This window comes from Streptomyces sp. NPDC029466 (assembly GCF_055574515.1).
In genome coordinates this window covers 1-48,854 of sequence record NZ_JBVHZH010000058.1, presented here as the reverse complement: position 1 = coordinate 48,854, position 48,854 = coordinate 1, and the positions used below count along the sequence as shown (strand labels likewise).

47 protein-coding genes and 1 pseudogene are annotated in these 48,854 nt (G+C 70.6%); 24 read left to right on the top strand and 24 right to left on the bottom strand.

What is annotated here, in order from left to right; genetic code table 11:
* The 8 genes from ACZ4XD_RS32725 to ACZ4XD_RS32690 form a co-directional block, all read right to left on the bottom strand.
* Positions 1-258: P-loop NTPase family protein (locus tag ACZ4XD_RS32725; RefSeq protein WP_468048122.1), on the bottom strand; the 258-nt coding region annotated here is incomplete at its 3' end.
* A complete protein-coding gene (locus ACZ4XD_RS32720) occupies positions 255-1,373 on the bottom strand; it encodes an aminotransferase class I/II-fold pyridoxal phosphate-dependent enzyme (protein ID WP_468048120.1) in 1,119 nt (372 codons plus the stop codon). The genes ACZ4XD_RS32725 and ACZ4XD_RS32720, both read right to left, overlap by 4 nt.
* On the bottom strand, positions 1,370-2,695 hold the full coding sequence (locus ACZ4XD_RS32715; RefSeq protein ID WP_468048118.1) for a B12-binding domain-containing radical SAM protein: 1,326 nt from the start codon (positions 2,693-2,695) through the stop codon (positions 1,370-1,372). The genes ACZ4XD_RS32720 and ACZ4XD_RS32715 overlap by 4 nt, the downstream gene beginning before the upstream one ends.
* A 109-nt stretch (positions 2,696-2,804) precedes the next feature.
* The gene (locus tag ACZ4XD_RS32710) at positions 2,805-3,551 is read right to left on the bottom strand and encodes an HAD family hydrolase (protein ID WP_468048116.1); all 747 of its coding nucleotides are present in this window, start codon (positions 3,549-3,551) and stop codon (positions 2,805-2,807) included.
* Positions 3,548-4,330, bottom strand: a complete 783-nt coding sequence (locus tag ACZ4XD_RS32705; protein ID WP_468048114.1) for an ABC transporter permease — start codon at positions 4,328-4,330, stop codon at positions 3,548-3,550. The genes ACZ4XD_RS32710 and ACZ4XD_RS32705 overlap by 4 nt, the downstream gene beginning before the upstream one ends.
* The gene (locus ACZ4XD_RS32700) at positions 4,327-5,307 is read right to left on the bottom strand and encodes an ABC transporter ATP-binding protein (RefSeq protein ID WP_468048112.1); all 981 of its coding nucleotides are present in this window, start codon (positions 5,305-5,307) and stop codon (positions 4,327-4,329) included. The genes ACZ4XD_RS32705 and ACZ4XD_RS32700 overlap by 4 nt, the downstream gene beginning before the upstream one ends.
* Positions 5,297-5,836, bottom strand: a complete 540-nt coding sequence (locus tag ACZ4XD_RS32695) for a hypothetical protein (protein WP_468048110.1) — start codon at positions 5,834-5,836, stop codon at positions 5,297-5,299. The genes ACZ4XD_RS32700 and ACZ4XD_RS32695 overlap by 11 nt, the downstream gene beginning before the upstream one ends.
* Positions 5,833-6,876 (bottom strand): hypothetical protein, encoded by a 1,044-nt coding sequence (locus ACZ4XD_RS32690; RefSeq protein WP_468048108.1) that lies wholly within the window; start codon positions 6,874-6,876, stop codon positions 5,833-5,835. Before ACZ4XD_RS32690 ends, ACZ4XD_RS32695 begins: the two co-directional genes overlap by 4 nt.
* A gap of 568 nt (positions 6,877-7,444) precedes the next feature.
* Between ACZ4XD_RS32690 and truD the strand changes: the two genes are divergently transcribed.
* Genes truD through ACZ4XD_RS32645 form a run of 9 tightly spaced genes read left to right on the top strand, consistent with a single transcriptional unit; the run spans position 7,445 to position 16,822 of the window.
* Complete coding sequence (truD, locus tag ACZ4XD_RS32685; protein ID WP_468048106.1) at positions 7,445-8,548, top strand: tRNA pseudouridine(13) synthase TruD; 1,104 nt, start codon at positions 7,445-7,447, stop codon at positions 8,546-8,548.
* A complete protein-coding gene (locus ACZ4XD_RS32680; protein WP_468048105.1) occupies positions 8,545-9,975 on the top strand; it encodes an aspartate aminotransferase family protein in 1,431 nt (476 codons plus the stop codon). The genes truD and ACZ4XD_RS32680 overlap by 4 nt, the downstream gene beginning before the upstream one ends.
* A 13-nt stretch (positions 9,976-9,988) precedes the next feature.
* On the top strand, positions 9,989-10,735 hold the full coding sequence (locus tag ACZ4XD_RS32675; RefSeq protein ID WP_468048104.1) for a class I SAM-dependent methyltransferase: 747 nt from the start codon (positions 9,989-9,991) through the stop codon (positions 10,733-10,735).
* A 36-nt stretch (positions 10,736-10,771) separates the two neighbouring features.
* Positions 10,772-12,193: a hypothetical protein gene (locus tag ACZ4XD_RS32670; protein WP_468048102.1), complete on the top strand. Its 1,422-nt coding sequence runs from the start codon at positions 10,772-10,774 to the stop codon at positions 12,191-12,193.
* Positions 12,190-12,855, top strand: a complete 666-nt coding sequence (locus tag ACZ4XD_RS32665) for a 2OG-Fe(II) oxygenase (RefSeq protein ID WP_468048100.1) — start codon at positions 12,190-12,192, stop codon at positions 12,853-12,855. Before ACZ4XD_RS32670 ends, ACZ4XD_RS32665 begins: the two co-directional genes overlap by 4 nt.
* Positions 12,849-13,754, top strand: a complete 906-nt coding sequence (locus tag ACZ4XD_RS32660) for a class I SAM-dependent methyltransferase (protein ID WP_468048098.1) — start codon at positions 12,849-12,851, stop codon at positions 13,752-13,754. The genes ACZ4XD_RS32665 and ACZ4XD_RS32660 overlap by 7 nt, the downstream gene beginning before the upstream one ends.
* Position 13,755: 1 nt before the next feature.
* On the top strand, positions 13,756-14,889 hold the full coding sequence (locus ACZ4XD_RS32655) for a hypothetical protein (protein WP_468048096.1): 1,134 nt from the start codon (positions 13,756-13,758) through the stop codon (positions 14,887-14,889).
* Entirely contained in the window at positions 14,886-16,106 is a 1,221-nt protein-coding gene (locus ACZ4XD_RS32650; RefSeq protein ID WP_468048094.1) for a hypothetical protein, read from the top strand. Before ACZ4XD_RS32655 ends, ACZ4XD_RS32650 begins: the two co-directional genes overlap by 4 nt.
* Complete coding sequence (locus ACZ4XD_RS32645; protein ID WP_468048092.1) at positions 16,103-16,822, top strand: hypothetical protein; 720 nt, start codon at positions 16,103-16,105, stop codon at positions 16,820-16,822. The genes ACZ4XD_RS32650 and ACZ4XD_RS32645 overlap by 4 nt, the downstream gene beginning before the upstream one ends.
* An 11-nt stretch (positions 16,823-16,833) precedes the next feature.
* Here the strand turns inward: ACZ4XD_RS32645 and ACZ4XD_RS32640 are convergent, their stop codons facing one another.
* Positions 16,834-17,364 carry a GrpB family protein gene (locus ACZ4XD_RS32640; RefSeq protein WP_468048090.1) on the bottom strand — a complete coding sequence of 177 codons (531 nt, stop codon included), beginning with the start codon at positions 17,362-17,364 and terminating at the stop codon, positions 16,834-16,836.
* Positions 17,365-17,561: 197 nt separating this feature from the next.
* Between ACZ4XD_RS32640 and ACZ4XD_RS32635 the strand changes: the two genes are divergently transcribed.
* The 5 genes from ACZ4XD_RS32635 to ACZ4XD_RS32615 are packed head-to-tail and all read left to right on the top strand — an operon-like array spanning position 17,562 to position 21,694.
* Positions 17,562-18,752: a hypothetical protein gene (locus tag ACZ4XD_RS32635; protein WP_468048088.1), complete on the top strand. Its 1,191-nt coding sequence runs from the start codon at positions 17,562-17,564 to the stop codon at positions 18,750-18,752.
* A gap of 35 nt (positions 18,753-18,787) precedes the next feature.
* The gene (locus ACZ4XD_RS32630) at positions 18,788-19,534 is read left to right on the top strand and encodes a tyrosine-protein phosphatase (RefSeq protein WP_468048086.1); all 747 of its coding nucleotides are present in this window, start codon (positions 18,788-18,790) and stop codon (positions 19,532-19,534) included.
* The gene (locus ACZ4XD_RS32625; protein ID WP_468048083.1) at positions 19,531-20,583 is read left to right on the top strand and encodes a GNAT family N-acetyltransferase; all 1,053 of its coding nucleotides are present in this window, start codon (positions 19,531-19,533) and stop codon (positions 20,581-20,583) included. The genes ACZ4XD_RS32630 and ACZ4XD_RS32625 overlap by 4 nt, the downstream gene beginning before the upstream one ends.
* Positions 20,580-21,071 (top strand): protein-tyrosine phosphatase family protein, encoded by a 492-nt coding sequence (locus tag ACZ4XD_RS32620; protein WP_468048081.1) that lies wholly within the window; start codon positions 20,580-20,582, stop codon positions 21,069-21,071. The genes ACZ4XD_RS32625 and ACZ4XD_RS32620 overlap by 4 nt, the downstream gene beginning before the upstream one ends.
* Positions 21,068-21,694, top strand: a complete 627-nt coding sequence (locus tag ACZ4XD_RS32615) for a 2OG-Fe(II) oxygenase (protein ID WP_468048078.1) — start codon at positions 21,068-21,070, stop codon at positions 21,692-21,694. The genes ACZ4XD_RS32620 and ACZ4XD_RS32615 overlap by 4 nt, the downstream gene beginning before the upstream one ends.
* Before the next feature lie 43 nt (positions 21,695-21,737).
* Here the strand turns inward: ACZ4XD_RS32615 and ACZ4XD_RS32610 are convergent, their stop codons facing one another.
* The 5 genes from ACZ4XD_RS32610 to ACZ4XD_RS32590 form a co-directional block, all read right to left on the bottom strand.
* On the bottom strand, positions 21,738-22,193 hold the full coding sequence (locus ACZ4XD_RS32610) for a nucleoside-diphosphate kinase (protein WP_468048076.1): 456 nt from the start codon (positions 22,191-22,193) through the stop codon (positions 21,738-21,740).
* Between the two features lie 11 nt (positions 22,194-22,204).
* Positions 22,205-22,963, bottom strand: a complete 759-nt coding sequence (locus tag ACZ4XD_RS32605) for an IclR family transcriptional regulator (RefSeq protein ID WP_468048074.1) — start codon at positions 22,961-22,963, stop codon at positions 22,205-22,207.
* A gap of 52 nt (positions 22,964-23,015) precedes the next feature.
* Positions 23,016-23,375 carry a beta-ketoacyl-[acyl-carrier-protein] synthase family protein gene (locus tag ACZ4XD_RS32600; protein WP_468048126.1) on the bottom strand — a complete coding sequence of 120 codons (360 nt, stop codon included), beginning with the start codon at positions 23,373-23,375 and terminating at the stop codon, positions 23,016-23,018.
* Positions 23,376-24,622: 1,247 nt separating this feature from the next.
* A complete protein-coding gene (locus tag ACZ4XD_RS32595; RefSeq protein WP_468048072.1) occupies positions 24,623-25,096 on the bottom strand; it encodes a hypothetical protein in 474 nt (157 codons plus the stop codon).
* A gap of 34 nt (positions 25,097-25,130) precedes the next feature.
* Positions 25,131-25,691 carry a hypothetical protein gene (locus ACZ4XD_RS32590; RefSeq protein ID WP_468048070.1) on the bottom strand — a complete coding sequence of 187 codons (561 nt, stop codon included), beginning with the start codon at positions 25,689-25,691 and terminating at the stop codon, positions 25,131-25,133.
* Between the two features lie 811 nt (positions 25,692-26,502).
* Here ACZ4XD_RS32590 and ACZ4XD_RS32585 point away from each other — a divergent pair.
* Positions 26,503-26,738 (top strand): annotated as a pseudogene (locus ACZ4XD_RS32585) (IS5 family transposase); the annotation flags it as partial.
* 235 nt (positions 26,739-26,973) lie between these two features.
* On the opposite strand, the gene ACZ4XD_RS32580 reads toward ACZ4XD_RS32585, so the two are convergent.
* Positions 26,974-27,801, bottom strand: a complete 828-nt coding sequence (locus tag ACZ4XD_RS32580; protein WP_468048068.1) for a helix-turn-helix domain-containing protein — start codon at positions 27,799-27,801, stop codon at positions 26,974-26,976.
* A gap of 111 nt (positions 27,802-27,912) precedes the next feature.
* Between ACZ4XD_RS32580 and ACZ4XD_RS32575 the strand changes: the two genes are divergently transcribed.
* A complete protein-coding gene (locus tag ACZ4XD_RS32575) occupies positions 27,913-28,689 on the top strand; it encodes an alpha/beta fold hydrolase (protein WP_129246604.1) in 777 nt (258 codons plus the stop codon).
* Between the two features lie 709 nt (positions 28,690-29,398).
* On the top strand, positions 29,399-30,841 hold the full coding sequence (locus ACZ4XD_RS32570; RefSeq protein ID WP_468048066.1) for an FG-GAP-like repeat-containing protein: 1,443 nt from the start codon (positions 29,399-29,401) through the stop codon (positions 30,839-30,841).
* A 322-nt stretch (positions 30,842-31,163) separates the two neighbouring features.
* Here ACZ4XD_RS32570 and ACZ4XD_RS32565 read toward each other — a convergent pair whose 3' ends face one another.
* Positions 31,164-31,973 (bottom strand): LysR family transcriptional regulator, encoded by an 810-nt coding sequence (locus tag ACZ4XD_RS32565; protein ID WP_468048064.1) that lies wholly within the window; start codon positions 31,971-31,973, stop codon positions 31,164-31,166.
* Positions 31,974-32,040: 67 nt separating this feature from the next.
* Between ACZ4XD_RS32565 and ACZ4XD_RS32560 the strand changes: the two genes are divergently transcribed.
* Positions 32,041-32,937, top strand: a complete 897-nt coding sequence (locus ACZ4XD_RS32560) for an NAD(P)H-binding protein (protein ID WP_468048063.1) — start codon at positions 32,041-32,043, stop codon at positions 32,935-32,937.
* Positions 32,938-33,359: 422 nt separating this feature from the next.
* On the opposite strand, the gene ACZ4XD_RS32555 is transcribed toward ACZ4XD_RS32560, so the two are convergent.
* On the bottom strand, positions 33,360-35,756 hold the full coding sequence (locus tag ACZ4XD_RS32555; protein WP_468048062.1) for an Orn/Lys/Arg family decarboxylase: 2,397 nt from the start codon (positions 35,754-35,756) through the stop codon (positions 33,360-33,362).
* Between the two features lie 218 nt (positions 35,757-35,974).
* Between ACZ4XD_RS32555 and ACZ4XD_RS32550 the strand changes: the two genes are divergently transcribed.
* From ACZ4XD_RS32550 to ACZ4XD_RS32540, 3 genes are all read left to right on the top strand, one after another.
* Positions 35,975-36,286 (top strand): hypothetical protein, encoded by a 312-nt coding sequence (locus ACZ4XD_RS32550; RefSeq protein ID WP_468048061.1) that lies wholly within the window; start codon positions 35,975-35,977, stop codon positions 36,284-36,286.
* An 875-nt stretch (positions 36,287-37,161) separates the two neighbouring features.
* A complete protein-coding gene (locus tag ACZ4XD_RS32545; protein ID WP_468048060.1) occupies positions 37,162-38,001 on the top strand; it encodes a class I SAM-dependent methyltransferase in 840 nt (279 codons plus the stop codon).
* Between the two features lie 282 nt (positions 38,002-38,283).
* The gene (locus ACZ4XD_RS32540) at positions 38,284-39,045 is read left to right on the top strand and encodes a class I SAM-dependent methyltransferase (protein ID WP_468048059.1); all 762 of its coding nucleotides are present in this window, start codon (positions 38,284-38,286) and stop codon (positions 39,043-39,045) included.
* Between the two features lie 209 nt (positions 39,046-39,254).
* Here the strand turns inward: ACZ4XD_RS32540 and ACZ4XD_RS32535 are convergent, their stop codons facing one another.
* The 3 genes from ACZ4XD_RS32535 to ACZ4XD_RS32525 all read right to left on the bottom strand — a co-directional run bounded on the left by ACZ4XD_RS32535 (position 39,255) and on the right by ACZ4XD_RS32525 (position 41,868).
* Complete coding sequence (locus ACZ4XD_RS32535; protein ID WP_468048058.1) at positions 39,255-39,899, bottom strand: TIGR04282 family arsenosugar biosynthesis glycosyltransferase; 645 nt, start codon at positions 39,897-39,899, stop codon at positions 39,255-39,257.
* Positions 39,896-40,624: a glycosyltransferase family 2 protein gene (locus tag ACZ4XD_RS32530; RefSeq protein WP_468048056.1), complete on the bottom strand. Its 729-nt coding sequence runs from the start codon at positions 40,622-40,624 to the stop codon at positions 39,896-39,898. Before ACZ4XD_RS32530 ends, ACZ4XD_RS32535 begins: the two co-directional genes overlap by 4 nt.
* A 191-nt stretch (positions 40,625-40,815) precedes the next feature.
* The gene (locus ACZ4XD_RS32525; RefSeq protein ID WP_468048054.1) at positions 40,816-41,868 is read right to left on the bottom strand and encodes an NAD-dependent epimerase/dehydratase family protein; all 1,053 of its coding nucleotides are present in this window, start codon (positions 41,866-41,868) and stop codon (positions 40,816-40,818) included.
* A 364-nt stretch (positions 41,869-42,232) separates the two neighbouring features.
* Here ACZ4XD_RS32525 and ACZ4XD_RS32520 point away from each other — a divergent pair, with 364 nt between their 5' ends.
* Positions 42,233-43,600: a hypothetical protein gene (locus ACZ4XD_RS32520; RefSeq protein ID WP_468048052.1), complete on the top strand. Its 1,368-nt coding sequence runs from the start codon at positions 42,233-42,235 to the stop codon at positions 43,598-43,600.
* Positions 43,601-43,977: 377 nt separating this feature from the next.
* Here ACZ4XD_RS32520 and ACZ4XD_RS32515 read toward each other — a convergent pair whose 3' ends face one another.
* The 3 genes from ACZ4XD_RS32515 to ACZ4XD_RS32505 form a co-directional block, all read right to left on the bottom strand.
* Positions 43,978-44,496, bottom strand: a complete 519-nt coding sequence (locus ACZ4XD_RS32515; RefSeq protein ID WP_468048050.1) for a hypothetical protein — start codon at positions 44,494-44,496, stop codon at positions 43,978-43,980.
* Positions 44,493-45,782, bottom strand: coding sequence for a molybdopterin-dependent oxidoreductase (locus ACZ4XD_RS32510; protein WP_468048124.1), 1,290 nt, complete (start codon positions 45,780-45,782; stop codon positions 44,493-44,495). Before ACZ4XD_RS32510 ends, ACZ4XD_RS32515 begins: the two co-directional genes overlap by 4 nt.
* 356 nt (positions 45,783-46,138) lie before the next feature.
* Positions 46,139-46,351, bottom strand: a complete 213-nt coding sequence (locus ACZ4XD_RS32505) for a hypothetical protein (RefSeq protein ID WP_468048048.1) — start codon at positions 46,349-46,351, stop codon at positions 46,139-46,141.
* A 270-nt stretch (positions 46,352-46,621) separates the two neighbouring features.
* On the opposite strand from ACZ4XD_RS32505, the gene ACZ4XD_RS32500 reads away from it, so the two are divergent.
* Together ACZ4XD_RS32500 and ACZ4XD_RS32495 are read left to right on the top strand one after the other, a co-directional pair.
* Positions 46,622-47,299 carry an LPXTG cell wall anchor domain-containing protein gene (locus tag ACZ4XD_RS32500; protein ID WP_468048046.1) on the top strand — a complete coding sequence of 226 codons (678 nt, stop codon included), beginning with the start codon at positions 46,622-46,624 and terminating at the stop codon, positions 47,297-47,299.
* Positions 47,300-47,656: 357 nt separating this feature from the next.
* Positions 47,657-48,169 (top strand): DUF1203 domain-containing protein, encoded by a 513-nt coding sequence (locus ACZ4XD_RS32495; RefSeq protein WP_468048044.1) that lies wholly within the window; start codon positions 47,657-47,659, stop codon positions 48,167-48,169.
* A 38-nt stretch (positions 48,170-48,207) separates the two neighbouring features.
* Here ACZ4XD_RS32495 and ACZ4XD_RS32490 read toward each other — a convergent pair whose 3' ends face one another.
* Positions 48,208-48,417, bottom strand: a complete 210-nt coding sequence (locus ACZ4XD_RS32490) for a hypothetical protein (RefSeq protein WP_468048042.1) — start codon at positions 48,415-48,417, stop codon at positions 48,208-48,210.
* Between the last annotated feature and the right edge of the window lie 437 nt (positions 48,418-48,854).

Below are 48,854 nucleotides of genomic sequence, written 5' to 3'. Positions count from 1 at the left end.
GACGTCGGCCCGGGCGACGCGCTGCCGGACGGTGCCGGCGAAGTTGCCGTCGATGATCCAGCACGGTCCTGCGGTGAGCCGCTCCACCGTCCGCTCCCATTCCGGCGTCGAGGGCCTGCTCCAGCCCGCTCGCCAGTACAGGTCGTCGAGGTGTATCAGGGGCAGACCGGTGCCGGCCGCCAGGGCGTGGCTGAAGGTCGACTTGCCGCTGCCAGGGCTGCCCAGCACCACGATCCTGCACGCCACCGCGTGGGTCATCGAACGGCCACCGGGTCGTTCATGAGCGCGACCACCTTCCGCATCGTGGGCGCGTCAGCCAGGGAGACTCGTAGGCACGTCTCCAGTCCGGGTACGTCGTCGAGCGGACGGATACGCACATCATGGCTGTCCAGGTGACGTGCCATCCGCACAGGAAGCGCGCGGTCACCGGTCCGGAACGTCACGAAGTTGCCACCCGGGTCGAGTGCGCTCCACCCGGGGTGTGCGGCGCGGACCTCCCGGACGAAGTCGGAGCGGATGGCCCGCACATCGCGCCACACCTCGGCGAACCGGTCCACGTCCTCGAGGAGGGTGTGCAGCAGCGCCAGTGCCGTGGACGAGACCGTGCTGTCAGGCCGGAACCGGGACAGGTAGGACACCAGCTCAGGTGACCCGGAGACCGAGGCGATACGTGCCCCGGCGAGTCCGAAGGTCTTGGAGTATGAGCGGACGACCAGGAGGTGCGGCGACGAGGCGACCAGCGGGACATGGGTGATGCCGGTGAAGGCGCCGTAGCACTCGTCGACGACGAGCAGATGGCCGGCCCGCCGTGCGCGCTCGGCCGTTTCCGCCATCTCCGCCGGTGAAAGGGTGAGACCGGACGGGCTCGCCGGGTTGGTGACCACCACCACCGACGGGGGGTGGTCCGCCATCGTGCGGTGCAGCCCCGTCAGTTCGAGTCGGGAGGCCCCGGCCTCCAGTGCGGCGCAGCTCACGACGGGCACAGCGCGCAGGGCGGCGTAGTAGCGCCAGCTCTCGAACGTCGGCTCGTGCAGGATCAGGCTCCCGGCGCCGGTCGCCAGGGCGTCCACGACGAGGCCGACGGCGGAGTCGGAGCCGGCGGTGAGCAGAATGCCGGACGGCTCGTGGCCTTGGTAGTCGCTGAGCGCGGCCAGCAGGTTCTGCTGGTATGGGTAGTACATCAGGTCCGCGGCGCTGAGCCGACGCGCCGCCGACGACACGAGCTCGGCCGCCAGGGGGTGGCGCAGTTCGCAGCTCTTCAGGTTCAGCACACCGGCCCGCTGCCGCCGGGGTTCCCACGGCAACCCCCACACCGCCGACTGTGTGGGGAACGGCACGGCGTCCGTGAGCGAGACGGCCTGCGGCGCGCTCATGCGCCGCTCCGAGCGCCGGCCGTGGGAATCCGCTCGTGCACGGACGTCACCCGGATCTCCCGGCCGAACAGGAAGTCGTAGAGGCCGTCGTCCGGTGCGTGGTGCGGGTCCGCGATCAGATGACGGTTGTACCTGCTGATCTGCATCGGTGTCATGGAAGGAGTCATGTCGTGCAGCCGCGTGTACATCGTGGGGCGGAAGCGCGCGCCCACCTGCTCCACCAGTTCCCGTGTGCGCCTGGCGCCCTCCGGCCCGGTGCCGGGCAGACCGATGATCACGAAGGCGTTGAGCTCGATGCCCGCCCGGGCGCACTGCTCCGCGAGTTGCCTGAACCTCTTTTCCTCGATCCGCTTGGCCCGGGGCAGGGAGCCGTGGCCGTCGGGTTCGAGGGTCTCCAGGCCCACCGAGATGCGTACGCATCCTGCCCCGCCCATCAACTCCACCAGTTCCGCGTCGAGATGGTGGACCGTCGTGGCACACTTCCACCGCGGTGACACGGGGCCGGCCAGGAACCGGTCGCACAGCTCGCGCACCCACCGCTTGTCGAGCGTGAAGGTGGGCGCGTAGAAGGAGACGTACTCGAACGGCAGGGCCTGCAGGCTCTCCTCGATGTACGCGACGGTCGCGTCGACGGACAGTCGCCGCTCGCGGAGCCCGAAGATCTCGTGCACCTCGCAGAACTCGCAGCCGATGGGGCAGCCCCGGGCCACTGGGACCACCAGTTCGCGGCGGAACGGGATGCCGCAGAACTTGTCCTCGTCGCGCGCGTAGAGGCGGTCATAGTGCTCGTACGGGATCTCCCGTACATCGGGCAGCGTCCACTCCTCGGGGGCCAGGCTGTCGCCGTCGCGCGAGGACGGGGCCCACCGTTCCCCGTCGCGCACGGCGACACCGGGCAGAGCAGCGTGGGGTGTACCGGTGGCGAGGGACTCCACGTAGTGTGCGACGCCCGCCTCGTAGTCACCGGACCGGACGAGGGCATCCAGCCCGTATCGCTGGAAGAAGCCGGGGTTCATGCTGCTCAGGCGGCCGAAGGTGATCAGCCTGCTGTCCGGGGACAGTTCGCGGGCGTAGGCCGTGAACCGTTCGAAGCCGTCGACGGCGTCGAAGTCGTTCATCATCGCGATGACGTCGTAGCGGCCCTGGTAGAGGAGGTCACCGATCGCCTTCCAGTGTGTGTTCAGCACACCGGCGTCCCGTACGTCGACCTGGTCCACCGACGGCAGTCGGCGCAGGTGGCGGGCCGTCATGTACAGCGGGGTGTGGTGGCCCGCGTTGAAGTAACTGGGTACATGGGGAGGCCAGATGACCAGGACTCTCACAGGGAACTCCTTCGGCATGGCGCGGAGTGGAAGGGCGGGACGGGCCATGCGGTGCGAGGTGCCGATGTGCTGATGTGCCGTCAAAGCTAGCCCGCGGGCGACCGGTCGATCAGCGGGTGTTTCTCTGTACGGAACGGAATTCCCGCGTGTCACGGAACAGCAGCGTGTAGAGCTCCCCGAAGTCCGGGCGGCCGGGGTCCACGGGAACCACGTCCCAGCCGAGGCGGCGGGCCGGGGTGATGTCGTTGTCGTCGGAGTTGCCGACCATGATCCTTCGTCCGAACGGGCCGGCACTGATCAGGTCGAAGGCCCGGGCATCCGGCTTCTTCGGTCCGCCGTCGGCGGTGAAGTGGGCACGGTCGTACACCTCGGGGACCTTGAGGTGGGTCAGGAGGCGGCGCATCAGGCTGCCGGGGAGATAGCAGTTCGACAGCAGTCGGACCGTGTGCCCGGCCTCGGCCGTCCGGCGCATGGCATCGGCGGCAGGTCCGCACAGTTCGTACCGGTCGTCGTCCTCGCACCCGAGGGCCCGCCACAGCGCCCGGTCGAGGTCCTCCGCCGGGCGTGTCACGCCCCGGTTCCGCAGTGCTGTGTCGAGTACGCCGCGGGTGGCCGGCTGGAGGGCCGACTTGTCGACGAGTGCGGTGTACAACGTGGTGAACACCTCCTTCACGACCTCGGCGGCCAGTTTCCGGTCCAGGACGAGCGCTTCGGCGACCGCCCGGGTGAAGTCGTCGGGGCCCGGCATGGGGCGCCGCTCGGTGATGACCGTGCCGAAGCAGTCGAAGACCACCACTGTCGTAGTGAGTGTCCGGTCGTTCATCTCGTCCCCCGTGTCCAGCTCTCCGGCTGTCATGACCACGAGACCTTCTGGTGCTCGAAGCGGAAGAACATCAGCGTCACCGCGGCGAATGCGGCGGAGAAGCCGAGCAGCACCGCCACGGGCAGCATCACCGCGCCGGCTCCGCCGCCGTCGATGACGACAGTGGTGAAGCCGCGCATCGCCCAGTAGCTGGGCACTCCCGGTGCGAGCGGACGCGCCCAGTCCGGCAGGGCGGACAGTGGTGTCAGCGCACCGCCGAGGCCGGCGAACAGCAGTGCCGCGAGGTTCGCGAACACGGCCAGCTGGGAGACCGTCCGGCACAGCGACACCAGCGCCATGCCGAACATGACCACGCAGAGCGCCAGTGCCGCGCCGACCGCGACGAGCGCCGGCCACGACCCGCTGACCCGCAGGTGGTACAGGAACCCGCCGACCAGGAACACCACCGCGAGTTGCAGCACGGCGATACCCAGCGGGACGACGACACGGCCGGCGATGACCTCGCCGGGCCTGGCGAGTCCCGCCCGGAGCCGGTCCCAGGTCTTCCACCCGTGCTCCCGGAAGACCCCGAAGCCCACCAGGTTCACGAGAAAGAACGTGAACATGACCGCCATGCCGGGTACCGCCTGCTCCGCGCCCGTGGCGCCCTCGACCTGCTCGGCCCGCAGCGCCGTACGGAAGAGCGGCTGCATGAAACTCATGAGGAGCAGGGGCATCACGGTACGGACGAGCAGAGGTGCCGGGTCGCGCAGTTGGAGCCGGATGTCGTGCCGGACCAGAGCGGCGATCCGTCCGGGCGAACCCTGGTTCATGTGGTGTCCTCCTCGGCGCCTTCGTGGTACCGGCGTCCCGTGACCCGCAGAAACACACTGTCCAGACTGGGCTGGACGAGCCTGAGGTTGACCAGCTCGCCGGCCGCCTCACCAAGGGCCTCCATCACCCGCGCCACGGCCAGATGCGGCTGGTCCACGGTCACCCGCAGGACGCGGCCGTCCCGCACCACGGGCCAGGGCAGGGACAGCTCGGGCGGGCCGCCGGAGAAGGAGAGCTCGACGCCGCTGTCGCCGTACTGCCTGACCAGTTCCTTCAGCGTGCCGCGGGCGATCATGCGGCCGCCGTTCAGAACGGCGACGGAGCCGTCGAGCGTCTCCACCTCGGGCAAGTAGTGCGTCGAGTAGCAGATGGCGGTGCCTTCGGCTGCCATCGTGCGGACCATCTCCAGGAGCTGTTCACGGGTCTGTACGTCCACCCCGGCCGTCGGCTCGTCCAGCAGCAGCAGTGGCGGCCGGTGCACCAGGGCCATCGCGGTGTGCACGCGTCGCTGTTGCCCGCCGGACAGCCGCGATGCCCGCCGGCCGAGCAGTTCGGTCAGCCCCAGGGGCTCGGCAACCTCCTGGATACGGCGGTCGGCGGCGCGGCCGCGCAGTCCGGCCAGCTCCGCGAAGAACAGGAGGTTCTGCCGCACCGTCAACGGCATGTAGACGCCCAGCTCCTGGGGCGCCAGTCCGAGCCGGCGCCGGGCCTCGTGCGGTTGCCGCACCGGGTCCCTGCCGAGGACCCGGACGTACCCGGTGTCCGGACGCAGCAGCCCCGCCACGATGGACATCAGGGTCGTCTTGCCGGCGCCGTTGTGCCCCAGCAGGCCCACGATCTCACCCGGCGCGACGTCCAGGTCCACCTCGCTCAGCGCCGTCACCGGACCGTACCGCTTGGTGATGCCGTGCAGGGTCAGGGCGGGGCCGTCGCCCGCCCGGCCGGCGTCGGGGGCGGTGCGGGCGTCAGTCGGCACGCCGGGTCCAGTTGCTCGGCATGACGTCCGGCAGCCCCAGTCGCTCCAGATGGGGCGACCAGGTGCGGGCCAGTTTGAAGCCCTTCATCAGACCGCTGCCGGCACGGACGTCGGGCAGCTTGTGCGGGTAGCCCAGCTGCCCTTCGGTGACGTCCAGATGGGCGCGCAGCCGGTCCAGCCACTCCTCGCCCCGCCCCTGCGGAATGGCCTCCAGGCCGTCGGCGGCGAGCCGCAGACCGTCCGCGATGTCGGCTGCCGGTACTCCGGCGAACGGGTCGAAGCTCGCCTGCTCACCGGTGTAGTTCAGTTCGCCGTGGGTGCGCAGACCCCGTACGGAGAGGGAGAGCTGCACCAGGTCGTAGGCCATGAGGACCGCGACCTCGGGCTGTTCCGCGGATACCGCGCCCTCGACGTCCTCCTGTGCGGCACGGCACTTCAGCAGCAGTCGAACCGCTCCATGGGAACGGAAGGCCATGAGCCGGCGCACATCCGGCAGGGGCTCGTGGGTCTCGGTGTGCGGTGCTGTCATCGTCCGGATGCCCCTTCCTGCGGAATCGCCATGCCGAGCCACAGCATGTCGTGCACGAACAGCCGCTTGATGTCCGCGGGCGGGTCGGCGTGGGGCGGTCCCGACCAGAGGATGTCGTCGGTTTCCGCGGGCGGCAGGTCGGTGCGCGGGACTTCCAGCGCGCGCAGCTGCCATCGGTCGACGACCGTGCGGTCGTCCAATCGTGCCGTGCCGATACCGGTCGCCCAGCGCAGAACGGCGTGCAAGGGCGCCTCAGGGGCGGTCAGTTCATGGACGATGTCGAGGCAGCGTGTCACCCGGTCGAGGGGGGCGAGCGGGGGCGTGAGGACCTCGCGGAGGAGAGCGAGGGACTCGTGGTCCCCGGCGGCCTTGAGCTTCTCGCCGACCCACTTCTCGGTGAAGTAGATCTGTCCGGCAGCGGCGGCTCGGGCGTTCAGGGCGGCCACGACGGCCTCCCGGCCCCGTACCGCGGCGGCCATCGGCCGTTCGCCGGCGAGCAGTTGGGCGGCGCGGGCGAGCCGGTGCGCCTCGACCGTCCACCACTGCTCGACGATCCGGGCGAGCCAGGGTTCCCGCAGGCCGGCGTGCCAGCTCTTCCACGGCTCGGTGACCAGCAGTTGCAGGCCGAGAGCCAGCCGACTCGCGGTCTTGATGGTGCGGCGCCGGTGGTTCCATGCCTCCTGGGTGACCGTGGTGAAGCAGGGCCAGAAGCTGTCGCGAAGGCGTGCGGTACGGTCCCGGACCACGCTCGCTTGACGGATGTTGACGTCGATCAGGGTGCCGTGCCGGTGCGACTGGATGGGGAACCTGGTGAGCTGATCGTTCTCGACGAGCACCAGGAGATCGAGGTCGCTGCGATGGTTGCCGAACCCGGCCAGCACCGAACCGGCGGCCACGGCGAGCGCCGGCCGGCCGAGGCCCTGGTCGGTCTCGCCGATCACGTCGCCGATGTCGAGGCCACGTTCCTCCAGGAACTTCTGGAAGCGCCCTTCGAGAACGTGCCGCTCCGGAAAGGCGGCCGGTACAGAGGTGTGTTCCATGACGGTCTGGGGCCTCCCGGCGCAGCTTGACGGTGAGCGAGGGAGCTGGGGAGCGGACTTCCACGGGCCCGGCAGCCCGGTCACCGTAGGCAGGCGGCAGAGGGCGCGGCAAGGAGGACCGGGAAGTGTTCCGGTGCGCGGAACAGCCCTTATCCAGGAAGCGGACGACCGGTACAACTTGCCGAGGCACAACTGCCGCCACGGCTCGACGCCATTGAGTCCTCACCTGTCACCTCATGAATCCCATGTGATCCGCTTCAGTGGTCGTCGTGTCGGTCGTACGCGGCGAGGCGCCCTTCCGGCCCGTGCGCCGGACGGTCGGGCTCCCCGTTCGGGTACGGGAACGCCGAAGGCAGCGGGCGGCAGTCCCCGAAGACGCTCCTCCGCGCGAGCAGGGCGCAACCACCGGTCACCACGGCGGCTGGCGCGCGGAGAGCGGCTCACCCGGGAGGGTGTCCAGCGCTCCAGCTCCGGGGGCTGCCTGGTCCCGCAGCTTCTCCCGGCGACTCCCCCCGCCTTGTCGTCCGGGCGGGCTGCCCGTCAGCCGTCCAGAGTCCGGAGAGACCCGATGCACCTGCCCTTGCTCAAAGTCCTGCCGGAGGACTTCCGCGTCACGGAGACCCTCGGATTGGAGACGGCACCGCACGACGCGTCCACGCACACCTACCTCTTGCTGTGGAAGCGCGGCCTGACCACTCATGAGGCGCTCGGCGCACTCGCTGAGGCGTTCGGTGTGAACGCGCAGGACGTGGCGGCTGCCGGGCTGAAGGATGAGGACGGCATCACCGAGCAGTTCGTCTCGGTCCGCACCGAGCTGTCTCCCGAGGACATCGAACGCGCCAACGCACGCGGCCGTTCCTGCGGCGAGGACCGCGGCTGGCACGTGGCGCCGCACGGGACCGGCACCACGGCACTGCGGACCGGAGAGCTGGACGGCAACTGCTTCCGGCTGATCGTCCGGGACCTGGACGAGCCCTCGGCCACGGCCCTGACAGAGGGCCCCCGGCGGCACACCCATTTCTTCGTCAACTACTACGACACGCAGCGCTTCGGCGTGCCGGGCGGCCCCAAGCAGACCCATCTGATCGGCGGCGCCCTGCTCGCCGGCGACGAGGACACCGCGCTGGATCTGCTGCGCCGCTCCGGGTCCGCCGAGGGGGCGCAGGCGCTGGATCACCAGGGGCCCGCCCACGAGTTCTGGCAGCGTCTGGACCCTCGTGTCCCCGTCTTCTACCGCTGCGCGCACGCCTCGTACGAGTGGAACGCGCGGGTGCGGGCCCTGCTACGGGAAGCAGCCGGCATGGAGGTGGCCCATGTCGAGCGGGAGGGCCTGCCCTATTCCTTCGCGACCACGCGCGCCGCCGTGCTCGGCCTCGCGGCGCGCTGCCCGGAGCTGGACTACGTGCGCTACCGCTGGACGGACGGCGTGTGCGTCCGCAGTACCGCCGCCCGCCCGACGGTGCTGCAGACGCACATCTCGGTCCATCGCGTCGAGCCGGATCCGCTGCACCCGGGCCGCTTCGCCTGCACCCTCTCGTTCTTTCTGCCGTCCGGCGGCTACGCGACGGCGGCGGTGCACCAGTGGTTCGTCCAGATCCTCGGCGCGCTCGGGGACAGCGCGCCGGACCCCGCGGTTGCCACGGCCGTGCGGGCGGGAGGCGGGAGCAGGTGAGTGCGGCGCCGGAGAAGGCGGGGTCGGACCCGGACGCGCGTGCCGTGCTGAGCCGGGTGCGGGCACACCTCTCACCGGGGCTGGCCCTCGTGTACGGCATGAACGGCGCGGGGGCGGTCGAGTCCCATGGGGACGGGGCCAGGATCGTCCTCTCCGACGGGCGGTCCGCACTGGACTTCGGCAGTTACGCGGTCACTCTGCTCGGGCGCCGGCATCCGGACGTGCTGCGCGCGGTCTGCGGGGAACTGGAGGCGATGGCGGTCTCCACCCGTGTCCTGGCGAACGGCACGACCGCCGAGTTCGCGGCCGAGCTGGTCGACTACACCGACCCCGGTCGTCTGACCAGGGTGTGGCTGGGTCTCAACGGGTCCGACGCCGTGGAGGCCGCGCTCAAGCTGGCCCGGCTGGCCACCGGCCGGACCCGGGTCGTCGCCGTCGAGGGCGCCTACCACGGAAAGTCGCTGGGGGCGCTCGCCGCCACCTGGAACCGGCGCTACCGCCAGTCCCTGGAGCCGCTGCTCGGCGGGGTGTCACACATCCCCGCCGACCCCGCAGCGGTGCCCGGGGTTTTCGCGGAAGGGGACGTCGCCGCAGTGATCGTGGAACCAGTGCAGGGCGAGGGCGGCGTCCGGACCATGCCGTCGGCGTTCCTGGCCACCCTTACCGCTGCCGCCCGTGAGCACGGGGCGTATGTGATCGCCGACGAGGTCCAGACGGGCCTGCGGCGGTGCGGGGAGCGGGCGCTGAGCGTCGCCGCCGGACTGCGGCCCGACGCGGTGCTGTTCGGCAAGGCCCTGGGCGGCGGTGTCCAGCCGCTGTCCGCGCTGGTGGCCACCGAGGAGCTGTACGGGCCGCTGGCCACCGACCCGTTCGTGCACACCACGACGTTCTCGGGCCATCCCCTCGCGGCCGCCGCGGGAAGCGCCGCGCTGCGTGCGGTGGAGGAGCTCGCGCCCCGGGGCGAGCGGCTGGCGGGCCTCATGGCGGAGGGGCTCTGCCGGATCGCGCACCGTCACGCCGGGCTGGTCACCGAGGTCCGCGGCCAAGGGCTGCTGTGGGGCGTCGAGTTCGGCCCTGGTGGTGCGGCCGGTGACGTCCTGCTGGAGCTGAGCCGGCGCGGGCTCGTGGTGTCCCCGTGCCTGGGACAGCCGGAGGTGATCCGCCTGCTCCCGCCGCTGGTGGCCACCGACGAGGAGGTCGAGGAGGCTCTCGACCTCCTGGACGCGACCTGTGCGGCGGTCCCCGACGAATTCCGTTCCGCCGCACGAAACGCCTCCGACGCCGGCTCCGAACCCCGCGATAGGTTGCCGGAGGACGGCGCCCCGGGCGGCCCGGCCGACGGTCCGGGGACCGGCGCCGAGGGGGCCGCCGCGGCACGGCACACGGAGGACGGGGCATCGGTGCCCGGCCCTTGCCGAGTGCGATGAGGAGTGGAGCACCATGGCTCGCGACAGGAGCTACGAGGAATTCGCCGTCCAGTACGACCGGGGCAGCGTGGACAACATCTACAACACGCTGCTGGACCGTCCCGCTGTGCAGAACAAGTGCCCGCCGCTCGCGGGGCGGCGGGTCCTGGAGGCCGGATGCGCGGGCGGACAGCTGACGCGCTGGCTGGTGGACCAGGGGGCGGCGCGGGTCGTCGCGCTGGACGCGAGTCCCACGCTGGTAAAGCTGGCCGGCGAACGGCTGGGCGACCGGGCCGAGGTGCGGGTGCACGATCTGCGCGAGCCGCTGGACTTCCTGGCCGATGCATCCGTCGACGTGGTGGTGTCCTCCCTCACCCTGCACTACCTGGAGGACTGGGTTCCGGCGCTGTCCGAGTTCCGCCGGGTCCTTGCACCGGGGGGCACCGTGGTGCTCTCCACCCACCATCCGCTGAACGACTTCGAGATGTCCCCCAGCGGCGACTACTTCCGCATCGAGGAACTGCAGGACGAATGGCCCAGCTTCGGGCCGCCCACCCCGGTCGTCCGGTTCTTCCGGCGCCCCCTCGGCCGCATGATCTCCGATGTGCACCGCGCCGGGCTCGCCCTGCGTGAGCTGTACGAACCGCGCGCCGACCCGGCCCGGCGGGAGGAGTTCGGCAAGAGGTTCGAGAAGTTGTCGCGCAAGCCGTGGTTCCTCGTGCTGGTCCTCGGTCATCCGGGCGACCTCACCGAGGGCGGGACGGCACACACCGCCGGGTGACGCCGCCCGGCTGACCACATCCCAAGGAGCAGCCGCGTGCCGAACACCCCACCCGCCGTGGCCGTCGTGGACGGCGGCCCGCCCGACCACCACCGCGCGCCCACCGCACCGGCGGCGTACTGGACCGTCCTCGGAGGACCGGCCGTCCCGCGCCCCACGCTCGCCTCGGGCGGCTTCAAGCACCTGCTCGTGCCGAGCCTGGCTGCCGCCTGTCTCTCCGACCGTCCGTGGCGCATCGCCAACGCCCCATGGATCGAGGACCGCAGACTGCTCTCCGCGATGCTGCGGCATCTCGGTGCCACGGTGGACGATGACGGGCCTCGCGTCACCGTCGATGCGTCCGGCCTCAACGGAGCCGGCATTCCGACGCACTGGAGTGCCGGCATCCACGGCGGCGTGTACCTGCTGCCGACGGTGCTCGCGACGCGCGGCGAGGTGCGCTCCGGCCGGCACGGCGGCTGCGCGATCGGGGGCGGGACGCTGGGCTCCCGTCCGCTGTCCCACATAGCCGCGGTCCTGGAGCGGTTCGGTGCCGAGTGCGAAGTGAGCGGCGAAGGGTTCCGCGCCTCGGCGCCCCGGGGAGGGCTGCGGGGCGCCCGGATCGACCTCGCGGACTTCGCGGAGCCGGAGCCCCGCACCGGGACACCCACCGGTCCGCACTATTCGGGTGCGACCAAGACGGCGCTGCTCGCTGCGGTCACCGCACGGGGAACGACGGTGCTGGACAACCCGTACCCCAAGCCCGACGCGCTGGAGCTGGCGCGGGTGCTGGGCCGGGCCGGAGCGCGGATCGAGGTGTCCCGGGAGCGCATCACGGTGGAGGGCCTGCGGGGCCCGCTCGGCGGTGCGGACGTCACGCTGCCCTCCGACCTGATGGAGATCGTCACGTTCATCGCGTGGGCGGTCCATCTGCGCCGCGATCTGGACCTGGTGCTCCAACGGCCCGACGTGGTCCGCTCGGGTCTCGCCCCGGAGCTGGAGTGCCTCGCCGCGATGGGCGTCCCCCTGAGCTGGGACGGGTCCTTGCTGCGGATCAGGCCGCCGGAGCACCTGCGGGGAACCGAAGTCCTCGCCGCCTCGCACCACTTGTACAGCGACGCCGGTCCGCTGTTCGCGCTGATGCTGCTGGGAGCGGACACACCGTCACGGCTGACGGACGGCGTGTGGGAGAACCGCTTCGGCTATGCGGAGGGCCTGCGCAGCATGGGCGCGGTGCTCGACCGGGCCGGAAACGAGCTGCGCATCTCCCCCGGTCCGCTGAAGCCCTCTCCCCAGCCTTTGGCGGCCGGTGACCTGAGGGCGGCCGCCACCCTGCTCCTCGCCGCTTTGGGGACCGGCGTCCCGCACCGGCTGCACGGCGTCGGCCACCTGGCCCGCGGCTACGAGGACCTGCCCGCGAAGCTCACCGCGCTGGGAGCACACATCGACGTGCCGGAGGACACGGGAGAAACCGCATGACGACCGCCGCAGTACTCGACCGGACCGCCATCGCCCGCACGACCATGGCCCGCGACCCCTTCGCCTGGGGGGTGGTGGCGGACTCCCTGCCCGGCGATCCCGTCCGACGCCGTCTCGCCGCGGAGTTTCCCTCCGAGGGGTTCGCCCTCACCGAGCGGGCCGGTGGCACCTCTGCCGGCAAGGGCTACCGCACGTGGAACCTGGCGCTGGTCCGAGGCGGCGTCCCCCTGCCCGAGGGCATGCGCCGGCTGACGCCGTTGTGGCAGGGCCTGGTCGGCTCCCTGCTGGACGACGGCTATCCCGCGGCGGTCGCCGAAGCCACCGGCCGGAACCTCGACGGCTGTTCCCTGGAGGTGCGCGCCGTACGGTACGGCTCCGGGTCGTGGATCGACCCGCACACCGACCGCGCCGACAAGACCGTCACGCAGACCTGGTACTTCAACGAAGGCTGGCGCCCGGAATGGAGCGGAGCACTGCGCATCCTGCGCTCCCCCGCCGTGGACGACGTCGCCGCCGAGATCCTGCCGGGACTGACCGACTCGGTACTGCTGGTCCCCTCGCCCCACTCGTGGCACACCGTGATGCCGGTCGCCGACCGGGCGGAGCAGGACCGGCGCGTCCTGCTCGTGCACTTCGTGTCCGAGGAGCACGCGACATGGTGACCCCGGCCCCCGGCCGCCACGGCGACACCGAGCAGGCCCGGGTGCAGCACCGCTATCACCAGGAGCTCTTCCCCGCCCTGTACGACTGGGAGCGGACGGAAGCCTCCATCGTCGAGTTCACCGGGGAGAGCGGCCCCAAGGGACTGCTGGGCCTGGACCAGATGGGCCACTTCGGCCCCCAGGGCTGCGATCTCATCACCCGTCTCGTCCGCGACACGTTCCCGGATGACGTGCTGACCGTGGGCGAACTGGGCAGCGGCTTCGGCGGCGCGCTGCGGTACCTGGCCGACGCGCTCGCCGACGGCCGCGGTGGCGTGGCGCGGATGTACGGCATCGACCTGGTCCCCGAGCACTGTGCCGTCAGCCGGCGCATCACCGCCGCCCAGGAACGTTCCGAAGTGACCGAGATCTGCGCCGATGCGTCCGGCGTACCCCTGCCCGACGGGACACTCGACGTCGTCGTCGTGACCGGTTCGATGCCGCACTTCCCGCGGCCCGGCGCGGTCCTGGGGGAGGCGGCCCGCCTGCTGCGCCCCAGGGGACTGCTCGTGGTCACCGAGGAGGTGAGCCTGGCGCCGCCGGGCCGCGAGCCGTCCGCCGCCTTCCACGAGGTGCACCCGTCGGACGTCTTCTTCGTCACCTCCCTGCCGGACCGACTGCGGCAACTGCGCGCGGCCGGATTCACCGAGGTGGTGCGCAGGGATCTGCGCGAGTGGGCCGTGGCGCTGTTGGCGGACCGGCTGAAGGTGGTGAGGCTGTTCCGCGGGAGCGTGGCCCACATCTATGGCAAGGAGCCGGTGGACCTCATCCACCGCACGCTCACCACCGCCCGGGAGGAATACCTCGGCGGGCGACTGCTGCCCTCACTGCTCACCGCACGGCGGGCGGAGGCCCCCTGACATGACGGCCGAACCGCCCGACGGCACGACGGCGACCGCACAGTGGGGGCCGGTGGCCTGGTCGTACACGGCCGGCGACGGCGCCGAGACCGCACGGGTCGCGGCGCAGCTCGTGACGACCACGCCCTCGGTCTGGCCCCCGAACGGCCGCATCCGCCTCCGTGTGCGCTCGACACGTGACCCGGCGGCGCTGGACCGGCTGGAGCGGGTGGCATCAGGGCCCGCCCGGCGGCTGCGCGAGGAAACCTACCGACGTGCCCCGGAGGGGACGTGGCTGTGCTGCGGCAACCGTCCTGCGGACGCGGCGGACCCGGCGCTCCCACGGCACGCCGTCGGCCACCGAAACGGGCAGTGGACGATCCTGCATGACGACGGCAGCGGCCCCGACCAGTGCGCGCGAACCGGCGACATCGTGCTGCGGGCCCTGGTGGCGGCCGCACTCACGGCACTCGGGGGCCTGACGGTGCACGCGTCCGCCGCGACCGGCCGGGACGGACGGGCCGTCGTGTTCCTCGGCGACTCCGGTACGGGCAAGAGCACACTCGCCCTGCGTCTCGCCCGGGCGGGTGGCTGCCTCGTGAGCGGCGACCGGACCCTGCTGGTGCCGGGCCCAGGTGGCTGGTGGGCCGTGGGGACCGGGCTGTTGCCCCGCTTCCGCTGGGGCACGCTCGAAGGGCTGGGCCTCGCGATGCGGGTGCGCGATGCCGCTCTGCTGCGCCACGGTGACGGCCGCTGCCGGTTGGCCGACCTGCCGCGGACACCGGACAAAGTGGTCTTCACCCCCACGGAGTCGAAGCGCGTCCTGGACGTCCGCACCGCCGACTGTGCCCCGCTCGGCAAGCTGGTGGTGCTGTCCCCGGCCGAGGGGGACGTCCCCACCACGCGTGCGGTCACCCCTGAGGCAACGGCGGCAGCAGTCGGGGCGCACTCACTGTCTTCCGACGCCGGCTGCCTGGTGTGGCCGTTCCCCATCCGTCCCGCCCAGGTGAGGGGAGTCGCCGACCTTGTCGGTGAGGTGGCCGGGTCCGCCCTCACCTGGGACCCCGTCCGGCACCGGGCCGAGGAGGCCCTGCGCCGTGTCCTGGCGGACGCGCCCGGTGCCCCGCCGTCCGGCCGCCGTTCCCCGGCGTCGTGACCGGTATGTGGGGGCTGCCAGGAGTCATCGGCGGCGCCGTCCTGCGCGCCACCGGATGCGCGACGGGCGTCCTGCTGCTCGTCCGTCCGACGGCCGCCGTGCTCTGGTGGCTGATCGGATGCTGGCTGCTGTACCAGGCCGGGACCGCCTTGGGCACCGCCGCGCTGGCCCCGGCCGCCCGCACCCGGGACCGGGCCGCCCGCATCCGGCTGCTGCGCGCCGTGCAGCGGCTGGGCCCGGCCCCCGGCCACCGGGACCCCGGGCCGCTGCGGGACCACCTGTACGCCGCGGCGGGCGTCGCGATCCGCTGGGAGCCGAAACCGGGTGCGGCCGTCGCCGCCCTCGCCCACGTCACCGGCTTCCTGCTGATGCTCGCAAGCCTGTGCGTGGCTCTTGCCGTTGTGGATCCCTCTCTGGCGGTCGGTCCGGGCCTGTGCGTCGCACTCGCCCTCGGTCTGGTGGTGCGTCCTCGCGGGTTGTGCGCGGAGGGCACCGGACGGGCCGGCTGGGATGCCCGCCGCCGCGAGACGCGGATCGTCGCCGTGCTCATCGGTGTGCTCGCCGCCGGCGCCGCGCTCGTACCGGCGCTCGCCGCGACGCGCCGACCGGACGCCGCAGTGGGCCTGTATTCGGCCGCGGTCCTGCTCGCCCGCTTTCTGTACGGCCTGACGGCGGTGGACCTGCAAGCCGTACGACACCGGCGGATGACGCAGCGACATCTGCGGGAGGTCGAGCGGGCGTCGGTACCGGACGACCAGGATCCCGGGGTCATGCCCGCCGGGCTCGTCGTCGTCCCGGCGCGGCCCGGCCGCCTGGGCTTTGCCGACCTCGCCGAGAACGTGCACCTGGGTGCCCTCGCCCCGGACGACTCCGTGCCGGTACGGCTTCCCCATACCGTACGGCTGTGCCATCTGGAGGATCTCGCGCAGTCCCTGCCGCGCGGCTGGCACACCGTGCCCTCCGCCGAGTTCTCGGGCGGTGTCGATCTGGACGAGGAGACGTGGCAGAAGGTCGCCGCCGCTCGGGTCAGTACCCTCCTCGAACTGGGTGCGACAGAGGTGCTGCTGCCCGGCGAGCCCGACCCCTTCCTGGCCGCGGTGCTGGCCGACTGGGGTTCCCGTACCCGTGTGCGGGTGCGGGTGTCTGCCGGGCCCGACGGGGCCGCGCCCGAGGGAGTCGCGCCTGACGAGCCCGTGCCCGAAAGAGCCACGTCGTGAAGCGCGCGTGTCATCTGCCCGTGGTCGCGGGCCTGCTGGGCGCGGCGGCCACTCTGCTCGGTGCTGCCGTGGGCCTGGTGGTGCACGCGGCACGGACCGGCGGGGCGCCGGAGCCGCCGTTGTACGGTGCGGGCGTCGCGTTCTGCTGCGCCTGCGTCATGGGCCACTGGACGGGCGCCCGCGCCTCCGCCGTACGAAAACTCGCGCACTCACCACCGGCCGGGCCCTCGTCATTGACGGCCCGTCATACCGTGGACCGTGCGCTGCGGTTGGGAGTGGCATTCGCCGTACACCCAGCGCTACCGCTGGCCTTTCTGCCGCTGTGCCGGACCGTGTCGGCCCCCGCCGCGCCCGCCCTCAGCGGCGCCGACGCCGACGCGGCCCGCGCGGTGCGCCGCATCGTGCGCACCGCCACGGAGGACGTCTGGACCGGCCCGTCCTGGGCGGCGCTTGTCCCGCTGCTCCTGCTGCGCCACGCGGAGTTCTCCGCGCGTGTGGCGGCCGCAACGGTCCGGGGCGCGCGCCGCGCCGCAGCCGACGGCATGCGCGCCCGATTGCCTGTCCTGTACGCCCTTGTGCTCTCGGCCACGGTGCTCACGCCGGCCGGCCTGATGCCGACCGGCCCGGGTGGAGCCGTCACGGCTGTCCTCGTGTTCCTCACGGTGGTCACGACGCCGCTCGGCCGTGACGGCGAGCTGCGTGGTCCGGGCGCCTGACGGCGCCGGGGTCAGGCGTCGCTCGGGCCGGGCTGCCAGCCGCGTGCCTGCCCCCACACGTCGGCCCGGCGGACCAGCTCCCACACCACCGAGGACTTCTCCGCGGTATAGGCACGCCGGTCCGTGCCGTACCGCTCGGTCAGCAGGGCTTTCCGCGCTCCATACAGCTCCGCGTCCGCGGGGCTGTCCCGGAGGTAGTCGCGCAGCAGCAGGCAGAACTGCTCCGCGAAGCTGCCCGCCCGCCGGACGTGCACATGGGTGCGGGGGCCGGACGTCTCGCGGAAGTACCGCTTGGTCAGGTCGGGGTTGCCGGCGCGGAACGCGAACCCCGCGGCCTCCAGCGGTGCACGGAAGCCGACGGGTTCGAACGCGTCGACGGACACCTGGATGTCGATCACGGGCTTCGCTCTCAGACCCGGCACCGCGGTCGAGCCGATGTGGTCGATGCGCAGTGCGACGTCCCCGAGTCCGGCACGCAGGCGCAAGCCCAGCTCCGCGAAGAGGGCCGGCCAGGCATCGCGGTATTGCACGATCTCGATCACGCACCGCACCCTATCCGTGCCACCGGGCCCTTCGGGCGCCTCCGGCATTCCGCCGGGCGGAACGAACGGCGAACCGAGCAGATCGCCGTTCCACCTGGGGGAACACCGCCTTCTCCAGCCCCCGTCGGGTCGGCCACCATGACACCGTCAGGACCCGCGGAGCCGTCGTGCCTCCACGCACCCGACGAAGGAGGCCCATGGCCGTCACCGCCGCATCTCCGCAGACCGGCCCCCGTCCGACGCAGCCGCGTGCGACCGCCGGGACGTTCCGGCTCGCTCTGCCACCCGCGGAACTGACGGTGCACAGTGCGCTGCCCGGACTCCGAGCGGCGATCAGGGCCCTGGTGCACCCCCTGTTCGAGGTGGGCAACGCCGCGTCCCCGACGGCACCGAGCCTGACTGTCACGGCGCGGACCGCCCTGCCCGCCCCGCAGGAACTGGGCACCGCGCCACAGCTACTGGTGCACCCGGACGGGCCCCGCTTCGTCATCCTGGAGCGCTCCGCCGACCGCACCGTGCTCCTGCGCGACGGCGAGGCCGACAGTGCCCCCCTCGTCATCACCGCAACGCCCGGCACCGGATCGGTGTCCGTCGAGGCGCCGGACGCGGGGCCCGCCTCCGTACGGGCCGTCGTCCGGTTACTGGGCACGCTCCTCGGCGCGCAACTCACCGGTCGTGGGGCGGTGTTCCTGCACGGATCGGCCGTGGCCGTGAAGGGTTCCTCGGTGGTGATGCTGGGGCCCAAGCACCGGGGCAAGTCGTCGCTGGCCTTCCTCGCCGTCACACTGAGCGGCGCGGACTTCGTGTCCGACGACACGCTCGTCGCCTGGGCGCGTCAGGTCGGCGACCCGCCGGCCCTGTGGGGGTGGCCGAAACGCATCGGCATCGCCACGGCCCTGCTCGCAGGTCATCCAGCCCGCGAGGCCTTCGAGAGCGCGACGCTGCGGCGCCACCGCTCCGGCACTCAACGGGTGTTCGCCGACGCCACTTGGAGCACCACGCCCGACAGCCGGAAGCGGATCTTCGCGGATCTGGACGAGTTCACCTCGCTGACCGGAGCCGCCGTAGCCACGGAAACTCGCCCGGCGGGCATCGTGCTGCCACAGGCGGACAGGTACCGCAAGGGTTGGAAGATCGACCCCGTCACCGACCGAGCGGAGGCGCTCGGCAGCGCCCTGCTGTCCGGGCCGGACCTGCGGAACTACACCGACTACCTCGGCCTGCTGCCACGCCCGCGCCCCGAGCCCGCTGTCCGCGCGGACGTCCTCACCGCGCTCGGTGCCCTGCCGTGCTTCAGGGTCCACTACGGTCCGGACGTCAACGCCGACTTCCCCCGGTTCTGGGACGAGGTCACCGCGACGCTCGCCCTGCCGGACCGTGCGCGGTGAGCGCCGTGCCCACCGCGCCCGGAATCAACTACCGCATGCCCCTGGCATCCGGTCTGCGGCCCGGCGTTCTGCACCGGTCCGGCGACCTCACCGCGTTCACGGCGGAGGAGGCCGGGGTACTCGTGGCACGGCACGGCCTGGCGTCGGTACTGGACCTCCGCTCGGACTCCGAGGTGGAGCGCTACGGGCCGCCGAGCGGACTGCTCGCCCACGGCGTGCGCTGGCTGCGCGTGCCGCTCACCGGGTATGCGCGTGACACCATCGCCGCGCGACGGCCCGGTGTCACCGACCGCACGCGTTACCTGCACGGCATCCTGACCGATGCGGCCCCCGGGAGCTGGCCGCTCCTGTTCCGGGCGCTCGCCGGGGCGGCGGACCGTCCGTTCCTGCTGAGCTGCCACTTCGGCAAGGACCGCACCGGTGTGGTCGTGGCCTCCCTGCTGGCGCTGGTCGGCGCGCCCCGGCAGGAGATCGCCGCCGACTACGCTGCCGGCACGACCGATCTGGTCGCCAAGGCCGACCGCTTCAGGGACAAATGGCTGCGGCGCGGCCACACCCGTGAGGAGTACCTCTCCCGGCTGCGTACTTCCCCGGTGACGATGGAACGTTGGCTGACCGAGGTGACCACACGTCACAGCGGCATCGAGGAAGCCCTGTTGACGCTCGGCGTGGCGGCGGACGACGTGGCACGGGTGCGCGGGCTGCTGACCGCGCCCCCGCCCGCCCCCGTGCGTCCCGGGCAGCCGGCCCGCGCGAGCGATCTACCGGAGGGCCTTCGATGAGCGCCTCAGTACTGGAGGACGGCGTCCGGGTGCGAACGCCGGTGCCGGATCACGAGTGGCGCGACACACTCGCCGCGGCCGGTCAGGACGCGCTGCCCAGCCAGACGCCGGGATGGCGGTCGGCCGTGTGCGCGCACGGCTGGCGGGACGCCACGCGCCTCTACACCTGGCCCGACGGCACCAGGCTGCTGGTGCCACTGGTGCGGACCGCGGCCGGAAGTTGTGCGGAGTACGCGTCGTGGCCGGAGGGGTGGGGCGTGGGCGGTGTGCTCGGCGCTCCCGACGCGGTCACCCCCGACCGCGCGAGGGCCGTGCTGCGTGACCTGGCGTCCCTGCCCGCGGAACGGGTCTACCTGCGTCCGCATCCCGCGTCGACGGCGATGTGGGATGCGCTGGTTCCGCCAGGTACCCGGCGCAATCCGCGGATGACGCAGATCCTGCCTCTTGAGGGCGGCGTCGACCACGTGTGGCGCCACCGCTTCCGGGGCACGCTGCGCTCCGCTGTACGGCGAGCCGAACGGGCCGGACTCACGGTCGAACACGACGGCTCGGGCCGGCTCCTCCCGGAGTTCGACCGGCTCTTCGAGCTGTCGCTCGACCGATGGGACCGCCAGTCGGACGAGCCGGCGGGAGCAGTGCGCCGGCGGGTGCGAGCGAAGAACCCGCTGACGAAGTTCACCGCCGTCGCCGACCACTTGGGCCCGCACTGCCGTGTCTGGCTGGCGCGCCATGGCGGGCAGGCGGCCGCAGCGGTGGTGGCGCTCTACCAGGGGCCGTACGTCGTCTACTGGCAGGGAGCCATGGACAAAGCCCGGGCCGCGCCCACCTACGCCGCGCCGTACCTGCTGCACCTGGTCATCGAGGACGCCTGCGCGCGCGGCGCGCGGGCGCTCCACATGGGCGATACCTACCCGGGCACCTCGGTGACCCGCTTCAAGACCGCCTTCGGCCCGGATGAGTACCACACGGCCGGCTACTGGATCCCGGGGGCGGGCGTCGGCGGGCGAGCGCCGGTACAGGACGAGAGGGAAGACATGAGGACGTCATGAAGGACCGTCACTGGAGGACCGTTTACCGTGTCGGCGCGTACGAGGTGTGGGGGACCTCGCTGGACAGTGAGGAGCGCCGTCAGCAGGCACCGTACGCCGAACCTGCCGACATCGGCCTCTATCTCGACGAGCGCTGGCGCGGCGAGACGGACGCCCGTACCCCGCACTTCGTGTTCTGGCCCACGCTGGAGGCCCCGGTGGAGAGGCGGCTGCTGGTGAGGCGGATCAAGGAAGCCGCCGCGGCGCTGGCGAACGGTGTCACTGTGGAGGTGGCCTGTTTCGGCGGGCACGGGCGTACGGGAACCGTGCTGTGCTGCCTGGACATGCTCCTGGGCGGGGTGACGGCACAGTCCGCACTGGAGCGGATCCGGCGTGAGTACTGCCATTACGCGGTGGGGTCTGCCGACCTTCAGCACTTCCTCTTCGACGTGGCGAAGGAACTGGCGCCCCGTGCCCCCGAACCGTTGCGTGCCGGGGAGGTCCGTTGAGCACACCGCTGGTCTCCTTCGACCGCACGACGGCCGAGGACGACCCGTTCCGCTGGTACCACGTCCAGGAGACATTCGCTCCCGCCGATGCGAAAGCTCTGCGCGAGACGTTTCCCCGCGACGGGTTCCGGAAGGTCATCCGCACCGGCACGGCCAAGTCGTACGCGATGTACCACCGCCAACTGCACCCCCTGGACGACCGGGAGGCCGACGCCGCCGGACTCGCCGGACCCTGGCGGCGGCTGGTCACCGAAGTCACGGGGCCGGCCTACCGCGCGGCCGTCGCCGAGCTCACGGGCCTTCCGGTCGGCGACGCGCCCGTCGAGGTGAACGTCTGGCGGTACGGCCCGAGTTGCTGGCTGGACCCCCATGTCGACAAGCCGGAGAAGCTGGTCACCCACGTTCTCTACTTCAACGAAGCGTGGCCAGCGGGACGCGGCGGTGATCTCCTGCTGCTGGGCTCCTCGTCCGGTGACGACGTGGTGCGGCGGGTCACTCCCTTCGCCAACACCGGAGTGCTCCTCGTACGGGGCGAGGACAGCTGGCACGCCGTGGAGCAGGTGCACGACGAGGCGGGTGGGCTGGAGCGACTGTCAGCCCAAGTGGTCTTCCACCGTGCGTGAGCGGCAGGGCGGACCCGGTCGGCGGGACCGGTGCGGCCGCCCCCTACCGGCACGGCCGTACGAGGGGGCCGAACACTCCCCGCTCATGGTCCCGTTCGCCGCGTGTCTCCGGGCAGTGGGCGACATTGCGCCGCTCGTCCGTGCCGAACCTGCGGCGTATGTCCTTCTTGACGCGGCGCGTACGGCGCAATGCATCGTCCCCGACGACGGCCAGCACCAGCATGGGCCCCTCGCAGAGGTAGGCAAGCGTGAGGGGGCCGTCCGGCTCGTTCAGCTTCTCCGGGTACCAGCGCTCGGCCTGGGCCCGCGTCAGCCGGAGATGGCCGACGGGTTCGACGGTCAGTCCGGCCTGCTGCAACGCCCGGACCACCTCCGGGGCCAGCCCCCGGCTGACACCGTCCGGCTTGACCAGTACATGGGTGTCCCGGGCGGTGTCGCAGGGCGTCGGCCGCTCACGTCCGGGCCGGTGCCGGATGAGAGACAGGATCTGACGGCGCACGGACCGGCGGTTCACGGCACGGGAACCGGTCCTGAGGCGCTCCGCAGGGCGCGCGAGAGCCCTGCCCCGGCGGCCCGGAGGTGCGCGGCCATCCGGGCCGGGTCCATCCGCTCGGGGGGACCCGCGACGGCCAGCGCGGCGATCAGGATGTCGGACGCGTCCAGCACGGGCGCGGCGATCGCCACCGTCTCCGGTCCGCTGCGGGCGATCGCGAAGCCCTGGTCCGCGACACGGGCCAGCTCCTCTGCCGACGGCTCGCGGACGGCCCGGCGACGCCCTCGCCCTTCGATACGGCCGGTGCCTGCGGGGACGAGCCGGGCGTGGTGGACCCGGAGGAGCTTCGCCACCGCGCATGCCGCCGCCTCGCTCTCCGCCGGGGAGCCGGTGCCGGGGTCGGGCCCCGGGCCGCCGAGCACCCCGCCCGCCAGAACCGGGTCGAGGCCGTTCGGGAGGAACAGGAACGCGCTCTGCCGGGTGAGGTCATGCACCCGCTTCAGGTGTGGGTGGGCCAATTGGCTGAGCATGCGTTGACGGGGTACGCGCGTGCCCAGCGTGAACAGGCTGAGCCCCAGGCGCAGGCCTCTGTCCCCGCGCTCCAGCATGCCCGCGTCGACGAGTTCGGCTATCAGACGGTGGGCGGTCGGCTTGGGCAGTTCGGCACGACGCGCGAGCTCGGACAGGGCCAGCTCAAAGTCCCCTGGACGGAAGCAGGTCAGGATCGAGAGCCCCCGGGAGAGCATGGACCGTGTGGTGCGCGTCTGACCGGTCAAGAGAGTGTCCTCCTGGTCGCTGAGAGGGCGGTGGCGGGAGCTTCGGTCTCGGTCACGGGCTTCGGACCCGGCGCGGCGGCCGGGCACCCGAGCCGCGCAGCCCGGGCCCACACCGGAGCCCAGCAGCAGAACCGGGTCCCCGCTCCGGATCTCGCCGGGTGCCGACGACTCGGGAAAACGCCGGGGGCACGGACGCCGCCTCGGAGGGATTGCCGACCTCTGTGATCGGCCTTGAGGACGGCCACTGTCCGACACCATCGGTGAATACCGTCTCCGTGTCGGCATCGTGCGCGTTCAGGCACTCGGTCATCTTCTCCGCGCCGACGACGAGGGCGTGACGGCTCGTCTCAGCCCACAGGGGCCCGTTCGTGGCGCCGAGGGCATAACAAGCGCCGACGCTTGCGGCGTTCATGCCGGATGCCGCCATGGCCGGGTTTCCCTGCCTGGCCGCAACACCCGGCTCTCCACAGCCGGCCGGGCCACGCGGGAGTGGTCGAGGTGCTCATCGACGGCGTCGGGCACGGCGCGGACGGATGCCGCGACATCACTCGGCGAGGCCCAGATATTCATCTCAACTGAATCCCCCGTTGTCGCCGTTGTACAGCAGCCACTATCAGCTGTCGGCCTGGTCCATGGCCCGACACCAGACCGCCCGCCTCATATCAGTTCGAGGCGGTTTCGTGGACAAGACAGCGCTGCCGGCCAGGAGGTCCAAGGGCGGCGTCCCACCCCGTCGGGTACTTCTGCGAATGCGAGCGACAGAAAGTGCCGCCCCTCATTGCCGGCCACGACGGATATGCAGCGTTCCCGGACTCGAAAGAAATGCTCACTTCTCATCCCCCGTCATGCATTTGGGACGGCCCATTGGGGCCTTCCCGCCACGTCAGACCTAAGAGCCTGGAACCGACCCAAGCGCGAGAAACGCATAGTCGTCGTGCCGCGCTCGATTTCTATCAGGTCGTCGCAACTCGACGTCTCCACAGTCGACTTTTCCGGCCACTTGCCCGCTCCGCACCCCTGCCACCTCCCGTCACTTCACTTCACGCCATATGCCCGCTTCAGCCGCATTCATCTACCCATCAATCACCACAGAGCAGACAACCCGGCGCCACCTCGACACGCAATATGTACGTTGCAATCCGTACTTTTGGCTGTAAACCACAGTCCAGCTACTCGTGCGCTCAAAAAGGGCTTCAAGTCGAGCACATGGCCAGAGGCGAACGAGGCAACGGGGCATCGCGCACAGCACGAGCAGCTCGAGGCAGCACGTCTTTATCGACTCTGCGCGCCCAGCTGGGAAAGTCCCACCGCATTCACCGGGCGCGACACCGGCGCATGCACATCACGAGCACTCCCTACCGTGTTCCTGCTGTGCGCGGTGCACATTTCGGCGTCCCGCAGCGGCCGCTTCCGCCACCAGGTATCGACACTTGCGGGGGCAAAGGATTGGCACCGTCCACGTCGCGGCATCCCCCACGAGCGGCTGGGCGAAGCGCCCTCCTTCGCCGCCGGCCTTCGAGGGCTACGACACGGTCGCCGTCCTCGCCGATGTGCTGCGTTCTCACGGCGCGGAACGGGCGCGCACTGCCGAACCCTGGCCGCGCGTGGCAGTCGAAGGCACCAAGTCATGGCGGGCGGCACAGGCACAGGCACCGACCGTTACTCGGCGAGCAGGCGGTTGAAGAAGGACCGGTAATGGCGCAGTGCTATGCGCAAGCCCTCGGTGTCGACTTGCTCGCCGCGATTCCACTGTCCTTCCAGCGCCTTCTTGTGGTCGGCGAACGTCGTGGCAAGGCTCTGCATGACCTCTGCAACCAGAGCGTCGGCGCCCTGCACAGCTTCGCGCGGTTCATCCACGAACCTGCTTTGGATCTCTTGCCAGCGCCTGCGGAATCCGTCGGCGTCCTCTCCCGAGAGAAGCTGCGGGGACTCCTCCTCAACGGCGCCCGTGCTCTCGGGGCCAGGAGTGGAGGTTTCCGTTTGTATCGGAGTGGCCTCGCCAGGGAGGGTGGGTGCCTCGGCGGCGGGTGATGTTGTTCCCGGGTCTGGAGGGGCTTCGGGGGGATGAGCCAGATCTTCGGTAGTCAGGCCCCTCTGCTCGGGGCCGGGGTCGGCTTCTCGATCGCGTTGCATTTCCCCATCCTTTAGCTGTTGTGGTGGGGTTCGCTCAGGCGGGTGCGCGTTCACGTCCCCCGCCGTCGGAGAGCAGTTCGTCGAAAAGGGCGCGGTAGTGCACCATGGCGCCCCGCAGTTGCTCAGTGGTGGCCTTGTGCTGGGTACTGAGCGCATCGACCTCGTGGGCGACCCGGTAGTGCTCCAGCGTGCGTCCGTGCTCGACGGAGAGGTCCCTGACCTGCTGCTCAAAGCCTTCGGTCGGATACCCCCGCTCGTGCATCAGCGACGTCACCAGCCGGTCTGCGTCATGCACAGCTTCTTCCGGGCGGTCGACGAACTCCTCCTGCACGCCGGCCCAGTCGCGGCTGTAACGCTCACGGCTGCTGCTGGGCAGGGGCTTGATGTCCAGCGAATCATGTCGCTTCTCGCGTGACCTCAGCTCTCGCTCACCGGCCCGCCGGCTGTCAGCGTCCTCAATGGTGCGCTCGTACTCAGGGCCGAAGCGTTCACGCAGATGGCGACGGCGGACCACGAAAAGCGTGATCCCGACGGCGAGCAGAGCAACCACCACCACGACGGGAATGATGATCGCCAGAAGGGTGCCTGTTGACATCGGGCAAACCTCCTTACAAAGGCGGCTCTGCTCTCAGCTTAGAACCGGAGGATGTGGTTGACCGGGCAACGAATATGCCTTCCGCTCCCACTTCGGCATCGAGAGCTTCTACTGCCGGCCCGGCATCGAGGGCGCCCACGAGAAGGGGCGGGGCCGACGGGCAGACCGTCTACTTCCGCCGCAACCACTTCACGCCTGTCCCGGAAGTCACCTCGCTCGCAGAGCTGAATGCGCTGGTCGAAACCAATGGGACCTCCACGACGGCCGCCGGCGCATCAGGGCGAGGCCGGGACACAGCGCGTCGAAGGACACCTCGCCGCCCAAGCGCTCCGGGGTGCCCCCCATCGTGATCAGCAGGGTGACGGCGGTGCCCGGTCCGATGCCCACCGGGGTGAGCAGCTGCAGGAAGTGATGTTCGACGAGCCGGGCCAGATGCTGTTCCAGGACCGGTTCTGCCCGATCAGCTGCTCGATGCGCCGGGCCAGCAGGGTCAGGACTATCCAGGTGGCCGGCAGCACCGCGTCGTCGCCGCCCGCGCCCCCGTCTCCGTCGTTGCCGGCAAGGCTTGCACAGGTGCGAACGGGGCCGGGTGGTTCAGCCCAGCCACTGCTTCCCGCAGGGCCGGGTCCGCGGTAGCGAGGACGGCCTTGAGCCGTGGGACCGTCAACGTAGGCGCCGGGCTGCATGTACGCCCGCAGGCGGGACTGGGCGCGGGCTCGGAAGTGGCTTGAGAGGCTGTTGGTTGGTCAGTCCCGAGGCAGGGCGGCGAGCCAGCGGTCGTCCTGGAACTCGGCAGGGACTTCGTCCTCGCCGCTGGCGGCGGGACGGCACCTGGCAGCGGGGCTTCGCTGAACCGCAGGCCCAGGCCGACGCCAGGGAGCTCATCACCTGTGATCTCGACGTCGACTCCACTGTATGCCGGGCCCATCAGCATGCCGCGGGGGCGAGGAAAAGGGGGATCTGCAGGTCGAGCCGCCCGGCGGTATCAGCGTCGAGCCGGACGACCACGGTCTCGGGCGCTCGCGCGGCGGCCTGACCACCAAGCTTACCGACGATGAGCTGGCGCGTGCTGTCGGAGTCGAGCATGCGCCTGAAGCGCCATTCGCAGTGGCCGTCGGGTACTTCCGGGACATCCCGTGGGCAGCCCAAAGCATCGAGGCTTAGAGGTCGCGCGGGTAGGCACGGTGGCACACCGATACAGAGAGGTGAGCGCGGAGTTCCGGTGATCATGGGGTTGTGACGGCACGTGATCACAGATGTGAGTGTTCTTGTGGGCACCTCCTCACTCGGCGGCCACCGTCGCCTGCCACGCGCCCGGGCGTTTGCCTGTGGCCTTGTGGAAGAACACCGAGAAGTTGGATGCGTCGGAGAAGCCGAGTATGTCGGCACAGCGGGCGGCGGTGAGGCGGTCGTGTGCGAGGAGCCGCTTGGCTTCCAGAGTGATCCGTTCGGCGATGTACGCCTTCGCGGTGCGGCCGGTGGCCTGCTGCACCGCTCGTGAGAGGGTGCGGGGCGCGTATCCCAGCGCACGGGCGTAGTAGCCGGCATCGTGGTGTTGCCGGAAGTGCGCTTCGACGCTGGAGCGGAACAACCGGAACACCGGATGTGTGAGCCGTGCTTCGGCGTGCGGTGGGTGCAGCCGGGCGATGAGCGCGGAGAGCAGGATTTCGGGCAGCTCCGTCGAGGAGTCACTGGGTGGGGCGGATGCTTCGAGGAGGAGATGGCTGCGCGCCGTGTCGACGAAGGGCCAGTCGGCGTCGGGGATGCTCCAGTGCGCGGCCAGGTCCGGGGAGGCGACGAGTTCTCGGGTGGTGTGGGTGACCGGCGCGGTCGGCACGAACAGCACGAGGTGTCCTGCCACTTCGGCGATGTCGTCCCACCGGTGCACCGCGCCGGGGGGAATCCACACCGCGGACCGATCTTGGAGCGGGTGGAGGTGGAAATCGACCGTGACTGAGCCGGGTCCGGCGTCGATGACGGCAAGGACGTGGAAGTCGGCGCGCTGCGTGCCGCCGTCGTTCAGCTCGCGAAGGCTGCCGAACGTCATCGTCTCGACCGAGGCGGCACGGCGTCCTGCGGGCTGGTAGGTCATCTGCCGGATCACGCTCACGTGTCCAGTTTTCACCATCGGGCGACCAGTCATGCCGATGTCCCCTCCGGGTGCAGAAGTTTCAATGAATACACAGGGCAATCGCCTACAGCATCGACCGGAAGAGCCATCATGAACACGACGCAGCAGACGCTTCTGCCCGCTTACGACCATCGGCCGGGGACCGGGCCGACTCTGGTGTTCCTGCACTATTGGGGTGGTTCTGCCCGCACCTGGGACCTCGTCGTCGACCGCCTGGCGGGCCGTGACGTGCTCACGGTCGACTTCCGCGGGTGGAGCCGGTCGAGCGCTCTGCCCGGTCCCTATACGCTCGGTCAGCTCGCCGACGACACGCTCGCCGTGCTCGCGGATGCGGGGGTCACCGACTACGTCCTGGTGGGGCATTCGATGGGGGGTAAGGTCGCACAGCTGGTCGCGGCCACCCGGCCCGCCGGCTTGCGCGGCATCGTTCTCGTCGGCTCCGGCCCGGCGAAGCCCGCCGCACAGGTCACTCCCGAGTACCAGGAAGCCCTGTCGCACGCCTACGACTCCGCCGAGTCCGTGGCGGGGGCACGGGATCACGTCCTCACCGCGACCGAGCTGCCCGCTCCGGTCAAGGCGCAGATCGTGACCGATTCGCGGACCGTCACCGACGCCGCCCGCACCGAGTGGCCGCAGCGCGGCATCGCGCAGGACATCACCGAGCACACGCGCATGGTCAGCGTGCCCGCTCTCGTCGTCGCCGGGGAACACGACCAGGTGGAGCCCGTCGGCGTGCTCCGCGACAACCTGGTGCCCTACCTCTCCCAAGCCGACTTCGTGGTGGTCCCCCACACCGGTCACCTGATCCCGCTGGAAGCCCCGGCCGACCTCGTCGACGCCATCACCGCATTCGCGCCGGCAGCCTGACCGTCCCCGCGGCCCGACGACGGGCTGTACCCCTGATCACCCGCACACGGGGCCGGGACAGGCCCTGCCGCGTTGCACCGCACCCGACAGATCTGCTTGTACGCCGGCCGCAGAGCGGCCGGCTCCGCATCGTGGACGACCTGTTCCCCGAGCCAGCCGCCCGGGGCCCGGGGCAACGCGGTGAGCGGCGCCCGTCACGCACCAGTCGCCTCCCCGTCTCACGCCCCCAACGGGCCCAGCGATCCCCTTCTTGGGCCCGTTCTGCCCTCGCGGATCTGTCCGGCGGATCATGTGACCGTCTCGCCCCGGACCCTGTCCTGTTCGTGAGGCGGGGCGGGAGGGCGGACGGGGCAGCCTGACGAACGATGAGTGGGCACGATTCGTACCGCATCTACCGAAGACCGGCCGCCGGGGCAGGCGGTTGAGCATCACCGGAACGCTGGTCGACCACTTGCTGTGCGGCATGAAGGAGTGAATCGAGGAGCGGGTGCTATGCGCCAAGTGCGGTGCCACGCAACGGAGTTACCGTGCGCTGCGCGAATGTGTTGGACCGAGTTATTTTCTGTTCATTCTGCAACCGTCCCGCTTTTGTTTCCGTCTATCCCTGCAGCCCCTTCCGTCCCACCGGGCCCATAGCTCAGCGGGACGGATCCGAGGGGCGACTGATGTGTTACCCGTTGGAGGATTTGTGCGCAACCGAACCAGGAGCATGGTGGCAGGCGCTGTGGGCGCCGCCTTAGTCGCGGCCGCGGCCGGCGGCGCCATGGCAGCACCGGCGGACGGCAACGGGCGGGGCCAGGACCAGCCCTCCACGAGTTCCGCCAAGCGGAGCAAGGCCACCCAGGGCGACCTCGACGGCGACGGCCACGCCGACCTCGGCGTGGGAGCACCCGAGGGCACCGTCTCCGGGAAGTCCAAGGCAGGCTACGTAGGCGTGACCTACGGCGCCAAGGGTGGCGTCGACACCAAGCGACACAGCACACTGACGCAGGCCAGCGCGGGCGTGCCCGGCACCCCGGAGGCCAAGGACGGCTTCGGCTCGACCGTGGTGCGTGGCGACGTGGACGGGGACGGTTACGCCGACCTGGTCGTCGCCGCGAACAACGAGGCCATCGGCAGCACTACGCAGGCCGGTTCCGTCACGATCGTCTTCGGCTCCAAGAGCGGCCTGTCCCGCGACGCCATCGCCTTCCACGCGCCGAAGGTCGCCGCCAACGCGCACTTCGGCGACCAGATAGCCGTGGGCGACCACAACAAGGACGGCCTCAGCGACATCGCCACCTCCGACGGCGAGAAGGTACAGCTCGTCAAGGGCGCGAAGAACCTGCGGCAGACCGCGACCCCGAAGATGACCAGCGTCACCCCGCCCGGCGGCGGCGTCAGCGTCGAACACCTGGCCTCCGGCGACATCAACGGGGACGGCTACACCGATCTCGTCACCGTCGCCTCCCAGGACTCGCCCTCCGACGAGGGCACGCTCGGCGTGCTGCCCGGTTCACCTGGGGGCCTGAAGAGCACGCCGCTGGGCAAGGACATCCCACTGCCGTTCGCGCACTACCGCCCCGTGGTCGGCGACATCAACGGCGACGGGAAGGAGGACGTCGTCACAGACACCGGCTTCTCGGACGGTCCGCAAGAGCAGAAGCTGCGCACCTACCCCGGCACCGCCGACGGGCTCGACTCCGACAAGCCGGTGGACTGGAAGGGCAAGGCGCAGGAGGGCGAGGCCATCCGGCTCGCCGACTTCGACGGCGACGGCCACGACGACCTGGTGGTCAGCAACACCGGCGCCGAGGCGCCCGGTGGCTATAACAACGCCGGTGCCATCAACGTGCTCAAGGGCACCGAGAACTGGCTGACCGACAAGGGGGCGCAGACCTTCTCGCTCGACACCGAGGGCGTCCCCGGCTCCATGGAGGGCAACGACAAGTTCGGTACGTCCGTCTCCCCGGCCGACTACAACGGTGACGGCAAGGCGGACCTGGCCGTGGGCATCCCGAACCGCACCAAGGGCGTCGGCGCGGCGGCCCTGCTGTACGCGGGCACCGACGGGCTGAGCGCCAAGAACTCGTCACTCATCGACCCCAATGACCTGGGTTCCCCGGCGACGAAGGGCCGCTTCGGCACGGAGCTGACGAACCCGGCGAAGTAGGCCCGCACGCTGGGCCTGTTCGGCAGATCACGTGCCTGTCGGCTGGTGAGCTGGTCGCTGCCGACTGGGGCGGGTGATCTGACAGATGCCGAGTGGGAACGGCTGCGGCCGTTCCTGCCGGTCACCAACCGGCGTTGTGGACTGCGCCGGCACCACTGACAGGTGATCGACGCTCTGGGGCGACGATCGCCACCGGCCGCGGCGTGCGTCCTCCTCCGTCATGCTGAGCCGGCCGCCCGTGCTGTCCCGCGAGACGGCGGTGGGCTTGGGCCGGCCGTCATGGTTGCGTGCGCGGTCGCGCAGAACGTGGCGTGCGAGCCGCTCAAGCAGGCCGCAGTGTCGCGGTGGCGATCTCGACGAAGTCACGCAGTAGTCTCTCGCGCCGGTCCGTGGCAACCGCCAGGCAAGTCTCGATCCCCGGGGCGTCTGTGACGGGGAGGTGGACGAGGTCGGGGCGGGAGTAGGACCGCGCGACGCTCAGCGGGATGAGGGCGATGCCGTGCCCGGAGGCGATGAGCTCGAACTTTTCTTCCAGCGACGACGTCCGCCGCTGCGGTGCGTCGAGCATCCGCTCGCCGTCGAGGTCTGCGGAGGTGAGTTCCGGACGGCCCGCCAGGGGGTGCGTCGCGGGCATGCAGGCGACCCTGGGATCGTGACCGATGGGAATGATGCGCAAGCCCGATTCATCGAACGGCCGCCGCAGGTAGCCGACTTGGGCCCGGCCGTCCCGCAGCGGCCGGTCCTGCTCCCACCAGCGTGCCGGGACGACGTCGATCTCGACGTCCGCGTGGTGCGACGTGAACGCCCGGATCGCCTCCGATACGTGCAGCCCCGGCGAGAAGGCGACCACCAGCCGTTGGACGCCTTGATCGACGTCCTGTACGCGGCGGACCACCGCTGCGACGGACCGGAGGATCTGCTGCGCCTCCTCGTAGAGCTGTGTGCCGGCGGCGGTCAGCTCCACGCTGCGGGTGGTCCGTAAGAGCAGCGTGCACCCCAACTCCTGCTCCAGAGACTTGATTTGGCGGCTGAGCACCGGCTGGGCGATGTAGAGCTGTTCCGCCGCACGGCCGAAGTGCCGGTGCTCGGCCAGCGTGGCGAAGTAGCGGAGCTTGCGAAGATCCAGATCCATACCCTGAAGGTATCAATCGTCTCCAAGGGTATTGGACGCCGCCAACGGCCGGCCCGAGACTCGAAGCATGATCGTCATTACCGCTCCCACCGGCCAGATCGGCGGCCGGCTCCTGGAGATCCTCCTCGACGAGACCCGGGCCCGCGGCGAAGAGCTGCGCGTCATCGTGCGTGACCCGGGGAGACTCCCCGACGCGGTCCGCGCCCGGGTCGACGTCGTCACCGGTTCGCACGGCGACGCGGAGGTCGTCGACCGGGCCTTCACCGGCGCGGACGCCGTCTTCTGGCTGGTCCCCTCACACACACAGGCACCGAGCCTGGACGCCATGTACTCCCACTTCACCCGCGCTGCCGCTGAGGCCTTCACGACTCACGGAGTCGGACACGTCGTCGGCGTCTCGGCGCTCGGCCGGGGCACCCCCGTCGCCGGCCGCGCCGGGCACGTGACGGCGTCGCTGGCCATGGACGACCTCATCGCGGGGACGGGCGTGGCCTACCGGGCGCTCGCCAACCCGACCTTCTTCGACAACCTGCTGTGGCAGGCGGTTTCGATCCGCGACCACGGCGTGTTCACGGGCACCGCGGCCGCCGACCGCAAGGGGCCGGCGGTCGCCACCCGGGACATCGCCGCGGCCGCCGCCGACCTGCTGCTCGACCGCTCGTGGGCGGGGACGGGCGAAGTCCCGGTGCTGGGCCCCGAGGACCTTTCGCCGAACGACTTGGCGCGCATCATGTCCGACGTCCTGGGCCGCCCGATCCGCTACGAACGGCAGACGTTCGACGACCTGCGCGATGCGCTCGCGGGACGAGGCATGGGGGACGCGCTCGTGCAGGGCTACCTCGACATGATGCGGGCCAAGGACGACGGCCTCGACGACGGGGTGCGGCGCACCCCGCAGACCGCGAGCCCAACGGCGTTCCGCGAGTGGTGCGAGCAGGTCCTCACGCCGGCGGTCCAGGCATGAGGGCCCGGACCGCCCTCATCGTCGGGGCGTCCCGGGCCCTCGGGCTCGGCCTGGCCATCGAGTACGCCCACCGGGGTGGGACGTCATCGGAACCGCCCGGGGCGATCGGCGCACCGGCCTGCACGACCTGGCCGAGGCGTCCGAGGGCCGCGTCACCGTCGAGTCGCTGGACATGACGGAGCCCGAGCAGATCGCCGCGTGACGCGGACGTCTGGCGGACCGCACTCTGGACCTGCTGTTCGTCAACGCCGCCAGCACGCGGAGCAACGTCCGCATCGGCGCGGTCCCGACGGAGATGTTCGTCGACGTCATGGTCACCAACGCCCTCGGCCCGATGCGGGTGGTCGAGTCCCCCCGCTCGCGGTTCGACGACCGCTCCCCGCCCGCCCCGGGGGAGGCGGGGGGGACCCGGTGCCTTGCCGTCAGTCTGTGGGCCGTTGGGGGCCGACCGGGTGCGGCGTCGGTGTCGTGTGGTGTTCTCCGGTGGTGCGGCCGGTTTGCTGGGCGGGGATCTGGCGTACGCATTCGATGAGGTAGTCGCCGGTGTCCGCAGCGACGGTGACGCCGTGGGTCTCGCTGTGGAAGCCGGGGAAGCGCCGGTCGAAGGACTCCAGGGCGGTCAGGTACCGCAGCAGCGGACCGTCGGGGGCGCCCGTGTTTTCGCCGGGCATGAGGACGGGAATGCCCGGCGGGGTGACGGTGACCATGGCAGCGGCCACCCGGCCGGCCGCGTCGGTCAGCCTTACCCGCTCGGTGCCGCCGCGGATGAGGCGCTGATAGCAGTGCTGGGGCGGGGTGACGGGCTCGGGCAGCTCCTGGAATGCGGTGTCGAGCAGCTCGACCAGGCGGGCACCGCGCAGGTGGTCGTGCATCTCCTGGCACAACTCACGCAGGGTCTGGCCGGTGTAGCGGTGGGGGTGGGCGGCGACCAGCTCCGGCAGTACCCGCTCCAGGGGTGCGTCGTGGTCGTAGAGCGTTTTGAAGTCCATGAGGGCGTCCATCAGGGTTCCCCACTTGCCCTTGGTGATCCCCATGGAGAAGAGGATGAGCGTGGTGTAGCTGTCGGTCTTCTCCACCACGATGCCCCTGGTGGCCAGGTAGGCGGTGAGGATGCGGGCGGGGATGCCCCAGGGGGACATCTGTCCGGTGGCGTCGATGCCGGGGCAGGTGAGGGTGACCTTGATGGGATCGAGCAGGCAGTAGCCCTTGGTCAGTCCGGTGAAGCCGTGCCAGTCGGCGTCGGGCTCCAGCTGCCAGCAGGACGGATCGGTGCGCAGCAGTTCCAGGGGGGCGTCGGCGAAGGGGAGACGCTCGCCGGTGGCCGGGTCGGTCACGGCCTCGGGTTGCCAGACGCCGAAGAACCAGTCGGGCCGGTCGTCGACGGCGGCGATGCGCCGGGCGACGCGTACGACCGTCTGGCGAAAGCGGATGGCTTCGGTCACCGATTCGTCGATGAGGCAGCGGCCCTGGGGACCGTCCATCATCGCGGTGGCCACGTCGAGGGAGGCGATCATCGGATACAGCGGTGAGGTGGTGCCGTGCATCATGAACGCCTCGTTGAACCGGTCGTGCTCCACCGGCGCCCTGGGTGCGGATTTGATGTGCACCATGGCGCTCTGTGACAGGGCGGCCAGCAGCTTGTGGGTGGACTGGGTGGAGAAGACTGTGGGACGTTCGGGTCCGGGGAAGGTTTCGGGGCCCACCGCCATGCCGTAGCGGCCGGCGTAAAGGGGATGGAAGCGGGCGTAGGCGAACCAGGCTTCGTCGAAGTGGAGCCGAGGGGTACTGGGTGCGAGGGCCTGGGCGACCTGGACGGTGTCGTAACACAGGCCGTCGTAGGTGGAGTTCGTCAGCACCGCGTACTGGGCCGTGGGCGAGACGGCGCCCTGGGCCAGTGGGTTGCGGCCGGCCCGGGAGGCGACCGAGGGTGCCTGAATCTCGGCGGGCGGCAGGGGGCCTGCCAGACCGTAGCCGTTGCGGGTGGGGACCAGGTAGACCGGCCGGGCTCCAGAGAGGACCAGACCGTGCAGCACCGACTTGTGGCAGTTGCGGTCCACCAGTGCGATCTCGTCCTGGGTGACGCTGAAGTGACCGACCATCCGGTCGCAGGTGGAGTCGCCGTGGAGTACGAAGTAGGTGCGGTCGGCGCCGAAGACGCGGGCGGCATTGCGCTCGGCGGCACCTACCGGGCCGGTGTGTTCGAAGAGGGAACCGAGTTCCCCGACGGAGATGGACAGGTCGCTGCGCAGCAGCCGTTCCCCGAAGTAGTCGTGGAAGGCCCGGCCGACGGGGGACTTGAGGAAGGCGACACCGCCGGAGTGGGCAGGGGTGTGCCAGGAGTACTCGTGCGCGTGGTCGAAGCGGCGCAGAGCCTTGAAGAACGGGGGTAGCAGGTCGTGCTGGTAGCCGCGGGCGGCGCCGGCGATGCGTCCGGCGATGAAGGGCGCGGTGTCCTCCAGCGGCCAGATGTAGCCGATCACCGTTTCGGCCACCCACAAGGGCAGGTGTTCCAGGTCTTCGCCGTTCGTGACCAGGAAGACGGGGAGATTCTGGAAGCGTCGGCCGACGTGGCGCAGTACCTCGGCACCGCCTGTTTCGCCGCCTTCTCCGGCGGCCTGGGGAAGGTCCCAGTCGAGCACGACGGCAGCCGTGCCCGCCTCGGTTCGCAGCACTGCCTGGGCGTCGTCGGCTGTGGTGGCCCAGCGCACGTCAATGCCTCGGTTCTCCAACTCGTTGCGGATTCTGCGCAGTTGCTCGGCGGCGACGCCTTGACCCTGTGGGAACTCGTGTACCGCGAACAGAACCGTCGCGTCGGTCATAGTGGCCCCTCTGCTGTGCGCGTGTCGGCGCATGGACTGCTCGTACGCACCATGCCTGCTGTCCGAGAGGCAACCGGAAGATCACCGGCAGCGGCCCAGTGGCTGGACCAAACCACTCCGAGGAGGGAACCGGAAACCGCCGCACCTGACCGCTACGTGAACGCTGGTGGCGGGGCTCTCCTGTCCCGGGGGGCCGCGCCAGCGGTGACGATCCTTCAGTGAGACGGGACTACGTCCTCCAGCAGCACTCCGTGGTCCGGCCGGACGTGAGGTGGGGGTACGAGGAGTGGCAGCCTGACCTGTTCGCGAAGAACGACGTGCTCGACCCGGCCTCCGCGGAGAAGAACCTCGGCTCGAAGATCCACATCTGGTGCGACTTCGACACGAGGAACGAGGAGCAGATCGCGGCCGACATCGAGAATCCTCTGCGTATGCTCAGCCAGCAGGTCTGGGGTTCACTACATCTGTCGCCGACCTGGGAAGACTTCACCTCGATCATCGAGATCGTCGGGCATACCCCGAACTGGTGACCCGAGGGACCCGCAGCCTTGCCCTGGCGTTCAATGGGTTATGTGGAATCCCCGGCAGCTCATCGTTCCACCTGGCGGGCAGGTCGGTCTGCGGGGGCGGGCACGGAGAGTACGTGAGCACGTCTCCGCCAGCGCCTCTCAGCCAAGAAAAGCAGCTAGGCCCCAGTTCGGTGGTCGCGGCCGACTGCGGCCAGGGCCTCCCTACCCGGCTACGGTGAGACGGGCGATCTGGTCCCGCAGCTGTTCGACCGACTCGCGGACGAGCTGCTGCCGGGACTCGATCTATGCTCCCCGCGCGAGCGGAGGTCAACCGAGGAACAGAACGGCACGCAGCGCCTGGCGGACGCGATAAGCCGGTTGACGGTGGCCCGCGAATCCCGTAGCGGGTATGAGCGGGAGAAGTTCCGTCTGTGGACCGACGCGGGTGGCCGAGGCTGTGAAGAAGCCGCGGCAGGGCAGAGCTGCAACCTGACCGGCGGAAGCCGGCGCTCGTACTACGACGACAAGACCTTCACCGACGCCCGCAAACTCGACATCGACCTCGTGCCCTTCGCCGAAGCGTGGGGCTCCGGCGCCTCGAAGTGGGCACCGGAGCGCCGCGAGCAGTACGCCAACGAGCTGAGCGCGGAGCGCAGTCTCCTCGCGGTCAGCCTGGGCCCCACCGGACCAAGGGGGACAAGGATCCGGCCGAGTGGATGCCGTCAGCGAAGGACGCTGTCCCGTCTCACTCAATCGACTCATTTTCGGTGCACCGGCCGTCGGCGTCGACGAGCCCGCGCTCGCGCAAGCCGTCCATGACCGCGGCCAGCCGCTCCTGGGTAGGACTCGGTATGCGGTCGCTCCGTAGCGGCGCGCTCTATATCGCGGAGGTTCAGATGACGCAGTATCCCGGGGCGACCCCGTACCCGATCCCGCCCGCAGTGCAGGAAGCGTACGGTCCGGCGGATCTCAGCTCGATGTCCCTGTTCGGTGGGGGATTCATCAACTTCGGCTACTGGAAGGGCATCGACCTCGACCGGCCGCTCACCGAACACGACCGGATCAGCAGCCAACAGGCCATGTACCGTCACGTGCTGGCCGCCTTGGCGCCCGTAGAGGGGCCGCGGGTCCTGGAGGTCGGCTCCGGGCTGGGGGTCGGCTGCGCCGTTGCGCTCGAGGAGTACGGCTTCGCGCACGTCACCGGCATGGACATCCATCCGCAGCAGCTCAAGCGGGCGAAACAGGCCAACGCCAATCTGTTGGCCCGCCGCCCCGAACAGCTGCGCTTCGCACACGGAGCAGCCGAAAGCATGCCGTTCGCGGACGGAGAGTTCGACTGCCTGTACACCGTGGAAGCCGCCCAGCACTTCCGTGATCTCGACGCATTCGCCCGGGAGGCCGCACGCGTACTGCGGCCCGGCGGGCGCGCCGTCATCACCAGCTTCTTCGTCCCCGACGCCGACCCGGCCCGACCCGAGCGGCTGGCCGAACTGCTCGACACTTACCGCACCGGCCTGGACGTCGCACACACCATCCCGCAGCTCACCGGCAGCCTCGAACGGGCCGGCCTGACCGGGGTCCGCGCCACCCCGATCGGGGCGTCGGTATGGCCGGGCTGGGACCGCTGGCTGGCACGCAATTGGGAGCCCGGTACCTGGCCTCGCAACTTCCTGCGGGCCTACCGTGAAGGCAGCCTCGACTACTTCACGGTCACCGCACAACGCCCCATGCCATGACCCAGCGGTCAGCCGTAGGAACCCGTTTTCCCGGCGGCTCCGAGCAACGAGGAACGCGCGCGCGAAACCGCGGCTTCCGGACATCCCCAGGCCGGTGGGCCGGAGTGGCTGTCTCGCCCTGGCGGTCACTGCACCTGCACTGCCCCGCCCCGCCCCGCCCCGGGGGAGAACCTCGGGACGCGCTTCGACCGCCGGCGCCCCACCCATGCTGTGACCGGAAGTGATCGCCGAGTTGGTGGCGATCGGTCTCCTGTTGCCCAAGTGCGGCTTGATGATGGGGAGATGACAGCCATCTCCCGCGCACAGTCGTTCAATATGGCCGCCGCCCAGTACGCGGCCGGCCGGCCTTCGTATCCGCCTGCGCTCTTCGATGCCATCGAGGAACTCATCGGTGACCGCCTGGCCGGTACCCGTGTCGCCGATGTCGGCGCGGGCACCGGGATTGCCACCGCGCTGCTGCGCGAGAGAGGTGCCGAGGTGATCGCTGTCGAGCCCGGCGAGGCCATGGCCCGCGAGTGCCGCAGGGCGCTTCCGGAGGTGCTGGTCGTACGTGGAGACGGCAATGCCTTGCCTCTGGCCGACGCTTCCTGCGACCTCATCGCCTACGCGCAGTCCTGGCAGTGGACCGATCCGACCCGCTCCGTCCCGCAAGCGCTGCGTGTCCTGAGCCCAGCCGGTGCACTGGCGATCTGGTGGAACACCACCGCCTTCGACGTTCCGTGGATCCGTGCCCAGCACGAGCGCATCGCGCGCTGCTGCGGAACGCCATCGAGGCCCGCCACGCGCCCCGGCGACAGCGACGCCATCCGGCTGGCGGGCCTGACAGGTCTGCGGGTCACACGCCGCCAGGTGCGCTGGACCCGGGTGGTCCCCCTCGACATGCACTTGGCCAACATCGGCAGCCGCTCAGCCTTCCTCGTCCTGGACGAGGCTCGTAGGCGTACGTTCTTCACCGATGAACGCAGGCTGCTGAACGATGCCTTCCCTGATGACGCGGTCGAGGAGACCTACCTGGTTGATCTGCTGGTGGCCTTTCGCCCATGACCTTGCCCGCCGCACACCCGACGGCCAAGACGACGACGCCGCCAGGCCACAGCGGTGAGCGGTCTGCCAACACACCGGTAACGGGTGCCCACCGCGGTGCCCGGGCACCGCCGGTGCCGGCCACTGCTTCGGTAGCAGGACCTACCTTCGGGCCGCAGTCCGCGTTGTCCACCCGGCGCGGGCCTGAGTCGCTACCGCTCCCGTGCCGCTCACCGACCGGCCTCCGCCAGCGAGTTCAGGGTGGTGGTGAAGCGTGAGCCGGGAGGGCAGCAGGCGGCGACCTCGGCGGCGTCGGCGGCGGTGTCCACATCACGCAGCACCGGCAGCTCGCACACGCTCAGCCCCGCTTCGGCAAGTCGGCGCCGCTGGATCGCCCCGGTGCGGTCGGTGGACATCGGCACGCCGCGCACAAGGGCTGCGGCGCGCGCCGGGTCGGCGAAACCCAGCGCCCAGAATCCGCCGTCCGCGGCCGGCCCGAACCAGGCATCGGTGCCGTCTCGGCCGACCCCCGCAAGGAGGTCCGTGGTCAGTTGGGGGGTATCCATCCCAACCAAGAGTGCCGGTCCACGGTCACAGTGGCCAAAGGCGGCCGCGATCCGCTCGTCCAGGCCGCCGGTGCCCTGGGGCACGATGTCGAATCCGGGCGGCAGCCAGGGGCCGGGCACACCGTCGAGAACAAGGACTCGGCGCCGGACGGGGGCGCTGAGCACCGTGTGCAGGGTGTCGGCAAGGGCTGCCTCGGCCAGCGCAGCCGCCTCCTGGGGCGTGTAGGGCGGGGTGAGCCGCGTCTTGACCCGCCCCGGCACCGGTTCTTTGGCGATGACCAGCAGCGTGTCCGTAAGCCGGGCGCTCATCGCCCGGTTCCTGGGGTGATCGCCGCGGACACCCGGTCGGTGACGGGCCGCTCGGCAAGGACGGCGCGCATGTCCCGTACCGCCTGCCAGGTGCCCCGCCAGGTACCGGTGACCTTCGAGCGGCCGGTGCGCGGGTGATACGGCACATCCGTCTCCGCCACGCGCCAGCCTGCGTCGGCGGCGCGGACCACCATCTGGAGCGGGTAGCCGGAGCGTCGGTCGGTCAGGTCCAGAGCGAGCAGGGCCTGGCGGCGGGCGGCGCGCATCGGGCCCAGGTCGTGCAGCGGCAGTCCGGTACGCCGGCGGATCAGACGGGCCAGCTCCAGGTTGGCCAGGCGGGCGTGCAGTGGCCAGACGCGGCGTGTCACGGGCCTGCGGCGGCCCAGTACAAGGTCGGTGGAACCGTCGAGAACGGGCCCGCCGACAGCGGGCAGAAGGGCGGGATCGAGGGAGGCGTCGCAATCGCAGAAGCAGACGACGTCGGCGGTGGCGACAGTCAGGCCCGTGTGGCAGGCGGCGCCGAAGCCGCGTCGCGGCTCGTGGACGACATACGCCCCGAGGGCGCGGGCGAGGTCCGCCGAGCCGTCGACGGAGCCGTTGTCGACGACGATCGCGCGCCAGCCCGAGGGGATTCGGCTCAGCACCCACGGCAGGGCCTCGGCCTCGTCGAGGCAGGGCAGCACCACGTCCACAGGAGAAGCCGAAGAAGGGGATGTCTCGGTCATGCCACTCACCCTACGGAGGCAAAGGGGACATAGGGGGTGGAAGGGAACCTACGGATCGCTGACATCCTCTGATGCTTCCGCCGAATGCCGAATGCCGAAATGCCGGTGCGAGACTCGGTGGCGGTGAATCCGTACGGGAAGGGGCCGGCCCTTCGTGTGCGTCGGGGCCGGCATTCGGGCCGGGGGGAACGTCAGCCGGCTCGCAGCGAGGCCGTCGCGAACTCCGCCATTCCCTCCGCAAACGCGACCTCCGGCTTCCAGCCCAGTTCGTCACGCAGCCTGCGCGAGGAGGCGGTGATGTGGCGGACGTCGCCGAGCCGGTACTCCCCCGTGACAACCGGAGTCCGCCCGCCGTGCGCCGCTGCCAGGACGGCGGCCATCTCCCCCACCGTGTGCGGCTCGCCGCTGCCGACGTTGTACGTCTGCGTGGTTCCCTCCGGCAGACCGGGCAGACCGTCCAGGGCCGCGAGGTTGGCCCGGGACACGTCCCTGACATGGACGAAGTCCCGCCGCTGGCCACCGTCCTCGAACACCCGCGGTGCCTCACCGCGCTCCAGCGCGGACCGGAACAGCGCGGCGACGCCGGCGTACGGGGTGTCACGCGGCATCCCGGGCCCGTACACGTTGTGGTAGCGCAACGCGGCCACCCGCCCGCCGACGGCTCGCGCCCACGCGAAGGCGAGGTGCTCCTGCGCGAGCTTGGTGGCGGCATAGACGTTGCGCGGATCAAGCGGGGCGTCCTCGGCCACCAGGCCGGGCGCGAGCGTCTCACCACACCTCGGGCAGGGCGGTTCGAAACGTCCTGCCGCCAAGTCGGCCACCGTGCGCGGCCCCGGCCGTACGACACCGTGCTCCGGGCACTCGTAGCGCCCTTCTCCGTAGACCACCATCGAACTCGCCAGCACCAGACGCCGCACCCCGGCCCCGGCCATACCTGCCAGCAGCACCGCGGTGCCCAGGTCGTTGCAGCCCACGTAGGCCGGGGCGTCGGCGAAGTCCTTGCCGAGCCCGACCATCGCCGCCTGATGGCAGACGGCGTCGACCCCCCGCAGGGCCTCGGCGACGGCCGCCGGGTCGCGGACGTCCGCATGTCTCCAGTCCACCCCGTCGGGGATCGGCGGGGACGTGCGGTGCGCGGCAGGCAACAGCGCGTCGAGCACGCGCACACCGTGCCCGGCGCCGGTGAGAGCGGTGACGACGTGCGAACCGATGAAGCCCGCGCCTCCGGTTACCAGGACCAACATGCCACCGACCGTACGGCCACGGGCCCGCCCGGCGACCGAACGGCGCCGGAACATCAGGAATGCGTAAGCCTTCTGCCGCAGGCTGGGCCTCGCCGGGCGGTGCGGCCGCCACCGTCAGCAGGCCGAAGTCCGCGCGGGCCGCGATCCGCTGAGGCCCACCGGCTCGCGCCGCAGCGGCCTGTTCGGCTGTCGGGGTGGTCGTCGGCGACCGATCGTGCCGCTGCCGCCGGCTCGGCCGCCGGGCCATCACGATGAGCAGAACACCGCCGGCCGGAGCGAGCCGCCCATACCGCGAACGATGTGATCCGCTGTGTCGAACCGTAAGGTCAGCGAACGGTCAGCCTTCCCGGCTCACGCGGTGACGATGAGTGCGCAGAAGCGGGAGTGCCGACGCGATGTGTGGGCGGTGGTGGCCGCGGTCGTGCTGTTCGCGCTGGCGGTGCTCATCGGAAGACTCGTCAACAGGACCGTTTACGGTGCGGAGGGGATTCTGCGGCTGGGGTGGCCTCCGCTGTATGCGTGGTGGCTGCCGCATGTCGGTCCGGGGACGCCGGCGGCTCTCGCTGTCGCCGCGCTGGTGGTGGTCTACGGCCCGCCGACTGCGCGGCGCCTGTCGTGGCGGGCGCTGGTGCCGGCTGTCTGGGGCGCGGCAATGGCATGGACGTGGTCGCTGGCGCTCGTGGACGGTTGGGGGCGTGGCATCGCCGAGCGGCTGACCACCGGTTTGGAATACCTGCAGTCGGTGAACGACGTGCACGATGTGCCCGCTTTCCTCCAGGACTTCACGCACCACATCCTGGTCGGCTCGCCCCACATCTGGCCGGCGCATGTGGCCGGCCACCCGCCCGGCGCACTGCTGACGTTCGTCGGCCTGGACCGTATCGGGTTGGACGGCGGCGCCTGGGCGGCAGCCTGGTGCATCACCGTCGGGTCGTCGTTCGCGGCCGCGGTCGTGGTGACCGTGCGGGCGCTGTGTGGTGAGCAACTGGCCCGGCGAGCGGCCCCGTTCCTGGTGCTGGCCCCGGCGGCGGTGTGGATCGGTGTCAGTGCCGACGGCTATTTCGCCGGTGTCTCCGCCTGTGCGGTGGCGCTGCTCGCGCTGGCGGCCACCCGCACCACGCGCAGGCCCGGCCTCGCGGCTGTGGGCGCCGGTCTGCTCATGGGGCTTGCCTGGTACCTCTCCTACGGCCTGACGGTCCTCGTCGTGCTCGGTGCCGCCGTCCTCCTCCTCGCCCGGTCGGCCCGTCCCCTTCCGTTGGTGATCCTGGGAGTGCTGCCGTGGGTGGCGGCCTTCACCGCCGCCGGATTCTGGTGGCTTGACGGCTACACGGCCCTCGTCGAGCGCTACTACCAGGGCGCCGCCAAGGTTCGCCCATACGGCTACTTCATCTGGGCCAACCTGGCCGCTCAGGTGCTGACAGTGGGCCTGGCCACGGTCGCGGGACTGTGCCGAACCGCCGGACCTCTGCGGCCGGCCGTGCGAGGGATGCGGCGTAGGTCACCGGCCGGGCGTGGTGCACTGTCGGTGCTGGTCGCCGCGGCGTTGTGCATGATGCTGCTCGCGGATCTGTCCGGAATGAGCAAGGCAGAGACCGAACGGATCTGGCTGACCTTCGCGGTCTGGCTGCTCCCCGCCTGCGCGCTGCTCCCACGCCGGGCTCATGCCCGGTGGCTGGCCGCCCAGGCCGTCCTCGCCCTCCTCGTCAACCACCTTTTGCTGACCGGCTGGTGACGGCTGCACGGCCCGGGTCCGGACCGGGAGCCGCCATCCGGCAACGCCGTGCCCGCTGCTGCAACCTCGCTCAGCCTTGATGTCGCGTGTGTGCCGGGCGAGAGCCGGCGGACCGCTTCAGCTCCAGGAAGTGGCGGTCGCCGACCGACCAGTGTTCGCCCGGCTGCCACCCGGTGACCGCTGCCGTGCGACGCAACGCGGCAACGCCGACACGGGCCCAGGGAAGGGCATTCCAAGGCGGCCACGCCCGTCATCGAACCGCACACGCAACCGTTCCTCGACGTCCTGCGAGGCCGCCTCCACCAGCAACAGGCCTCCACGAGGAGACACCAGGCTCCCGATCCGCTCCGGCCCTTTCTCGGAACTGGCGGCCTTGGTTACGCCTGGTGTCGGCCGGGCGCCTTCGGAGGGGCTTCGTGCGCTCTCGGCCGGGGCGAACGCGCACGCCACATGGCGACCAGCAAACACACTGCGGAGGCTGCGAAGAGGGCAGCCGTGATCAGCAGCCAGCGGCCCCAGAACACGTCGGCCGGCAGTCCGGTGTACGAGGTGAAGCCCGGGACCCGGTTCAGGATGAGCGGATACCAGACGAGGAGCAGCAGGAGGGCCACGAAGGCGGGCACGCGGATGTAGTTGATCCGGCCTGTCAGTGAGGGCGAGCGGTCCGCCGCGTCCCTTCTGCGACGGAAGACGCATTGCACCACTCGGTCGGTGACGGTGTAGAGGGGGAGAAAGACCAAGTCGTGCAGGAGCGCGGCGCCCACGAACCAGAGGACGACGCCGAGCGTGTCTCCGTTCAGCAACCGGAGTCCCGCATAGCCGGCCAGCGCGAAGGAACACAGCACGAGCAAGAGGTGCAGCGGGGAGGCGCCGTAGCGGGTGCGGAAGCCCTTCACTGTGCTGCTCCGAAGGTGAGGCGAGTGACCCACTTGGTGTTATGCACACCCGGGTTGGCCGGGACGATGATCCGCGCCGGATAGCCGTGGTCCGGGGAGAGGTCCGCGCCATTGACCCGCAGGGCGAGCAGTGACCTGGGGTCCCGCACCTGGTTGTCGCGCAGGTGGGTGGAGCTGAAGGCTCCTGCGCGCTGGGCGGACTCGACGAAGACACCGGGAGGGCTCTGCCGCTGTCCGACCAGGGCTGCCAGGTCGGACAACCGTACCCCGCTCCAGTGCTGGTCGTCGGTGGACCAGCCCTCCACGCAGGCGATCGGCAGGGCTGCCGTGTGCTGCGGCAGCGCCAGCACCTGCGCGCGGGTGAAGATCCGCTCCCGGCCGGGGCCGCGTACGACCAGGCGCCAGTCAGGCCCGATGTCGCGGGCACGGATACCCACCTCCGCCGCGGTCTTGTTGATCTGAAAGCCATTGGGGCCCTTTCCTGGCTCCTGCCCGTGCGGTGCCAGCAGCGCGGTCTTGCGCAGGGCCCCGCCGATGCTTTGCCCGGCCGTCACGACGAGCAGTGCCAGCGAGCCGGCACCCACCAGGCCGAGCGCGCCCCGCCGCGACATCGTGGGCGGCGCGGGGTGGGGCGTCACCAGGCCGGTGTCATCCGCCGCTTCGGGCGTCGTGCGTGCGGCGGGGGTACGCACGACGCCGCGGAAGCTACGGCTGCGCAGCGCCTTTGCCATGGTGGGAATCCGGAAGGCGACGTGGACGACGAAGGCGCCGATGAATACCCAGGCGCCGTAGAAGTGCAGGGTGTAGAAGGACCCGGGGAAGATGTAGTGGAGCTGGATGTTGAGCACACCGGTGACGAATTCGAACAGCACCCCGCCCACGAGGAGCAGCAACGAGAGCCGCTCCAGTGCATGACTCAGTGAACGCACCGGCGGCCAGGTGAACAGCTTGGGGACGACCGACCAGAGCTTCGCCAGCAGGATCGGGATCAGCACCACGCCCAGCGTCACGTGGATTCCCTGAGTGAGGCGGTAGAGCCAGTACGGGCTGGTCGGCCAGGAGAACAGATAGAAGCCGAGCCAGCCCTTCCCCGGCGTCTTGTCATTGCCCGGTGCCAGGTTCGGGTTGTACGCGGCGTAGGACAGCAGTCCGGTCACGAACAGCACGGTGATGCCGACCAGGAGGATCAGCCCGAACACCGACGTCAGCCACGGTCCCCGCAACGGACTGCGCCAGAAGCCCGGCCGTGTGGGGCCCGGCGGCGGAGTGTTCCGCAGTGCGGCCAGGCGCCGGCGACGACCGGCACGGGGCTTGGCAGCCTTTTCGGTGAGTGGGGAGGCGCCGGCGGCCCGTCGATGTGCGGAGCTCCCTCGGGGTGGCGGGCTGCTGCCGGCCGACTTGTCAGGCTGTCGCTGCGGCCTGACACGACGGGGCTCGCCCTCACGGTCGCTGCCCTCCACATCGATCCCCTTACAGTGGCCGGTGCGACATGATCGCCGCCCAGGACCCACCGTATGCAGCTCGATGCGCAATTCACCCTTTGCCGCACATTGCGGAACTCTTTCGGCCCCCACACCGACCTCACCCCGCCCCAGACGGACCCCTACGCGCAGAGGCGCCCGAGCGTGATCAGCTATGGGTCTCAGCCTCCTGCCAGGCCGCTCAGCTGGCCGCCGATGCCCCCACCGGGTCGCACATCGCGCTCGTCGCCGACCCCGTCCGAATGTTCTCCATCGAGGCCGGAGACACACTCCTCCCCTACACCGAAGGCGTCATCGAAGCCCGCGACCGAGATGGAATCTTCTACCTCTCCACGGAAGGGGCCGTCCAGTGCGTCGAGGGCTCCCTGAGACACTCCTGCCCCACATCCGGCGCGACCTCCGCACCCACGTCGGCGGTCGTCTCGGCGACGACGCCGCCCTCGTCGCGATCCACCGCCCACCACCTCCTACCGAGGCCGCAGTTGAGGGCAGCGGTGCCCGTACCCAATCGTTACGCAGGACTAATGGGGCGAGCAGTGCGCTATGTGGCATAAGCGTTTTGAGGTGCCTTGACGGTCTCCTGGGGGCGCAGGAAGCTGAGCCGCCCCCCACGGCAACCCTCCTCTTCCCACGATGGAATGCCCATGCGCCCGTTTGTTTCCGCAGGCACGCTCACGGCCGCCGTGGCCGCGGCCCTGCTACTCGCCCCTTCTGCGCACGCCGCCACGCCCGGCGACAACGGCACCGTGAAGATCCACGACGCCAAGACCGGCGAGGAACTCCGCAAGAACGAGCCCCACGTCTGCACCTTCTACCTCGATGCCTTCGGCTTCGACGGCGGCCAGCAGGTCGACTGGCACATCGAAGCCTGGGCCCCGACCGCCGACGTCAAGGGCACGACCGTGAAGACCGGTTCCCTGACACTCGACGACGAGGGGCACAGCCGAACGCAGGACCTGTCCCTGCCCGACGGCCACTACAAGCTGTACTGGAACTTTGACGGCGAGCACGGCCGGGCCAAGCACAAGGTCTTCTGGACCGACTGCGAGGACGACACCACCCAGCCTGGCGGCGGCAAGCCATCGGCATCCGCTCCCCCGTCCAGCCCCGCGCAGCCGACCGCCGCGCCCACGTCGTCCGCCCCCGCCAGCGCCGCCCCAGCGCCTGCCGCACCCTCGGCTTCCCCGTCCGCACAGGGCGGCGGCGACCTCGCCGAGACCGGCAACGGCGCTCCCATCGGCCTGCTGTCCACGGCAGCTGCCATGCTCCTCGCAGCCGGCGGCTACCTCGCGTTCCGCCGCCGCAAGGCCCAGCAGCACTGACGTCCGCCGCCCCTCCTGGATGTGCCCTCGGCGGGGACATCCAGGGCACAGTGCAGGGACAACACTGCGGACCAGCGAGAACTACGAGCGTAATTCCCCCTGGTCCGCAGTGGTTTCGCGGTGACGCCGCAGGTCAGGCCGTGTACCGCCCCACCGGAAGGCGCCGGCCGCAGAGTCGAGGGAACCGTCCGCCATACGCCCGGCGAGCCAGTAGGCGAGGGCCCACTTCGTCTGGTTTCACTGCTCGCCAGCAGCCTCACCTGGCCCGTGTATCGGCAGTGCTGGCGAGGACCTCTGACCGAACTTGAAGTCGGTTTCGCGCCAGCATTGGCGATGTCGGCCAAGCAGCCTGAGTGCATGATGACCATGACTTACCAGCCGACTGCCATTGCTCCCCACATCCTCGATGGACTCCGCGAACGCGACGATGCCGGCGTGATTCCCCGTGCCTACGCGTACGACATGGACGGAGCACCCTTGCGGTGCTGCTTGCGCCGGAGCCGTGCCGGCGAGCGGATCTCGCTGGTGTCTTATGCACCGCTGCGTCGGTGGGCGGCCGAGGTGGGCATCGACCCGGGGGCCTATGACGAGGTGGGCCCGGTTTTCATCCACACTGGCCGGTGCACGGGACCGCATGCATCCTTCGGCTATCCGTTCGCCGAGACCGGGGCCCTGCGTGTCTTTCGCCGATACAGCGGCGAAGGCCGGATCACGGGAGGCACACTCGTGCAGTTGCCGGACGACCCCGACAAGGCACAGGCTGCCGTGGACCGCGCCCTGCACACGGCCTTCGCCGATACTGAAGTCGCAGTCGTGCACGTACGGGCGGTGGAGTACGGCTGCTTCCACTACGAGGTGCGCAGGCCCTGACCGCAGACCAGGGCTTCAGCCTTCATGGCGTGCGCCGGTCATAGCCACTCGTTGATGGCTGCGACCAGCACCGTCGACATGGGCTTCTGCCCCTGCTCGACGGTCAGGCGCAGCTTGGTGGTCAGACCGCCGTGCGAGTGCCCGAGGCCGTGATCGTCGGGCTCAACGCCGACCCCGCCGGGGCGGTTCCTTTTGCAGGGCCCCTTTTCCCGCGCCCCGGCGGCATGCTGGTGAGCCCGGCACACCATGGAATCAATGTTGAGGCCCCCGGCGGCGAGTTCCCTGGCGTCGGCCTGGCCTGCAACTCGGCGAAGATCCGCTGGTCCACATCGGGGGATGCCCCGGCTTCCTGGCCCTGGGCAACAACGACTCCAGGCGGGCCCACTGTGCACCCGTCAGTTCTCGCGTGCCACAGAGCAAGATCTGCTTTAAGCCCCGCGCCACGCACCCCTGTGGGCCTCTCCCCGACCGACCGGTGAGCAGACTTGCCTACCGGCCACAGATAGTCACCGATCAAGGGTTCCGACATCGGCACACAGCCTGTCTTTTAACCTCTGGGCCTCTGGGGTGACGTGCTTGATCATGGGTGGATGACTGCCTTCTATCATGTGTGCTTCGTGGTCCCGGACATCGAGCAGGCGATGCAGGACTTTCAGCGTGCGGCCGGGGTTGAGTGGAGTGATCC

Coding starts and splice junctions, on each gene's coding strand:
- ACZ4XD_RS32720 (WP_468048120.1), bottom strand. CDS start 1,373: ATGAGCGCGCCGCAGGCCGTCTCGCTCACGGACGCCGTGCCGTTCCCC.
- ACZ4XD_RS32710 (WP_468048116.1), bottom strand. CDS start 3,551: ATGACAGCCGGAGAGCTGGACACGGGGGACGAGATGAACGACCGGACA.
- ACZ4XD_RS32705 (WP_468048114.1), bottom strand. CDS start 4,330: ATGAACCAGGGTTCGCCCGGACGGATCGCCGCTCTGGTCCGGCACGAC.
- ACZ4XD_RS32695 (WP_468048110.1), bottom strand. CDS start 5,836: ATGACAGCACCGCACACCGAGACCCACGAGCCCCTGCCGGATGTGCGC.
- ACZ4XD_RS32690 (WP_468048108.1), bottom strand. CDS start 6,876: ATGGAACACACCTCTGTACCGGCCGCCTTTCCGGAGCGGCACGTTCTC.
- truD (WP_468048106.1), top strand. CDS start 7,445: ATGCACCTGCCCTTGCTCAAAGTCCTGCCGGAGGACTTCCGCGTCACG.
- ACZ4XD_RS32675 (WP_468048104.1), top strand. CDS start 9,989: ATGGCTCGCGACAGGAGCTACGAGGAATTCGCCGTCCAGTACGACCGG.
- ACZ4XD_RS32665 (WP_468048100.1), top strand. CDS start 12,190: ATGACGACCGCCGCAGTACTCGACCGGACCGCCATCGCCCGCACGACC.
- ACZ4XD_RS32660 (WP_468048098.1), top strand. CDS start 12,849: ATGGTGACCCCGGCCCCCGGCCGCCACGGCGACACCGAGCAGGCCCGG.
- ACZ4XD_RS32655 (WP_468048096.1), top strand. CDS start 13,756: ATGACGGCCGAACCGCCCGACGGCACGACGGCGACCGCACAGTGGGGG.
- ACZ4XD_RS32635 (WP_468048088.1), top strand. CDS start 17,562: ATGGCCGTCACCGCCGCATCTCCGCAGACCGGCCCCCGTCCGACGCAG.
- ACZ4XD_RS32630 (WP_468048086.1), top strand. CDS start 18,788: ATGCCCCTGGCATCCGGTCTGCGGCCCGGCGTTCTGCACCGGTCCGGC.
- ACZ4XD_RS32625 (WP_468048083.1), top strand. CDS start 19,531: ATGAGCGCCTCAGTACTGGAGGACGGCGTCCGGGTGCGAACGCCGGTG.
- ACZ4XD_RS32620 (WP_468048081.1), top strand. CDS start 20,580: ATGAAGGACCGTCACTGGAGGACCGTTTACCGTGTCGGCGCGTACGAG.
- ACZ4XD_RS32600 (WP_468048126.1), bottom strand. CDS start 23,375: ATGAACGCCGCAAGCGTCGGCGCTTGTTATGCCCTCGGCGCCACGAAC.
- ACZ4XD_RS32595 (WP_468048072.1), bottom strand. CDS start 25,096: ATGCAACGCGATCGAGAAGCCGACCCCGGCCCCGAGCAGAGGGGCCTG.
- ACZ4XD_RS32590 (WP_468048070.1), bottom strand. CDS start 25,691: ATGTCAACAGGCACCCTTCTGGCGATCATCATTCCCGTCGTGGTGGTG.
- ACZ4XD_RS32575 (WP_129246604.1), top strand. CDS start 27,913: ATGAACACGACGCAGCAGACGCTTCTGCCCGCTTACGACCATCGGCCG.
- ACZ4XD_RS32570 (WP_468048066.1), top strand. CDS start 29,399: ATGGTGGCAGGCGCTGTGGGCGCCGCCTTAGTCGCGGCCGCGGCCGGC.
- ACZ4XD_RS32565 (WP_468048064.1), bottom strand. CDS start 31,973: ATGGATCTGGATCTTCGCAAGCTCCGCTACTTCGCCACGCTGGCCGAG.
- ACZ4XD_RS32560 (WP_468048063.1), top strand. CDS start 32,041: ATGATCGTCATTACCGCTCCCACCGGCCAGATCGGCGGCCGGCTCCTG.
- ACZ4XD_RS32555 (WP_468048062.1), bottom strand. CDS start 35,756: ATGACCGACGCGACGGTTCTGTTCGCGGTACACGAGTTCCCACAGGGT.
- ACZ4XD_RS32545 (WP_468048060.1), top strand. CDS start 37,162: ATGACGCAGTATCCCGGGGCGACCCCGTACCCGATCCCGCCCGCAGTG.
- ACZ4XD_RS32540 (WP_468048059.1), top strand. CDS start 38,284: ATGACAGCCATCTCCCGCGCACAGTCGTTCAATATGGCCGCCGCCCAG.
- ACZ4XD_RS32535 (WP_468048058.1), bottom strand. CDS start 39,899: ATGAGCGCCCGGCTTACGGACACGCTGCTGGTCATCGCCAAAGAACCG.
- ACZ4XD_RS32530 (WP_468048056.1), bottom strand. CDS start 40,624: ATGACCGAGACATCCCCTTCTTCGGCTTCTCCTGTGGACGTGGTGCTG.
- ACZ4XD_RS32525 (WP_468048054.1), bottom strand. CDS start 41,868: ATGTTGGTCCTGGTAACCGGAGGCGCGGGCTTCATCGGTTCGCACGTC.
- ACZ4XD_RS32520 (WP_468048052.1), top strand. CDS start 42,233: ATGAGTGCGCAGAAGCGGGAGTGCCGACGCGATGTGTGGGCGGTGGTG.
- ACZ4XD_RS32500 (WP_468048046.1), top strand. CDS start 46,622: ATGCGCCCGTTTGTTTCCGCAGGCACGCTCACGGCCGCCGTGGCCGCG.
- ACZ4XD_RS32495 (WP_468048044.1), top strand. CDS start 47,657: ATGATGACCATGACTTACCAGCCGACTGCCATTGCTCCCCACATCCTC.
- ACZ4XD_RS32490 (WP_468048042.1), bottom strand. CDS start 48,417: ATGGTGTGCCGGGCTCACCAGCATGCCGCCGGGGCGCGGGAAAAGGGG.